The 57,671-nt window shown below is 59.3% G+C and carries 51 protein-coding genes (1 of these 51 running past the window's edge); 32 read left to right on the forward strand and 19 right to left on the reverse strand.

The features are described from left to right. The 6 genes from AB3175_RS12075 to AB3175_RS12100 all read left to right on the forward strand — a co-directional run. Positions 1–464: DapH/DapD/GlmU-related protein (locus AB3175_RS12075; protein ID WP_367361195.1), on the forward strand; the 464-nt coding region annotated here is incomplete at its 5' end. Positions 465–643: 179 nt separating this feature from the next. Beyond that, positions 644–1,831, forward strand: coding sequence for a DegT/DnrJ/EryC1/StrS family aminotransferase (locus tag AB3175_RS12080; RefSeq protein WP_367361196.1), 1,188 nt, complete (start codon positions 644–646; stop codon positions 1,829–1,831). A 53-nt stretch (positions 1,832–1,884) separates the two neighbouring features. Further along, positions 1,885–3,795 (forward strand): polysaccharide biosynthesis protein, encoded by a 1,911-nt coding sequence (locus AB3175_RS12085; RefSeq protein WP_367361197.1) that lies wholly within the window; start codon positions 1,885–1,887, stop codon positions 3,793–3,795. 312 nt (positions 3,796–4,107) lie between these two features. Continuing rightward, on the forward strand, positions 4,108–5,136 hold the full coding sequence (locus AB3175_RS12090) for a Wzz/FepE/Etk N-terminal domain-containing protein (protein WP_367361198.1): 1,029 nt from the start codon (positions 4,108–4,110) through the stop codon (positions 5,134–5,136). Further along, positions 5,133–8,507 carry an SLBB domain-containing protein gene (locus tag AB3175_RS12095; RefSeq protein WP_367361199.1) on the forward strand — a complete coding sequence of 1,125 codons (3,375 nt, stop codon included), beginning with the start codon at positions 5,133–5,135 and terminating at the stop codon, positions 8,505–8,507. The genes AB3175_RS12090 and AB3175_RS12095 overlap by 4 nt, the downstream gene beginning before the upstream one ends. Positions 8,508–8,566: 59 nt before the next feature. Next, complete coding sequence (locus tag AB3175_RS12100; RefSeq protein ID WP_367361200.1) at positions 8,567–10,183, forward strand: capsule assembly Wzi family protein; 1,617 nt, start codon at positions 8,567–8,569, stop codon at positions 10,181–10,183. A 40-nt stretch (positions 10,184–10,223) separates the two neighbouring features. Here AB3175_RS12100 and AB3175_RS12105 read toward each other — a convergent pair whose 3' ends face one another. Further along, positions 10,224–10,910: a PilZ domain-containing protein gene (locus AB3175_RS12105; protein WP_367361201.1), complete on the reverse strand. Its 687-nt coding sequence runs from the start codon at positions 10,908–10,910 to the stop codon at positions 10,224–10,226. 148 nt (positions 10,911–11,058) lie between these two features. Next, positions 11,059–12,369: a pyridoxal phosphate-dependent aminotransferase gene (locus AB3175_RS12110; RefSeq protein WP_367361202.1), complete on the reverse strand. Its 1,311-nt coding sequence runs from the start codon at positions 12,367–12,369 to the stop codon at positions 11,059–11,061. Positions 12,370–12,599: 230 nt separating this feature from the next. On the opposite strand from AB3175_RS12110, the gene AB3175_RS12115 reads away from it, so the two are divergent. Then, positions 12,600–13,469, forward strand: coding sequence for a ribonuclease D (locus AB3175_RS12115; protein ID WP_367361203.1), 870 nt, complete (start codon positions 12,600–12,602; stop codon positions 13,467–13,469). Positions 13,470–13,625: 156 nt separating this feature from the next. Beyond that, positions 13,626–14,630 carry an HD-GYP domain-containing protein gene (locus tag AB3175_RS12120; RefSeq protein WP_367361204.1) on the forward strand — a complete coding sequence of 335 codons (1,005 nt, stop codon included), beginning with the start codon at positions 13,626–13,628 and terminating at the stop codon, positions 14,628–14,630. An 88-nt stretch (positions 14,631–14,718) separates the two neighbouring features. Here the strand turns inward: AB3175_RS12120 and truA are convergent, their stop codons facing one another. From truA to AB3175_RS12140, 4 genes are all read right to left on the reverse strand, one after another. Continuing rightward, a complete protein-coding gene (gene truA / locus AB3175_RS12125) occupies positions 14,719–15,597 on the reverse strand; it encodes a tRNA pseudouridine(38-40) synthase TruA (protein ID WP_367361205.1) in 879 nt (292 codons plus the stop codon). A gap of 127 nt (positions 15,598–15,724) precedes the next feature. Next, positions 15,725–16,444 (reverse strand): DUF3047 domain-containing protein, encoded by a 720-nt coding sequence (locus AB3175_RS12130; protein ID WP_367361206.1) that lies wholly within the window; start codon positions 16,442–16,444, stop codon positions 15,725–15,727. Between the two features lie 98 nt (positions 16,445–16,542). Beyond that, positions 16,543–17,130 carry an orotate phosphoribosyltransferase gene (gene pyrE / locus AB3175_RS12135; protein ID WP_367361207.1) on the reverse strand — a complete coding sequence of 196 codons (588 nt, stop codon included), beginning with the start codon at positions 17,128–17,130 and terminating at the stop codon, positions 16,543–16,545. Positions 17,131–17,195: 65 nt separating this feature from the next. Then, on the reverse strand, positions 17,196–19,631 hold the full coding sequence (locus AB3175_RS12140; RefSeq protein ID WP_367361208.1) for a homocysteine S-methyltransferase family protein: 2,436 nt from the start codon (positions 19,629–19,631) through the stop codon (positions 17,196–17,198). Positions 19,632–20,246: 615 nt separating this feature from the next. Here AB3175_RS12140 and AB3175_RS12145 point away from each other — a divergent pair. After that, entirely contained in the window at positions 20,247–20,702 is a 456-nt protein-coding gene (locus tag AB3175_RS12145) for a ferritin family protein (RefSeq protein WP_367361209.1), read from the forward strand. A 45-nt stretch (positions 20,703–20,747) separates the two neighbouring features. Here the strand turns inward: AB3175_RS12145 and AB3175_RS12150 are convergent, their stop codons facing one another. The 6 genes from AB3175_RS12150 to AB3175_RS12175 form a co-directional block, all read right to left on the reverse strand. Then, positions 20,748–21,410, reverse strand: coding sequence for a hypothetical protein (locus AB3175_RS12150; RefSeq protein ID WP_367361210.1), 663 nt, complete (start codon positions 21,408–21,410; stop codon positions 20,748–20,750). Between the two features lie 16 nt (positions 21,411–21,426). Beyond that, the gene (rtcA, locus tag AB3175_RS12155) at positions 21,427–22,506 is read right to left on the reverse strand and encodes an RNA 3'-terminal phosphate cyclase (protein WP_367361211.1); all 1,080 of its coding nucleotides are present in this window, start codon (positions 22,504–22,506) and stop codon (positions 21,427–21,429) included. Between the two features lie 52 nt (positions 22,507–22,558). Continuing rightward, complete coding sequence (locus AB3175_RS12160; protein ID WP_367361212.1) at positions 22,559–23,056, reverse strand: 3-isopropylmalate dehydratase small subunit; 498 nt, start codon at positions 23,054–23,056, stop codon at positions 22,559–22,561. A gap of 87 nt (positions 23,057–23,143) precedes the next feature. Next, entirely contained in the window at positions 23,144–24,406 is a 1,263-nt protein-coding gene (gene leuC, locus AB3175_RS12165) for a 3-isopropylmalate dehydratase large subunit (RefSeq protein WP_367361213.1), read from the reverse strand. Between the two features lie 82 nt (positions 24,407–24,488). Then, positions 24,489–26,039: a 2-isopropylmalate synthase gene (locus AB3175_RS12170; protein WP_367361214.1), complete on the reverse strand. Its 1,551-nt coding sequence runs from the start codon at positions 26,037–26,039 to the stop codon at positions 24,489–24,491. Positions 26,040–26,298: 259 nt separating this feature from the next. Next, positions 26,299–27,366: a 3-isopropylmalate dehydrogenase gene (locus tag AB3175_RS12175; protein WP_367361215.1), complete on the reverse strand. Its 1,068-nt coding sequence runs from the start codon at positions 27,364–27,366 to the stop codon at positions 26,299–26,301. A 320-nt stretch (positions 27,367–27,686) separates the two neighbouring features. On the opposite strand from AB3175_RS12175, the gene AB3175_RS12180 reads away from it, so the two are divergent. Further along, positions 27,687–27,992, forward strand: coding sequence for a PilZ domain-containing protein (locus tag AB3175_RS12180; RefSeq protein ID WP_367361216.1), 306 nt, complete (start codon positions 27,687–27,689; stop codon positions 27,990–27,992). A gap of 295 nt (positions 27,993–28,287) precedes the next feature. Here AB3175_RS12180 and AB3175_RS12185 read toward each other — a convergent pair whose 3' ends face one another. The 3 genes from AB3175_RS12185 to hisF form a co-directional block, all read right to left on the reverse strand. Further along, positions 28,288–29,076 (reverse strand): alpha/beta hydrolase, encoded by a 789-nt coding sequence (locus AB3175_RS12185; RefSeq protein WP_367361217.1) that lies wholly within the window; start codon positions 29,074–29,076, stop codon positions 28,288–28,290. A 90-nt stretch (positions 29,077–29,166) separates the two neighbouring features. Continuing rightward, a complete protein-coding gene (locus AB3175_RS12190) occupies positions 29,167–29,709 on the reverse strand; it encodes a hypothetical protein (protein ID WP_367361218.1) in 543 nt (180 codons plus the stop codon). A gap of 18 nt (positions 29,710–29,727) precedes the next feature. Then, complete coding sequence (hisF, locus tag AB3175_RS12195; protein ID WP_367361219.1) at positions 29,728–30,492, reverse strand: imidazole glycerol phosphate synthase subunit HisF; 765 nt, start codon at positions 30,490–30,492, stop codon at positions 29,728–29,730. A gap of 176 nt (positions 30,493–30,668) precedes the next feature. Between hisF and AB3175_RS12200 the strand changes: the two genes are divergently transcribed. Genes AB3175_RS12200 through AB3175_RS12215 form a run of 4 tightly spaced genes read left to right on the forward strand, consistent with a single transcriptional unit; the run spans position 30,669 to position 32,595 of the window. Then, positions 30,669–30,908 carry a hypothetical protein gene (locus AB3175_RS12200; protein ID WP_367361220.1) on the forward strand — a complete coding sequence of 80 codons (240 nt, stop codon included), beginning with the start codon at positions 30,669–30,671 and terminating at the stop codon, positions 30,906–30,908. A 56-nt stretch (positions 30,909–30,964) separates the two neighbouring features. Next, positions 30,965–31,591 (forward strand): SOS response-associated peptidase, encoded by a 627-nt coding sequence (locus AB3175_RS12205; RefSeq protein WP_367361221.1) that lies wholly within the window; start codon positions 30,965–30,967, stop codon positions 31,589–31,591. A gap of 10 nt (positions 31,592–31,601) precedes the next feature. Further along, positions 31,602–32,366, forward strand: coding sequence for a DUF169 domain-containing protein (locus AB3175_RS12210; protein WP_367361222.1), 765 nt, complete (start codon positions 31,602–31,604; stop codon positions 32,364–32,366). A gap of 49 nt (positions 32,367–32,415) precedes the next feature. Further along, positions 32,416–32,595, forward strand: coding sequence for a transcriptional regulator (locus AB3175_RS12215; RefSeq protein ID WP_367361223.1), 180 nt, complete (start codon positions 32,416–32,418; stop codon positions 32,593–32,595). On the opposite strand, the gene AB3175_RS12220 is transcribed toward AB3175_RS12215, so the two are convergent. Then, positions 32,592–33,122 (reverse strand): NUDIX domain-containing protein, encoded by a 531-nt coding sequence (locus tag AB3175_RS12220; protein WP_367361224.1) that lies wholly within the window; start codon positions 33,120–33,122, stop codon positions 32,592–32,594. The genes AB3175_RS12215 and AB3175_RS12220 overlap by 4 nt on opposite strands. An 82-nt stretch (positions 33,123–33,204) precedes the next feature. Beyond that, on the reverse strand, positions 33,205–33,861 hold the full coding sequence (locus AB3175_RS12225) for a hypothetical protein (RefSeq protein ID WP_367361225.1): 657 nt from the start codon (positions 33,859–33,861) through the stop codon (positions 33,205–33,207). A gap of 566 nt (positions 33,862–34,427) precedes the next feature. Between AB3175_RS12225 and AB3175_RS12230 the strand changes: the two genes are divergently transcribed. Beyond that, on the forward strand, positions 34,428–35,639 hold the full coding sequence (locus tag AB3175_RS12230; protein WP_367361226.1) for a PP2C family protein-serine/threonine phosphatase: 1,212 nt from the start codon (positions 34,428–34,430) through the stop codon (positions 35,637–35,639). 35 nt (positions 35,640–35,674) lie between these two features. On the opposite strand, the gene AB3175_RS12235 is transcribed toward AB3175_RS12230, so the two are convergent. Next, on the reverse strand, positions 35,675–36,973 hold the full coding sequence (locus AB3175_RS12235; protein ID WP_367361227.1) for a radical SAM protein: 1,299 nt from the start codon (positions 36,971–36,973) through the stop codon (positions 35,675–35,677). Next, on the reverse strand, positions 36,970–37,200 hold the full coding sequence (locus AB3175_RS12240) for a 3-deoxy-7-phosphoheptulonate synthase (protein WP_367361228.1): 231 nt from the start codon (positions 37,198–37,200) through the stop codon (positions 36,970–36,972). Before AB3175_RS12240 ends, AB3175_RS12235 begins: the two co-directional genes overlap by 4 nt. Positions 37,201–37,749: 549 nt before the next feature. On the opposite strand from AB3175_RS12240, the gene AB3175_RS12245 reads away from it, so the two are divergent. From AB3175_RS12245 to AB3175_RS12325, 17 genes are all read left to right on the forward strand, one after another. Continuing rightward, positions 37,750–39,666, forward strand: a complete 1,917-nt coding sequence (locus AB3175_RS12245; protein ID WP_367361229.1) for a phage tail sheath C-terminal domain-containing protein — start codon at positions 37,750–37,752, stop codon at positions 39,664–39,666. Between the two features lie 36 nt (positions 39,667–39,702). Then, on the forward strand, positions 39,703–40,212 hold the full coding sequence (locus tag AB3175_RS12250) for a phage tail protein (protein ID WP_367361230.1): 510 nt from the start codon (positions 39,703–39,705) through the stop codon (positions 40,210–40,212). Then, on the forward strand, positions 40,212–41,060 hold the full coding sequence (locus AB3175_RS12255; RefSeq protein WP_367361231.1) for a hypothetical protein: 849 nt from the start codon (positions 40,212–40,214) through the stop codon (positions 41,058–41,060). The genes AB3175_RS12250 and AB3175_RS12255 overlap by 1 nt, the downstream gene beginning before the upstream one ends. Next, the gene (locus AB3175_RS12260) at positions 41,057–42,358 is read left to right on the forward strand and encodes a hypothetical protein (RefSeq protein WP_367361232.1); all 1,302 of its coding nucleotides are present in this window, start codon (positions 41,057–41,059) and stop codon (positions 42,356–42,358) included. The genes AB3175_RS12255 and AB3175_RS12260 overlap by 4 nt, the downstream gene beginning before the upstream one ends. A 2-nt stretch (positions 42,359–42,360) precedes the next feature. Next, the gene (locus tag AB3175_RS12265; RefSeq protein WP_367361233.1) at positions 42,361–43,392 is read left to right on the forward strand and encodes a DUF4255 domain-containing protein; all 1,032 of its coding nucleotides are present in this window, start codon (positions 42,361–42,363) and stop codon (positions 43,390–43,392) included. Further along, positions 43,392–44,729, forward strand: coding sequence for an ATP-binding protein (locus tag AB3175_RS12270; RefSeq protein WP_367361234.1), 1,338 nt, complete (start codon positions 43,392–43,394; stop codon positions 44,727–44,729). Before AB3175_RS12265 ends, AB3175_RS12270 begins: the two co-directional genes overlap by 1 nt. Next, positions 44,723–44,956 carry a hypothetical protein gene (locus tag AB3175_RS12275; protein WP_367361235.1) on the forward strand — a complete coding sequence of 78 codons (234 nt, stop codon included), beginning with the start codon at positions 44,723–44,725 and terminating at the stop codon, positions 44,954–44,956. The genes AB3175_RS12270 and AB3175_RS12275 overlap by 7 nt, the downstream gene beginning before the upstream one ends. Positions 44,957–44,959: 3 nt before the next feature. Beyond that, positions 44,960–45,610, forward strand: coding sequence for a hypothetical protein (locus AB3175_RS12280; RefSeq protein WP_367361236.1), 651 nt, complete (start codon positions 44,960–44,962; stop codon positions 45,608–45,610). A 1-nt stretch (position 45,611) separates the two neighbouring features. Continuing rightward, entirely contained in the window at positions 45,612–45,902 is a 291-nt protein-coding gene (locus AB3175_RS12285) for a LysM peptidoglycan-binding domain-containing protein (RefSeq protein ID WP_367361237.1), read from the forward strand. Positions 45,903–45,905: 3 nt separating this feature from the next. After that, entirely contained in the window at positions 45,906–47,051 is a 1,146-nt protein-coding gene (locus AB3175_RS12290) for a phage late control D family protein (protein ID WP_367361238.1), read from the forward strand. Further along, entirely contained in the window at positions 47,052–47,864 is an 813-nt protein-coding gene (locus tag AB3175_RS12295; RefSeq protein ID WP_367361239.1) for a phage baseplate assembly protein V, read from the forward strand. It begins immediately after the preceding gene. 11 nt (positions 47,865–47,875) lie between these two features. Then, positions 47,876–48,250, forward strand: coding sequence for a GPW/gp25 family protein (locus AB3175_RS12300; RefSeq protein WP_367361240.1), 375 nt, complete (start codon positions 47,876–47,878; stop codon positions 48,248–48,250). 4 nt (positions 48,251–48,254) lie between these two features. After that, positions 48,255–49,430: a hypothetical protein gene (locus AB3175_RS12305; RefSeq protein WP_367361241.1), complete on the forward strand. Its 1,176-nt coding sequence runs from the start codon at positions 48,255–48,257 to the stop codon at positions 49,428–49,430. Then, positions 49,427–52,264, forward strand: coding sequence for a hypothetical protein (locus tag AB3175_RS12310; RefSeq protein ID WP_367361242.1), 2,838 nt, complete (start codon positions 49,427–49,429; stop codon positions 52,262–52,264). The genes AB3175_RS12305 and AB3175_RS12310 overlap by 4 nt, the downstream gene beginning before the upstream one ends. Before the next feature lie 131 nt (positions 52,265–52,395). Then, a complete protein-coding gene (locus AB3175_RS12315; RefSeq protein WP_367361243.1) occupies positions 52,396–53,904 on the forward strand; it encodes a phage tail protein in 1,509 nt (502 codons plus the stop codon). A gap of 23 nt (positions 53,905–53,927) precedes the next feature. Next, entirely contained in the window at positions 53,928–56,981 is a 3,054-nt protein-coding gene (locus AB3175_RS12320; RefSeq protein WP_367361244.1) for a DUF6519 domain-containing protein, read from the forward strand. A 90-nt stretch (positions 56,982–57,071) separates the two neighbouring features. Beyond that, positions 57,072–57,671: the beginning of a hypothetical protein gene (locus AB3175_RS12325; RefSeq protein ID WP_367361245.1), read on the forward strand. The gene runs 2,040 nt beyond the window's last position; 600 of the gene's 2,640 nt are visible here — the first part of the coding sequence; it begins with the start codon at positions 57,072–57,074; its stop codon lies beyond the right edge, outside the window.

A 57,671-nucleotide genomic window follows, 5' to 3' on the forward strand; every position in this document is an offset into this window, starting at 1 on the left:
TCGGCGCCACCGGTCAGGTCTGGGCCTGGGACAAAGGGGGCAGGAAGTGGATCATGCCTCAATTGGGAGGGGTGGTCGTCGAAGATGACTGTTTTATCGGATCCAATGTGTCGCTCGTCAGGGGGGCCCTGCAGGATACCATACTGGAGAGAGGCTGCAGGATTGCCCACGGGTCGATGATCGGGCACAACTGTCATTTCGGGAGGGAAACGTTTGTTTCCAATGGCGTAGCGATTGCCGGCGCTGTGACGACTGGAAAATATTGCTTTCTGGGGTCCGGATCACGATACCGCCCCGGCATCCGCCTGGGGGACAATGTCACCGTGGGGGTGGGTGCGGTTGTCATCGAGAGTTTTCCCGATGAAGGCGCCGTTCTTGCCGGGGTACCCGCAAAGATCATAAAGAGAGCCCACTTGGGCGAAAAGCTTACAGGGTTTCCCGTCAAGCCCAATGCCATCCGATGAGGAAACCGCTGTTCTCCCATGCCCCCTATCTCTGTGCCGGGGAAGGAAACCAAGGCCATTCTCTTTCCGATTTGCGAATTCCCGGAGCCCCGATACCTTTTCGGCGGTAATGTGGATGGAAAGTTTATGGCCAATAGCTGGATTGAACAGGAAAAACAGAGCAGGACGGGGAGTTTGAAGTGGAGATTGCGGGGCGCGTAAAAGAATTTCCTCCTTGGCCTTTTTTTTCGCCGGATGAAGTGGAGGCTGTGACGCGTGTTCTCCAATCCGGGCGGGTCAATTATTGGACCGGAGAGGAGGGGCGGCGTTTTGAGCGGGAGTTTGCCGATTGGGTCGGAGTGTCCCATGCCGTGGCCATGGCGAACGGAACCGTTGCCCTGGAAGCGGCCTTGTACGCCCTGGGTATCGGTCCGGGTGACGAAGTCATCGTGACGCCGCGGACCTTCATTGCGTCGGCGAGCTGCGTGGTGATGCGGGGCGCGAAACCCGTCTTTGCCGACGTGGACAGGAACAGCCAGAACATTTCGGTGGAGTCGATCCGGAAGGTTTTGTCTCCAAGGACAAAGGCCATTGTCGCTGTCCATCTTGCCGGATGGCCCTGTGAGATGGACGGGATTCTGGATGTGGCCCTCCAGCATGGTCTCAAGGTGGTTGAAGATTGCGCCCAGGCCCATGGAGCAAAATACAGGGGAAAAGCGGTGGGTTCATTCGGCCATGCTTCGGCGTTCTCTTTTTGTCAGGATAAGATCATGACAACCGGCGGCGAAGGGGGGATGCTCCTCACCGATGACGGCGATCTCTGGGCCAGGGTTTGGTCCTACAAGGATCACGGCAAGAACTACGAAAGCGTTTATCAAAAGGAACACCCACCGGGATTCCGCTGGCTTCACGACAGCTTCGGAACCAACTGGCGCATGACGGAGATGCAGGCGGCCATCGGGCGTGTTCAGCTGGAGAAATTAATGCACTGGGTCCGGATTCGCCGCAGCAATGCAGCGATTCTGACCAGCCGGTTTGAAAAACTGGATGCCCTGCGACTGACGATCCCGCCTGCGGAAATTTTTCATTCCTATTATAAATTCTACGTGTTTGTCCGTCCGGAGCGTTTGAAGACAGGGTGGAATCGAGACCGGGTCATGAATCGGATTGCTGCAGAGGGCGTTCCCTGCTTCAGCGGGAGCTGCGGTGAGATTTACCGGGAGAAGGCCTTCAGTCGGAGCGGTTTCAAGCAGCACGATCGGCTGCCCGTCGCCAGGGAACTTGGGGATACGAGTCTCATGTTTCTCGTTCATCCCGGCCTTTCTCCGGAGGATATGACCATGGTTGCGGACGTCGTGGAAAAAGTTATGGAGGAAGCCAGTCAATGATTCCTCAAAGTCCCAGGAGACCAGATGGTCATGAGCAGGGGGAATCACCGCTTATGCGGAGGCTTGCCGGTGGCGTGATGGCCCCGACGTCACAGAAACGCTTCCTCTTCTTTCTTCTCTTCGATGTGATCCTGTTCACCCTGGCCCTGTACCTCGCCTTTCTTTTCCAGTTCGATTTCTCGGCCACCATCAACTATCCGGTCCTGGTCGGGGAGGTCCTTCCCTTTTTTGTTGCCGTTAAGCTGGTCTTCCTCTTCATGTTCCGGGTTTACGGGATCACGTGGCGCTACGTGGGAATGGGGGATCTGGTCAACCTTACGATGGCGCTGGTTCTGGCGGAGCTGCTGCTGGCGGTCTTGAGTCTGCCCCCTGTCCTTCCCTCCGAGCTGGCGATCAACAGCCTTCCGAAACGGATCATTTTTCTGGACGGTCTGATTTCCCTGCTTCTGCTGATGGGATTAAGAATTTCCAAGCGGTTCTACCTGGAAATTCTCAGCCGCCAGGGCCGTGTCTCTCAGGGAAAAACGACCCTGATTGTGGGTGCGGGAAATACGGGCGAGATGATCCTTCGGGATATGATGCGCCTGCGCTTTGCCGATTTCTACCCGATCGGTTTCCTGGATGACAGCCCTCACCTGGCGGGGCGGTACATCCATGGCGTGCGGGTCCTCGGGGGGACGGAGCTGATGGCGGACATGATCAATCGCCACTCGGTGGATGCCGTGATCATTGCCATTACATCGCTGAATCACAAAAAGCTCACTATGCTCTACGAAACCGCCTGCAGGGCCGGAGTCAAAACCATCAAGGTCGTTCCCAGGATCTACTCGTTTGATCAGCCGGAGATCAACCTGAAGGCCCTGGAGGATATCCGCATCGAAGACCTGATGGGAAGGCAGGCGGTGACCGTCGATTTCCGGGAGATCGGGCAGTTTCTGCAGAACCGGTCGGTGCTGGTGACGGGGGCCGGCGGTTCCATCGGTTCGGAGATCGTGAGGCAGGTGTGTGCTTTTCGGCCCCGCAAGATCATTCTTTTTGACATTGACGAAACGGAGCTCCACAACCTGGCCCTGACGCTGAACAGGCTCTTCCCAACCTTGCAGGAAGCGATTCACTTCATAACCGGGGATGTGAGGGATGCACTCCGTCTCCGGGAGGTCTTTGCGGAGCTCCGGCCTGAGATCGTTTTCCATGCGGCGGCGTATAAACATGTGCCGATGATGGAGTACAATCCCAAAGAGGCCGTCAAGGTGAACATCTTCGGGACCTGGAACCTGGTCAGAACAGCCGTCCAATACGGGGTGTTGAAATTTGTCATGATCTCGACGGATAAGGCTGTCAGGCCCACAAGTGTCATGGGGGCCACAAAGCGCATGGCTGAGTATCTGTGCCGGGCCTGTGACGGCCTGGGGGATGGGCCGACGCACTTCGTTTCCGTGCGTTTCGGCAATGTCCTGGGAAGCCGGGGCAGTGTTCTTCCCCTTTTTCTGGATCAGCTGAAGCACGGACAATCCCTTACAGTGACCCATCGGGACATGAAGCGCTACTTCATGACCATTCCCGAGGCGGTCACCCTGGTGCTTCAGGCTTCGGTAATCGGCCGCGGCGGTGAGGTGCTCGTGCTGGATATGGGCGAGCCGGCGAAAATCATGGATCTTGCGGAGCGGCTCATCCGGATTCACGGCCTGGAGCCCTATCGGGACATTGACATCAAGGTAACGGGCCTGCGCCCCGGGGAGAAACTCTTTGAAGAAATTCTCACGGCGGAGGAGGGAACCGAAGCCAGCCGCCATGAAAAGATCTTTGTGGCCCGCAACGAAGAAAAATATTCCCGGGAGGAAATCGAAAAAATTCTGGGGGAATTCCGCGATGCGGTGGAGAAACCGGGATTATATGATGATGGCGGCGTCCGGAAACTGCTTCGGAGTTATGTCAAGCATTATGACGAGCACGGAAGAGCCTGAAGCCGTTTCGAAGGCCGTGGGAAAAGCTATCTGCACCGGAAATCCGGCCAAATAGTGCTTGCATAAAATGCATCGGGTATGTATTTGTCGCTTTCAAGTTTCTCTCTTATCTTCAGGCTGCAGCCGCGCTCCTGTTTTTCAGCCTCATACGATTTCAAGGTGAAAGGCTGGCGGCTGCGCTTCCCATAATCATGCCGTCCATGACAAGATATACACCAATGGGCCGATCGTCGGTCCATGACATGAGGTGCTGCTGAACAGTGATTGCAAAGGTACCTATCGAAGAAAGATGCTGAGGGCAACAGGAGAGTCATGATGACTGAACCGGCACCGAACTTGAGGTGTTCGACGTCTGCGGGTGAGGAAGAGGTGATCCATCTGTTGGATTTATGGCGGGTGATCTGGAAACGGCGGAAGTTTATCGCGCTGCTGGCGGTTTCCGTGGTCGTTGCTACAATAGGTGCGTCGCTCTTTATGGACAACATCTATCAGGCCAGGGCCGTTATCATACCGATCACCGCTAAAGACAGTGGAGGGGGCGGAGCGCTGTCCGCCCTGGCCTCGCAGTTCGGCGGTGTGGCGGGCGTCTCCCTGCCCGGATCGTCTTCCTCTTCGGAGATCATCAGTCTCCTGAATTCCAATATCCTGCGGGAGAAGGTTGTTGATCGGCATCGTTTGATGCCCGTTCTCTTTTATGAACGGTGGGACAGCCGGAAAGGGCAATGGAAACGCGATGAAGGCATCAGCCTGAACCCTTTGAAATGGCTGATGAGCCTTGTAAAGGCCGCTGGCACATCCGATCCGAAAGGCGCCGGCGGGACGGAAGAGGAGGGGGTTCCGAAGATGTGGGATGCCCTGCGCCTTTTGAAGGAGATCGTCCAGGTTAACAGCAGCGCCAAGGATAACACGATCGTTTTGACGGTGGAAAACAGAGATCCGGAACTGGCGGCGAAACTCGCGACATACTTTCTTGACACGCTGACGGAGCACATGAGCTCCGAGGCGAAGCGTGTGGCTCTGATCAACAGGAACTATCTGGAGCAGCAGCTGCAGGCGACGGCGGATCCTCTCATCCGGCAGAAAATCTACAACCTCATCGCCCAGCAGCTAGAAACAGCCATGATGGCGGAAGTCAAAGAGAATTTTGCCTTCAAGGTGATCGACCCGCCTAAAATACCAGACAGGAAAGTCAAACCGAAACGGGCGCTCATGGCGGTGCTTTCCCTTGCCGCCGCCCTTTTTATGGGCGTTTTTATCGCTTTTTTTTTGGAATATCTAAAAAGAGCTCAAAAGAGAGGTCGAGGGGAGAACGTGGACGCAGGAAGGGGGGAAGGGTCATGAAGGGAAGGTTCATCTTTGTTATCTGGTCGATTTTTCTCATGCTTTCTGCAGGGATTGGACATTCCTTGACCGTGGATGAAATCTGCCAGCAGAAAAATCTCACCCCCGAGCAGTGCCAGCAACTGAAGGCTAGATTGTCGGCGTCGGGTGGACAGGTTGCTGCCGACCCGACGGATACGGGGGTGACAGGTCAGGAATTGGATTATTCCGTGAGGCCCATGGAAAACCAGCAGAGAAAAGATCTTTTTGAAAGGGGAGCCACCTCCTCGCCATGGAACAAACCAGATTCACCTGCTTCCCGGATTCCTCAAAACACTTTGAGCAGTGAAGAAACAAATGCAAACTCCATGTTTGAACGCCTTCGACAGGAGGGGAAGTACCAGGATATTTCAACGAATCTTCGTCCCTTCGGTTACGAGTTCTTCCAGGAAACCTCCGTGCAGGTGTTTTCGGGCCGGAAGGATATCCCTGTCCCCATGAATTACGTCGTCGGTCCGGGAGATGAAGTCCGGATCATGCTGTGGGGGCGCGTCAACAGCCAGTACAACCTGGTCGTGGATCGGGACGGGAGAATCACCATCCCTCAGATTGGCCCTGTTTCCGTTGCCGGGATGACCTTTGAGCAGATGTCCAGGCAGATCATCGGCATGACGGAGCAGATGGTCGGTGCCAATATCGACATTGCCATGGGGGCCCTCAAGACCACGCCAATCTTCGTTCTTGGCGATGTGCGGCGGCCCGGTTCCTACACCGTCGGGTCCTTTGCCACGATTACCGATGCCCTCCTTCTTTCCGGGGGACCCAGCGATATCGGATCCATGCGGAATGTGCAGCTCAAGCGGAACGGACGCCTGGTGGCAACCTTCGATCTCTACAGTCTTCTCCTGAAAGGGGACAGGTCCAGGGATCTTATCCTTCAGGCGGGTGACGTCGTCTTTGTCCCGGTAACCGGCCCTCAGGTGGGCATTGCCGGCAATGTGAAGCGGCCTGCCATCTATGAGTTGAAGGACCGTTATGACCTGGATGGGCTCTTCGAACTGGCGGGGGGCATTCTGCCCACGGCGGATACCCAGCAGATTCAGATGTCGCGCATTCAAAAGAACGAACGGCACATCGTGGTTGATGTCGATGATAAAAGTCTGAAAGGTTCTCGAAAAGTGAAGCTCCAGGACGGGGATCTTGTCAAGGTCTTCAGCATTGTGGATCGGGACCGGAATGCCGTTTACCTGGAAGGGAATGTGAAACGTCCGGGGAAATACCAGTACAAGGCCGGTATGCGCGCTGGCGATCTCATCAAGAGTTCTTCAGATCTGCTGGATGAATCCTTCATGGACTACGCGCTCATCAAACGGATTGTACCGCCCGACCGGAAGGAGGCACTGATTCCTTTCAACCTCGGGAAAATGCTCATGCGTCATGATCCCGTCCATAATGTGGAACTGCGACCGGAGGATCGCATTTACGTTTTTTCCCGCTGGCTTTTTATGGATAAGCCCTATGTCACCGTGGAGGGTGAAATCAGGGGGGTCATGGTCTTTCCGGGTGATTCGGCCGGTATGGCCCCTGAAGGAGAGAAAAATCAGCTCCCATATAGTGGAAGTTATCAATCCAATCTTTTCAGAAGCGGTTGGAGCAGTGCCGGTATGGCGGTCCAGGCACCGGTCCTTCAGGAGGCCGGAGCAACCGATCAGCTGAAGACGACAGCAACGGCTTGTGAGGTCCGCAAGGACAATGTCGATCTGGCGCTCTTACAATTTACAACTGTCGAGAATGAGCTGAAGGCGGGTCAGAATGAGCAGATTCAGAGTTCAAGGGTGCAGGTCCCTCCGGGCGGAGAAGAGCAGATGCAAGCGGGAAGGGACCTATCCCTGCAGAAGAACAGGCCGCAGTTGAGTGACCATGATGCCTATGCCCTGCTCGAAAAAATTCGGCTGATCAAGGAAACGTTGAGCCAGAATCAGCGGACGGCAACCCAGGAAATCCTGGGGCTTCAGGAGGAGTTGAAGAGAAGGAATCTTTATGGCCTCGCCGATCGGGTCAGGGAAGCCGCCGAGACGTTAAGGACGGAGTGCAGAGTCCCGATGAGCGAAAAGATGAGGGTTCGTGACGCGATCCTGAAGGCTGGCGGTCCGACCCTGGAAGCTTATCCGGATCGTGGTGAAATTATCCGGATTGAAGAGGGGCGCGTTTACAGGACGCTGTATTTTAATGTGGCAAGGGCAATGGCCAATGATCCCCTTGAAAATCTGGCCCTTCAAAACCGGGACAGAGTCGTTCTTCACTCCGTCTGGGAACACGTGGAAGAAAAAAGCGTTTCCATTGAAGGCGAGGTCAAGAAACCGGGGACCTATCTTTACACCGATGAAATGACGGTGCGGGACCTTGTCTTTCGCGCCGGCCAATTGATGGAGTCGGCTTACCTGGATGAAGCCGAATTGTCCACCATCGTTATCGATGGGGGTAAAAGAGCCCGATTGGAAAAGAGACCCATCAGCCTGAGAAGGGCCCTGGCCGGGGATCCACAATACAACATCCCGTTGAAAAATCGCGATCGGCTCTTTGTAAAGCGTATCTCCGACTGGAATGTGGAGCGCTACGTGACCCTTTCCGGTGAATTCCGCTTTCCCGGGCGATACATCGTCAGCAAGGGTGAAAGGCTGTCCTCTCTCATTGAGAGGGCAGGAGGTTTTACCGATAAGGCCTATCTCCGCGGGGCGTTTTTCACGCGGGATCGAGTCCGGGAGCTTCAACAGAAGGGGCTTCAGGATTTGACGTCGCGCCTGGAACGGGATCTGCTGACGGGAGGATCGAAAGAAGTCGCCACGGCCCTTTCAACCGCGGAAGTTCAGGCAAAACAGGCTGAATTTGAGCAGAAGCGCAAGTTTGTCCATTCTCTGAAAGAGCTGAAGGCGACGGGGCGGATGACAATCCGCGCTGATCTGATGCAGCTGCAGGGAAGTGAGTATGACATTGAACTTGAGGACGGGGACAGCCTCTTCATCCCCGAGGTCAACAAAGTGGTGACGGTTGTCGGCTCGGTAATGACGAACGGAAGCTTCGTCTATGAAAGCAGAAATGGTTACGAGGATTACATCGCCATGACAGGGGGATACTCACAATATGCCGACAAGAAAAATGTCTATGTCCTGAAGGTGGATGGAAGCGCCCGGAAGGTGGACAGCGGCTTCCTGTACTGGAACGACATGAAATCACGCTGGCAGCATGGCAACGTCGGGGGGATTGAGCCTGGAGACCAGATCGTGGTGCCGGAGCAGACCGAGCGGATTGCCTGGCTGCGGGAATTTCGCGACATAACGGCCATTCTCATGCAGCTGGCCGTCACGGCCGGGGTTGTCGTCAAGGTCTTCTAGGGAGCGTAAACAAGCTATTCTGGCCGGACGAGCGGTCAGGAATTGAGAGAGCAGATAACATGTCCAATCACAAAACATTTCCAATGGGCACGGCGATTGTCCTGTTCGCACTGTTGCTCACAGTGATATCGTCTTCCCCTGTTTGCGCCGCCTCTTCGGTCAATGTTTCGCTGGAGCGCGATCTCTATTCCGATATGGAATTCTGGGCGGCGGAGGGCCTCATCGAAAGCCAGTTGAATTCCTTCCGCCCCTTTGCCGGCAGCGAGGTCGGCAGCCAGATCGCTGCGGCGCTGGACAGGTGCGAGGCAAAAAAATCGGCCTCTCCAACATGCAGACGTATTGCGGGGCATTATGCAAAGCTTTTCCAGGGGGATGTCGAGGAGGCGCGTTTTCCGGACCACAGGAACAACACCTTTCTGAAGCCCGTGGAAACCTTTTCCCTTTCCTACCGGTACCTGGACGGTCCGTTCTCCGTATACAACCAGGAGGGGCTGCATTACAGCGACGGCCACAACGCGATGATCCAGTTTCAATCTCAGGCCAGACTCTGGCGCGCCTTTTCCTTTTTTGTGCAGCCCATGGTCCTGTACAATCAGAGATCCGGCTTCCACAGTCTTCAGCCGAATCCGAATCCCTCCTCTGCGCCGCCCAATGGCTGGTCCGATGACGAAAGCAGCAATTTCGACGTTCGTCTACATAAGGGATATGGAAAGCTGACTCTTTCCAATGTTGAACTGCTTGTTGGAAGAGATTCCCTCTGGTGGGGGCCTGCCTATCACGGTGCATTGCTCATGTCCAACAATGCCCATCCTTTTGACATGGTGAAATTATCCAACCCGGAGCCGGTCCTGCTGCCGTGGATTTTTTCCTACCTGGGGCCTGTCCAGTTCAACCTGATTTTTTCAGAACTCAAGGATGACCGGGAAGGAGAGCAGTTGAAAAATCCCTTTCTGTACGGCGGGCGTCTTGGCTTCAAACCTCATCCCTGTCTGGAACTCGGTGCGTCCCATCTGGTCATGTTCAGCGGTAAGGGGCGGCGTGACCTGAGCTTCAGCGATGTGTTCAACATCCTTTACGGGAACGAAAATCAAGACAACAAGAAGACGGACAGCAACCAGGAGTTTTCCGTTGACGCGGCCCTCACCATACCGAACGTCAAAAAGTATCTGCTCCTGGCTGACGGCCTGAAGTTGTACGTTGAATGGGGCGGCGAGGATACCGGGTTACCGCCGGACAGAAGGGCTTATGTCACCGGTCTGGCGCTTTACAAGCTCTTTGATCTTGAAAGGACCGCACTTCACGTAGAATATGCCAGGATGTCTCCCAGCAGTGTCCCGGGAAGTTGGTATAATCACCCGTACTATCCCATGTATTACAAAGACAGCGTATTTGGGCATCACGCCGGCAGCGACGCCGATGACCTCTTCATCGAGTGGTCTCAGGATTTTGAGAAATTCTATTACAAACTGGGTTTCGATCGGGAAAGGAGCGGCATTCAGACCAGGGACCATACGCAGACCAAAAATCAGTTTTTTGGAGAGGTGGGTTACCGGCTCAACGATCATTCAGACATCCGGCTGTCTTACGCCTATGAAAAGGTCGATCACGTCGACTATGAAGAGGATGACAGCCGGAATAACCATTTCCTTGGGATCGAGGCCTTCTTTTCTTTTTAAAGAACGAATATTCCTGCTGCCCATGCCGGTCTGGAATGCGTTAATCGACGATCTTGCCCTCTGAAATCAATTGCCGTTCAAACATCAGGATCTTTTTCCCGAGAAAGAATTCCAGGTCGCGATTGTTTCCCAGGAATCTGACCGTGACGTATTCCATCTCCTGGGCATGGACGGCCGCTGCAACGGGAGAGCTGATCCGGACGACCTTCCCATCCGTTTTGAATACCCTGCCGCCGGACTGGAGTGTCAGGGTGACATTTCCATATTCCGTGGGTGGATTCCCCCGCCGATGGCTGTACTGTATGCCGCCCAGGGAGAGATTGATCAGGTTCACTCGCTCTCCGTTGACAAGGAGGAGGAGATCACTGCTGGATGGCGGCCGCACCCGGTAGTGGGTCCGAAGGTTGATTTCCGCCGGTTCGCCCGTCTGTTTCAGAACGAAGGCAGGTACGACGTTTGATGAAGAGAGGGGATAGGCCTCCTGGTATTCCACGATGGTGGCAGGGATCCCCATTCGGATGGCCGGCCTGCTTTCCGGGGCTCCGACCTTGAGAAGATAGCTGGCGTTGACGCGAACGCCGATATGCCTTCGATAGAGGGGAGGGGATGTCTGGGAGATGATGATCCGCTGGTCCTGAACGTCATAGACCATCGCTTTTCTCGCGACAACCTGCTCCTTGTATATATCACTTTCCAGAACGACATCGAGCTGGGATCCTGCCCTCACGCTTCCAATCCTTTTCCCGCCTTTATCCCAATCCGCCGCTATCCAGCATGCCTTGACGGCTCGCGCTGCTCAGCTGCATGCCCCAGCCTGTCCAGGCCCCTTTCAGCCGCCGCCCCTCAATCCTTTCAAATAAACGTGCAGCCCCCGTCTAGCCCAGTTTTATCGACTCGATGTATTCCACAACCTTCTGGGCAACCGTTCGGACGGTATATTCGAACTGGGCTTCGTCCTGGCTCAACAGGGTCATCCGGAAGCCGGGAAGGGAGGTAAAGAAGGACGTCAAAGGTACGACGCAGATCCCTGTCGCTCCCAGGAGATAGTAGACAAAGCGCTTGTCGAATTCGATGGGTTCGGACACCATCGTTTCAATGAACCGGCGAATGTCCGTATTTTCGATCTTGAGCTTCTGCCGACCGTTCAGAACCGCCTCATTGAAAACGACCGTGAGATAAAAGGCTCCATTGGGCTTATTGACCATGATGTAGGGAACATCCTTCAACAGCTCGTATGCCAGATTGGAAAATCGTTCGTAATGGCGGAGCCGCTGGTTCAGATATCCCTGGTATTCCGGATGCGTCATGATTTTGGGGATCGAAATCTGGGGGAGCGTGGTGGAGCAGACTTCAGACATCTTCTGATCCAGAATGGCCCCCATATAACTGGCGAAACGTTCATCCTTGTCCGCATTGTAGATTTCCATCCAGCCGCACCGGGATCCCGGCCAGGGAAATTCCTTTGAAATTCCCTTCAGGCTGACACCCGGAACATCCCCGATGATGTCCGACAGAGGGACGGTTTCCTTGCCGTTATAAACGATGTTGTGGTACGTCTCATCGACAATGAGAAAGAGGTCGTATTTTCTGGCGATCTCCACAATCTCCCGGAGGGCCTCTTCCGGATAGACGAACCCGGTGGGATTATCGGGGTTGATCACGAGGATTCCCACAATGGACCGGTAGCTTTTGACCTTCTGTTCCAGTTCCTTGATGTCCGGATGCCAGTGCTGGTAGGGATTCATCCGGTAGGTGTTGGGCGGAAAGGATGCATGGAGCACCTCAGCCAGAAAATGGGTGGAGTAGGTGGGCTCCGGCATGATGATCCGGGCGTCAACCCGGATGGCGCTGTAGGAGCGGGCGATCGCATCACCCAGTCCGTTGAAGAAAATGATGTCTTCCGGAGTGATCTGTATTTTCCCGCGCTGATTGGTCCGCTCGGCCAGAAACCTGCGGGTTTCAAGCATGCCTTTTGTCGGCGAGTAACCGTAGGAAAGGTCGTCCTGCATGATTTCCGTGAGGGTTTGCTTCATCCATTCAGGAATCTGTTCCCCCTTCTGGATAGGATCACCGATATTTTCCCAGATGACTTCTATTCCGTATTCCTTCAGCCGGTTGGCTACGTTGACGATATTGCGGATTTCATAAACCAAGCCGGTCCCGCCTTTGGCAATATCCAGTCTCATAAACACACCTTCTCTTTCCAAGAATTCTATTAAAAATGAAAGGTTTATGGTTATTATACTTCGGAAAAAATATCCACATTTTTTTTGTGCTTTTTCCTCTGCAGTAGTTTATGATTTTATTGCACTTTTTGGTTAATTGTGTTTTATAGTCAATAAACTTCAGCCGATTTCGAGATGGACAAAGGATTCTGGATGGCACGGGCGTTGAAAAGACAAGGGGTTGTTGGGTTATGAAGGGGGATTCCTGGCTTTGGGTAGACAGCGTCGCCAAGGTGGCAGAAGCGATGGCCGATATGGACCAATCGTCGCTGATCGCCCTGGATACGGAATATGATTCCCTCCACTATTTCCGGGAGAAACTCTGCCTGGTTCAGATCCGGGCGGCAAAACGGACCTATGTCCTTGATCCTCTCAACGGAATTGACCTTTCGTTCCTTCGGCCGTATTTGGCCAACCCCCGTCTGCTCAAGATTACGCATGCCGGTGATAACGACATCCGGATTTTAAAGCGGGATTACGGCTTCGAATTCAATAACCTGTTTGATACCCAGCGTGCGGCCCATATCCTGGGCTGCCGGTATCTGGCCCTGTCGCATATCGTGGGGCATTACCTGGGCGTTGAAATCAAAAAATCAAAGGAAATGCAGCGGTCGAAATGGGAAATACGGCCCCTTTCGGAAAGTCAATTGAAGTATGCGGTTCAGGATACCATTTTTCTGGCTGATCTGTACCGGCAGCTGGATGAGAAACTTTGCCGGCAGGGCATGAGGGATCAGGCCCAGAAGGCGTTTGACGGGATGACGGCCGTCAGTTGGCGGGAAAAGACCCTTGATATGCTTGGACATCGGAAAATCAAAGGGTTTGACACCCTGACGAAGGGGCAGCAGGAACGCTTGAAAAGGCTTTACCGTTGGCGTTTTAAAAAGGCAAAACAGACCAATCGGGCGATGTTCCTGATTCTGTCCGACCAGGAGATCCTATCCCTGAGCAGAGCCGACTGGCAATCCGGGGAGGAACTGCAGTCCGCCAATCTTCTGCCTTCGGACAAGGCCAGTCTTTATGGCAGCGAACTGGGAAAAACTCTTTACGCCGACGGCTGACGCCGGTTTGTCTTTTCGGAAGGCAGCACGAGGGAACGAAGTCGCGTCGCCACGGCATACAGGTGCCAGGGCCGCTGGAAGCAGTGCCGATGAGTCCATGGGGATGATGCGGAGCGGAATGAAACGACACACTGAAACCTGACTCCAGGGAAAAAGATGCGCAAGCGGGTAAAAGCACGGGATCTGAAGGTCGGGATGCACGTCATTCTCGATATGCCCTGGCATCAGCATCCTTTTTTCAGAAACTCCTTTGTCCTTTCTTCCGAAGGGGATATCCTGCGCATTCTTAACGCGGGCATTGACGAAGTTGTCGTGGATATGGCTTTGTGTGAGGTGCAACCGCCCGCTCCAGTCGCAGCGGAGGAGCCTGAGTTCCCTGAACATCCGGAAAAGGTCGTATCCGGCCAGCCGGCCTGGAATGACGGACCCCTGATCCCTGCCGAACTGAAGGAGGCGATCGGCAATTCCCGGATTTCCCCCCGGGAAAAGGCCGGCATTGTGCGAAAATCCTGTCTCATCCTGATGGAGCGTCTCCTGGAGAGCCCGACGGCGGAAAACATCCACACGGCAAAAGGGGCCATCTATGATGTGGTCGACCTGATGACTTCGGAAGAGGATCTGCTGCAGCATCTTCTTGAGATTACCTCCCACGACTATTACACGTACACCCATTCCGTCAATGTCGGCATGCTGTCGGTTTCCCTGTGCAAGGCCGTTTTCGGCCGGTCGAGCGACCACAATATGCGTGAGCTCGGTGCGGCCTTTTTTCTTCACGACCTCGGCAAGGTCCGCATCGACTCCAGCTACATCAACAAACCGGGCAAACTGACGGACGAGGAGATGCGGCAGATGATGAACCACCCGGTTTATGGGTTTGATATTCTCAATGAAGCGCATGAACTGAGCGAGGAATGCAAGCTCGTGGTCCTGGAGCATCATGAGCGGGCTGACGGGAGCGGGTATCCGGCGGCACTGCGGGAGGACAAGATCCATGTTTACGCGCGGATCTGCTCCATTGCCGACGTGTACGACGCTCTGACCTCGGGGCGTTCCTACAAGAAGCCCATCGCACCTTTTCCTGCGCTGAAAGTGATGAAGGAGGAGATGCTCGGCCATTTTCAACCCGAACTGTTTGAAAAATTCGTCCGGATGTTCTGCTGAACGAACAGGGGACTAAAACCGGGAAACAGCTCCCCATCGCCTCCTGCCGTTCGTCTTGCCCCTTGTTCCGGGCGCCTTGAAATCCGGCCTAACCGGGGGATGAGACATCGTCGGATCCCCTTGATGGACGGCGACCGATGGCAAACCAGGGCGTCAATGGGAGAGCAAGAGGTTTCGGGGTGTCCCCCTCGTAGAAGATCTGTTCCAGAAAAAGGCCGGAGGGCGGCGCCGTCAAACGGGCCGGTTCATCCGATGGGCTTTGCAGCATCTGCCGGACATCCTGGAGGGAAAGATTCCCCCGCCCCACCTCCACCAGAACGCCAACCATCCGACGGACCATTTTCCAGAGAAAATGGGAACCGGTCACCCGGAAGAAGACGAGGTCTCCCAGCGCCTGCAGCTCCAGGGCATGGATTTTGACCTGCGTGGACGTCTGCCGGTCGAGACGCTTGTCGGCAAAGGATGCGAAATCCTGGAATCCGGTAAAAAGTTGGCTTGTGGCCTGCATCTTCTTCAGGTCCAGATGATCCCGGATCCACCAGACGTAGCGCTTTCCGAAGGCGGTGCGATGACCGGAAAGAACGTAAAGGTAGCTCCGGAGTTGGGCGGAGTGCCGGGCATGGAAAAGGGGGCCGGCCTCCTCAACCTGCAGGATGTTGATGCTGGAAGGAAGGGCGTCGTTGAGATTTTCCAGGAGCTTCCTTGGAGGCATTTTCCGGGCGGTTTCCAGATGAGCGACCTGGGCGAGAGCATGAACACCGGCGTCCGTTCGGCCTGCACCCTGTATGTCGACGCGGGTTCCGAGGATCTTTTCGGCAGCGCGAATTAAGGTTTCCTGGATGCTCCGCGCATTTTTCTGCATCTGCCAGCCGCTGTATCCCGTTCCGTCATATTCCAGAACCAGCTTGTATTTTGCCGGGGTTGTTCCCCTGCCGTTCCGTTCTGCCGATGATTTTCCCTTCCGCAACGTCTTTTCTCTTTCCGCCGGACGGGAAGATCCCCCGGCCGCCTTTTTCCGGCTTCCCCAAATCCCTTTTCAAAGCCGATGTCGATTCTCTGAAAAGGCCCCGGCTATCACTCGCCTGTAAAAACACTCAGCGTTTTGAAAAATAGATTTCCCCGATCTCTCCCTCTGCGCGGCTTCTCGTGTCCTGAGAATCAATGTACAGGCCGATCCCCCGGGTCAGTCCCATGGGTTTTTCTGCCGCGATGTCCCTGAAAAGGTGTTGGTAATCTTCATAGATATTGCGTTTTTCTGTATACCACGTACCCAGCGCGTCGGTTCCATTGCGGCTTACGATATAGCGAACCTTGTCTGCGCCGAACTTGGGACTTTTGCCCATCCAGCCCTTCGGGGCTTCATTGTCCCAGATATAGCCGATAACGGGTGTTGTGAGTTTTGCCGGAAATCCCAGGGGCTGAAAAGCGATGTAAAGTTGAAGGGCCTGGTCATCTCGGCTGCCTTGCCGGACGTCACCGCCTTTCGGGAGCCGCTTTGCCCTCCAGCGCCAGGTCAGGTAGGGGTATTGGCGGATATCAACCTGAACTTCCTTCTTAATGCCGAATGAGGAATGTCCTTCGCTGACGAGATGAAGAAAGACCGCATCCCCGTTCTTCCTGAGACCGAGGGCCGGGCGCCCGGCTGTTTTGTCGAGAATCCACCCGGGAGGCACGCCTGGTTTCACCGGAAGGCCGGTGAAGCGGGCGGCAGCGATATACCCTGTTTTTTCCGACCTGACCGGATCCGATCCGGTGAGGACAAACACCATGGCAACAAGCAGGCAGAGAATGCCCGTGGTTTTTTTGAATTTCAATAAGAACTTCCTGTCTGCAAAGAAGGTGGAACCATCTCTTACGATGGACCGAGTGTCTTCTTGAAAAGTCGCCTGCGGCCGACCGGGGCTGAACCGGCTCAGGAGACGGATGATTTTCCTGAATACTGTTCCATGATTTCTGTGCGGGTCAGGACCGCATCGACCCGGGGAACAAGGGCTTCGATGTTGGCGCGGCCTCCTTCCTCGCGGTCAATCAGGGCAATGACCCGCTCGACGACCAGTCCGGCCTCGCGGGCGCGCTCGATGGCGGTGATGGTGGAGCCCCCCGTCGTGATCACGTCGTCGAGAATGACAACCCGTTCTCCCTCTTGAACATCCCCTTCCAGGGCGCTCTTCGTCCCGTGCCCCTTGGCATCCTTGCGGACGATGAAGGCCTTGATGGGCTTTCCCCTCTGGTGGGAAATGACGGCCAGGGCGGCGGCCAGGGGATCGGCTCCCAGGGTCAGCCCTCCGGCAGCGGTGACCTTCGCATCAGTCAGCATATCCGCCAGCAGACTGCCGATGAGGTTCATGCCCTCCGGGTTGAGCGTCGTGGGTTTGCAGTTGAAGTAATACGCGCTCTTTCTCCCGGAGGCCAGGGTAAAGGGGGGATCGTCGCTGTACTTGAAAGATTTTTCCAGAATGATTTCAATGAGGCGCTGTTTTCTGGCTTCCGGTGTGCTCATGTCTTCCTCTCCCGGCAGATTTGTGCCGTGTTGTCCTTGGTTGAAGAAACCGGTCCGACCCGGCCCTATGTCAAAATCTCCTGCTTTGCATTCTTCAGGAGCCGCTCGACAACCCGGACCGCCTCGACGCCGTCCCTGGCGTACGCCGCTCCGATGTTCTCCGCATATGAGCGGGTGACCACGGCCCCTCCGATGAGAAAGGGGCAGGTCAGCCCTTCCTTTCTTGCCTGCTCGATGGCCGTTTTCATGGAGCCCATGGTGGTGGTCATCAGGGCGGACAGTCCCACGACATCCGGGGTTTTTGTCCGGATCGTCTCCAGGAGCCTTTCCGTGGAAACGTCCTTGCCGAGATCGAGAACCTGGTATCCGTGATTTTTAAGCATCAGGACGACGATGTTTTTCCCGATATCATGGATGTCGCCCTGAACCGTGGCCATGACGATCGTCCCCTTGGACCCTGCAGACGTTCCGCTTCCCTGCAGCCTCGGCTCCAGGACCTCCAGGGCCTTCTTCATCGCCTCGGCGCTGGCGATCAGTTGGGGCAGGAAATAAATCTTCCGGTCAAAAAGGTCTCCCACCTCGACAATGGCCGGAATGAGCAGGTCATCGACGATGCTTCGGGCTTCCAAGCCTGCGGTGAGGGCCGTTTCCGCCAGATCCGCGATGTCGTCGCGGTTGCCGTCCAGAACGGCTGTCCGGAGCTTTTCCTCCGGTGTCCGGGGCGTTGGAGCCGTCGAGGGTTCCGGTTCCCGGACTTCCGCCGCCCTGGCGGAATGGGCGATATAGCGTGCGGCCTGGGCGTCCACGCCTGTCAGGACATCGGCGGCCCGCTTGATGGACATGAGTTCTTCCATGGACGGATTGGCGATGGCCATCGTCAGTCCGGACAGCTGAGCCATGGCCAGGAAAGAGGCGTTGAGCCATTTGCGCTCCGGCAGGCCGAACGACACATTGGAGATGCCAAGGATGGTCTTGGCTTTGAAGCGGCTGGTCACCCAGGCGATGGTCTTGAGCGTCTCCACCGGCGCATTGGCATTGGTGGCGGCCGTCATGACCAGGCCGTCGACGACCATGTCCTCCTTTGAAAAACCCAGGCACCGCGCCTTTCTGTAGACGTCCCGGACGATGGCGATCCGCCGGTCGGCGCTTTCGGGTACTTCTCCGTCGGCCAGGGGCAGGAGGATGAACATGGCTCCGTAATGGGCGGCCAGGGGCAGGAGGCGCTGCATTTTTTCCTTTTCCCCGGAGATGGAATTGATCAGGGCCCGTCCCGGGTAAAGGCGCAGTGCCGTCTCCACGATTTCCACCCTTGCCGAATCGATGACCAGCGGCAGCTCCGTCGCCATGGACAGCAGGGCGAGGACGTTCCGGATTGTTTTTTCTTCATCGATGCCGGGAACGCCGACGTTGACATCCAGCAGATCGGCCCCCAGCTGCTCCTGCTCGCGGGTCATCTGCCGGACCAGGGACATACGGCCTGCGAGGAGCTCCTGTTGCAGGGCTTTCTTCCCTGTAGGGTTAAGGCGTTCGCCGACGATGACCAGGGGCGTGCCGCTCTCCAGGAGCCGGTATCTCCGGGCTGAGCTCACGGCGCTCAAAGCTTTGCGAACCGGGGGACGGGGCTGGGTGGATTTCAGCGATTCGGCCAGTCGCTGGATATGATCGGGTGTCGTCCCGCAGCAGCCGCCGAGCAGATTGACGCCCGCGGCGGCGAAGGCCGGGCCGTGACCGGCGAAGGTTGCGGCGTCCATATCGAAGAAGGCGTCTTCCCCTTCGAGCCGGGGGAGACCCGCGTTGGGCTTGGCCGCCAGGGGTACCGTTGCGTAAGGTTTCATGGCCTCGATCAAGGGGAGCATGTCTTCCGGTCCGGTGGAGCAGTTGCAGCCCACGGCATCGGCCCCAAGGCTCTGCAGGGTGATCAGGGCGGAGACCGGATCGGTGCCGTTGAGGGTGCGGCCCCCGTTTTCATAGGTCAGGGTAACCATCGTAAAGGCCGGACAGGTCTCCTTGACGGCCAGGAGTGCGGCGCGCGCTTCCTGAATGTCCATCATGGTTTCAATGATGAAAAGGTCGACTCCGCCCTCCGCCAGGCCCAGGATCTGTTCCGAAAAGGCGGCGACCGCCTCTTCAAAGGGGAGATCGCCGAATGGCTCCACAAAATGGCCGGTTGAACTGATATCGCCGGCGAGAAGGACCCCGGGGCCGACGGCGCGCCTGGCGATCCCGGCCAGCTCCCGGTTGATTTCCCGGACGCGATGGGCGTTTCCATATTGGGCAAGCTTATAGCGGTTTGCTCCGAAGGTGCCCGTGTAGACCACGTCCGCACCGGCCTCTCCATACGCCTTATGGATTTCCGACAGGGTCTCCGGATGTTCCAGGCACCACAATTCAGGGCAGGCACCGGGGGGCATACCCCGTTTCTGCAGCTCCGTTCCCGTGGCGCCGTCGAGGATGAGGATCTTCTTTTTTAAAAGGCGGCGGATTGCTTCTTTGGATTTCATGAGGTTACGTTCCAGAGTAGATGTCGTATGCTGAATTCTGTCATCTTTCAGGGGTTTGTATTTAGCCTGCCGGGGAAGGCCCTGTCAATAACCTTTTGTCCTTGTGAACGATGAGAAAAAGGATTCCAGAGAAAGATATTTCCTGATCGAACGCATCCGGTGTGCCGCATATGTTCCGGCAGGAGGGTAAGTGGCAACACCCCCGTCGGAACAACCCTTCCGTGCCCGTCTGCCTTTCCTTCCCAGCCGCCAAGCGGCGCGGTACCGCGGCAAAGCGAGCAATGGGCGTTGATCCCTGCGGCATCAACCGGAACCAATGCAGGCGTGACAGTGGTTATAGCATATTCGAATCCCGGCAATCACCCTATTTTTTATCGGGCAGATTTTCGGATCAGCATTGGATTGACACAACCGCCCGATGCGTCTATATTTGTGCCTGCAAAATCGGGGGGGCAGACGGAGGAGTGTCAGCCGTCCAGAGGATTGACGAGTTGTTGGAGATGCCGGCCCATCCCTGACCTTGATGGCAGGGACTGTTCGAATCGCTGCCGGGAGCGCCGGCTGGAATTGAATGGGGTGATTGAGTGGAAATTAAAAAAGCACAAGGAGAAGAGCATGGAATCAGAGGTCTACAAGAAGATTTTAAACATGGCGATAGAGAGGGAAATAGAGGCGGCGACGTTTTATCAGGACGTGTGCGACAAAACGGCGGACGGCAATCTGAAGACCATTTTCGGTCATCTGGCTGCTGAGGAACGTGGGCACCGCGCCTTGCTGGAGGGTTTTCTCACCGATGAGTCGCGGACCATGAAGTTCAAATCCGGCCCGGACTACAAAGTGTCCGAAACCGTCGAGAGGCCGAAATTATCCATGGAGATGAAGCCTGTTGACGCCATTGCGCTGGCCATGAAAAAGGAAGAGGACGCCATGAACATGTACCTCGGATTCTCCCGGGCCAGCGATGACGCAGGGCAGAAAAATATTTTTGACAACCTGGCGTCGATGGAACAATCCCACAAGGCGAAGCTGGAAGACCTCTATACCAATATGGCTTTCCCCGAGGTGTGGTAAGGAACGGTGCCCCTGCCCTGAAAGGTGTGCGGCCGCCGTCCGCCCTCACGGGGCGACGTCCCGGATGCCCGTGAGGGCCGTTACGGATTTTTCGGGGACGAGGAGGCAGCTTTCGGTGAGGATGACGCCGAACCGGTTCAACTGCAGCAGGCGATAAATCGTCCTCTGATTCTCCAGGGCAAAGTCTCCGTAACCTGCGGAATAGCGCCGGGGAAGGAACATCTTGTTTTCCCGGCGCAGAGAAGGGCGCAGAGACCCCAGGATCCAGTCCAGTGCGGCATCGGTCATCTCGCTGGCCGTGGCGTCCAGAACGACGGCCCGGGTCACATTACGCCCGGCGGCGTCATCGGCAATAGCCTCCATGATCGCCGAACCGGCGGTAGCCCCCAGGAGGGCCGCCTCCCGACAACGGTCAAAAAATCTGGCCAGGTGACGGCTCTCAAATGCCACTCCACCCTTTAGAACGACCCGGGACGGTGAGATTTCAGCTATTGGAAGACGCAGAACGGTCCCTTTCAGACAGATGAGGGACCGCGCCTCTTCCATGTAACTCTCGATTTCCGCGGACTGCTGAGGAGAGATCCGGGTGGCATCACGCCGGTAGCCCAGCCGCCGGTAGATCGATTCCCTGGGCAGGTCGATCCGGATGGTTTCAAAGTCGATACGCAGCCCATCATTCCGAAGGGGGGCATGTTCTTTCGCGGACACGAAATTGGGGCTCCTTTCATGAAGCTGAGGATCGCCGGTACCCGATTCCCCGGATCCGCAGGGTGCGGTTTGAACGTTCCGTCCGGGCCCCCAGAAATGTCTCCACCATCCAGAGTCGGGAATCAATGTGATCGGTGACCTCCGGAATTCTGAAGGAGCTCCAGCCTTCGGCCAGGGCTGCAAAGGGGATGATCTGATCCGCTACGTGAACATCGACCGTGGCTCCGGACTTCAGGGTTTCCATCAGCGTCCGGGCGACTTTCCTGCCGATGAACTCCGAACTGCGGCGCGGGGCTCCAGCGCAATCGGCGCCGAGCAGGCATCCCGTGTCGGTTTCCGCCCAGAGCGCCAGGGCTGCTCCCCCCTGGACGGCCGGTTGTTCATAGGCAGGGGATGCCTCCGTATCGTAAAGGGGGTCTATTCGCACTGAATATTCTCGGGCCTCCAGGTTCTTCCGGCATTCATCCGCCATCCTGTCCGAGACTCGGCGCTCCTGGAGCAGAGAAGACAAGGCGACGCCTTGAAAAGCCGTGGGCTTTCCCGGTTCGGTGAGGGTCAGCGGGGCAAGAGGGCGCCTCAGCGGCTTCACGTCGACGGCAATCTCCCCCTGCCCTCTGGGGACGTAACCGGGGCGGAGAATGCGCAGATCAATGTCCGCTCCCATCCGTTTCAGCAAGGGGATCAGGACATGCTGCAGGGAATAGACGGACGGTGCGAAGTCCTGAAAGAGTCCCCCCGTTATCCGGAAACGGGACGGTCGGTCGGCGTACAGGGCAAGGGGAAGGACGCCCAGGAAGAGCATGGTGGTGGAACCGGCGGTGCCGATGTTCCAGTCGTATGAGCCTCCTCGAATCGTCCGCCCCGGAAAGAATCGGATTTCCCCGGCCCCGAGCGACGCCCCTTCCAGGCGGCCCCGGCAGAGCTCGGCCATGGCTTCGATGGCCCGGAGATGCTGCGCTCTCAAACCCGGTTTCGGCAGCCGCTTCGCCCGGATGTTGATCAGGGAGAGGTCCTCCATGACGAGGGCGGAAAGGGAAACGGCGTCCCGCACGATGGTTCCTGATCCCGATTTCCGACTGCCGTCGATCTCGATCATCGTATGCTGCTCTTTTTCAGAACCTGGCGCTTGCGGCCCGGCAGAAAGGCGCTTAACCTCTGCTTTTGCGGGCGAGGTGCTGCATGAGTCCCCCGTCGGCAATCAGCTCCTGCATGAACGGAGGAATCGGTTCGATGGAAAGCGGCGACGCTTCCGCTCCTTCCATGAGAATGACTCCGGAATCTCCGTCGACGGTCACGGACCGGCCTTCAGCGATCCGGTCATAAAGCTCCGGGGACTCGAAAATAGGCAGCCCCATGTTGAAGGCATTCCGATAGAAAATCCGGGCGAAGCTCTTGGCGATCACGCAGGAGATGCCGGCTGCCTTGATAGCGATGGGGGCGTGTTCACGTGAGGAACCGCAACCGAAATTCTCGCCGGCGACGATGATGTCTCCTGGCCTCACCTTCCGGGGAAAGTCGGGATCGGCATCCTCCATGCAGTGGGCGGCAAGGGCCTGCGGATCAAAGGTGTTCAGATAACGGGCCGGAATGATGGCGTCCGTATCGATATTATCCCCGAATTTCCATACTTTTCCTTGAAATTTCATTGGCGTTATCCTTCCAGGGTCTTGAATCGTTTCCGGAAGCCTCTAACCGGAAGAGCTTGGGCGGGGCTTCCCGAGGATGAGATGATTTCAGGTCAATTCGTCGGGGCCGGCAATCCTTCCCAGAACCGCCGATGCGGCGGCTACGGCGGGATTGCTCAGATAGACCTCGCTGCGGGGGTGTCCCATGCGTCCTACGAAATTGCGGTTGGTTGTGGCGACGGCCCGTTCTCCCGCTGCAAGGATCCCCATGTGGCCTCCCAGGCAGGGGCCGCAGGTCGGGGTGCTCACCGCGGCATGGGCATCAAGGAAAATGTCGAAGAGCCCTTCCTTCATGGCCGCTCTGTAGACCTCCTGGGTGGCGGGAATGACGATCAGCCGGACCCGCGGATCGGCCCGGCGCCCTTTCAGCACGGCGGCCGCCGTCCTCAGGTCTTCAATGCGGCCGTTGGTGCACGATCCGATGACGACCTGATCGATGGGCACATGGCCCACTTCGCTGATTCCCCGCGTGTTGGACGGCAGATGGGGAAAGGCTACCTGGGGCTCTATCCTGCCGACATCGATCTCCATCACCTGGGCGTAAGACGCGTCGGCGTCGGAGGCATAAACGGTGTAGGGGCGCTTGGCCCTGGGCTGAACGTACGCTTCCGTGATGTCGTCGGGGGCAAAGATGCCGTTTTTCCCGCCCGCTTCAATAGCCATGTTGGCAATGGTAAAGCGGTCCGCCATGGTCAGGGAGGCGACGGTTTCGCCTGTGAACTCCATGGCCCTGTAGAGGGCGCCGTCCACTCCGATCTGTCCGATGATGTAGAGGATCAGGTCCTTTCCCGAGACCCAGGGATTGAGCGATCCGGAAAGAACAAACTTGATCGTTTCCGGGACCTTGAACCAGGCTTCCCCCGTGAGCATGGCCGCGGCCAGATCCGTGCTGCCCACGCCGGTCGCGAAGGCCCCGAGGGCGCCATAGGTGCAGGTATGGCTGTCCGCCCCGATGACGAGGTCACCGGGCAGGACGATGCCCTTTTCCGGAAGAAGGGCGTGTTCCACGCCCACTTCCCCGACTTCGTAGTAGTGGGTAATTTCCTGCTCCCGGGCAAAGTCGCGCATGATCTTGCACTGGGCGGCGGAATTGATGTCCTTGTTGGGGGTAAAGTGATCCGGAATGAGGACCACCTTGTCCTCATCGAACACCTTCTTTCCGCCAGCCTTGCGGAATTCCTCAATTGCAAGCGGGGCCGTGACGTCATTTCCGAGGGCGATATCCACCTTTGCATTGATCAGCATTCCGGGGTGCAGCTCATCAAGGCCGGTATGCCGGCAAAGGATCTTCTCCGTGATGGTCATTCCCATGATTTTCTCTCTCCAGTTGAAGGATTTTGAGTTTATCCTGATATCGCAAAACGCTGCTTAATTCAAGCCGAACAAATGTCTCCTACTCGTATTCCGGCTTGATCTTGTCGGGGTCCCGCTTGAGGAACTCCAGACGGTTCAGGGCATTGATGTAGGCCCTGGCGGAAGCTACGATGACATCAAGATCGGCCCCGTGACCCACGACGTTGCGGCCGTTGAACTTGAGCTGGACCGTCACCTCGCCCTGGGCGTCCGTACCGCCGGAAATGGCGTTGACGGCGTAGCGGAGCAGATCGTAGTTGGTCCGAGTGATTTTCCGGATCGCATCAAAGGTCGCATCCACGGCGCCGACGCCGAAGCCTGCATCCTGGACGATCTCCTTGTCGACCTCCATCTGCATCGTGGCGGTGGGGATGGCGATGTTGCCGCTGACGACACTGAGATAAATGAGCTTGTACTTATCCTCGGCCCTGTAGAGTTCTTCGTAGACGATGGCCTCCAGGTCTTCATCGAAAACGTTTTTCTTGGCGTCGGCCAGCTCCTTGAAACGGACGAACACCTTGTTCAGCTCCGTATCGGTGAGGTTGAAGCCCAGCTTCTTCAGGTGCTCCTGGACGGCATGGCGTCCGGAGTGCTTGCCGAGCACGATGTGGGAGTCGGAAATGCCGACGGATTGGGGTGTCATGATCTCGTAGGTGATCTTTTCCTTGATCAGCCCGTCCTGGTGAATGCCGGATTCGTGCGCAAACGCGTTTGCCCCCACGATGGCCTTGTTCGGCTGCACGGGGATGCCTGTAATCTGGGTCAGAAGGCGGGAGGACTGGTAGATTTTTTCCGTGTTGATCCCCGTCGTGAAACCGAAGAGGTCTTTCCGGGTCCGGAGGGCCATGACCACTTCCTCCATGGCCGTGTTTCCCGCCCGTTCCCCGATGCCGTTGATGGTGCATTCGACCTGGCGGGCTCCGTTCAGGATGGCGGCCAGGGAGTTGGCCACGGCCAGGCCGAGGTCGTTGTGGCAGTGCACGGAGATGACCGCCCGGGAAATATTGGGGACCTTTTCAAAAAGATGGGCAATCAAAGCCCCGAATTCACTGGGGACGGCGTATCCGACCGTATCGGGGATGTTGACGGTCGCCGCCCCGGCGGCGATGACCGCCTCGACCATTTCACAGAGATAGCTTCGTTCCGTCCGGGTGGCATCCATGGGGGAAAACTCCACGTTGGGCGTGTAGCCCCGCGCCCTCTCCACGGCTGCAATCGCCTCTTTCAGAACCTGTTCCCGCGACTTCCGGAGCTGATATTTCAGGTGGATGTCCGAAGACGAGATGAAGGTGTGAATGCGGGGATTGGCGCCATCCTGAATGGCCGCCCATGCCCGGTCGATGTCCTCGTTGTTCGCCCTGGCAAGACCGGCGATCTGTGCGCCCCGGATTTCCCGTGCGATCTGCTGGACGGAAAGAAAATCGCCTTCGGACGCGATGGGAAAGCCGGCCTCGATGATATCCACCCCCATCTTTTCCAGCTGCCGGGCGATCCGGAGCTTTTCCGTGGGGTTCATGCTGGATCCGGGGGACTGTTCCCCATCGCGCAGCGTGGTGTCAAAAATATAGATTCTCTTCCCTGTCGATTCCATAAAGACTCCTTCCCTGAAATTAAAAAAGGCCATGAGCTTGCCGCCCATGGCCTTTAGGTTTGTTCTTTTTTTTTTCGTTTACGAATGACCTAAAAACAAGGGGCGATTGAAAGAAAGGCGCAGAAGGGCGAGGCCCAAAAGCAGCAGGCTGTCTAAAAGGATATCGGCTTTTCTTCTATCTTCCAACGTCTTTAAGCCCTTTCAAAAATGATAACTTCTTGTAAAATAAAAAGCCGCCGTTGTCAAGGAATGAATGCTCTTACTGTTCCAGAACGTACCGGCAAACGAGGTCGCCCACTTCCCGTGTGCCCCGGCCCATCTTCCCCGCATCGAGGGAGGGGAGATCTTTCGTGATGGCCTTCTGCGCCGCTGCTTCAATGCAGGCCGCGGCCTGCGCCTCGCCGAGAAAATCGAGCATCATGGCGCCGGCCATGATGGCGGCCAGGGGGTTGATGACGTTTTGCCCCGTGTATTTGGGTGCGGAACCGCCGATGGGTTCAAACATGGAAACGCCCTCGGGATTGATGTTGCCTCCGCTGGCGATGCCCATGCCTCCCTGGATCATGGCGCCCAGGTCGGTGATGATGTCACCGAACAGGTTGTCCGTGACAATCACATCGAACCATTCCGGATTCTTGATCATCCACATGCAGGTAGCGTCCACATGGGCGTAATCCGTCGCGATATCCGGATACTCCTTGGCCACTTCGTAAAAGGTCCTTTCCCAGAGGTCAAAGGCAAAGGTCAGGACGTTGGTCTTGCCGCACAGGGTCAGCTTCTTTCCCTTGTTGCGCTTGCGGGTGACGTCGAAGGCGTACCGGATGCAGCGTTCAGCGCCCTTGCGGGTATTGATGGATTCCTGGATGGCGATCTCGTCGGCGGTTCCCTTCTTCAGGAAGCCGCCCGCTCCCGCGTAGAGCCCTTCGGTGTTTTCCCGGACGACGACAAAATCGATCTCCGCGGGGCCCTTGTTTTTCAGGGGCGTATCCACACCCTCATAGAGTTTTACAGGTCTCAGGTTGATGTACTGGTCCAGTTCGAAGCGGGCCTTCAGCAGGATGCCCTTTTCCAGAATACCCGGTGCAACTTCCGGATGGCCGATTGCGCCCAGAAAGATGGCCCGGTGCTGCTTCAGCTCCCGGATCACGCTGTCCGGAAGGGTTTCCCCGGTTCTTTTGTAGCGTTCTCCGCCCAGGTCATAGGTGGTATATTTAAGGCCGAAACCGAACCGATCGGCGGCGGCATTGAGCACCTTGATGCCTTCTGCAACGACTTCCGGTCCCGTTCCGTCGCCCGGAATCACGCCGACATGATATTCTGTACCCATGGAATCCTCCTCGAATTTTTACTGATTTCGTTAAACGGCTTACCGTCCGATGTCAAGAGAATTTTGATGACCGGGCAGGTGGAGCGGGCAAGGACAACGTGAGGAATCATCAAAAATATCAATTTCTTGAATGCGCTTTACTGCGGGATGAACCATCCTGCTCCGGGCCGTTCAGCTCAAACGGGTCCGCTCCCCGTTCCATCCGCTCTTCGAAGCTGTTTTCTGCGGGAAATCCGGCTTGACATCCCCTCCCTTCACCCCTATACTCTGCTCCTCGATAGGGATTGTCCTATCGGTATGTTTGTCTAACCGGGTGAGATTTGAAGGAAAAACGCGTTTATCAACGTTACACGATCAGTAACGAAGAAAGCAGACATCTGCAGGATGAAATCAAGCTCGACGGAGTGTCTGTGCGTCTGGTGGATTTTTCCGTGGGCGGCTTGTGCGTTATTTCGGGGCAATCTCACGCAGTGGGGGACATTGTATCCGTTTTCGCCAACTTTGCAATAGGAGGCCGGATCGACCTGACCGGCAGAGTGGTTCGGGTGGTGCCGGAGGGAACCTTCTGGTCGGTGGCGGTTGATCTGTCAGGCAATTATAAAACCCCTCCCATGCGTAAACCCTAGAATCCAGTTCAGAACCGGGGCTGTTTTGAAAAAGAACAGTACCCTGCTCAAGATGACCGCCCGCATCCTTCCGTCCGTAAGATCGAAACCGCCCCGGTTTGCATTCTCCTGCCACGCAATCGTTCAGATCCGGCCCTCCGGATGTTGCGGCCTTCCCACAGGAACGGACGGCGACCCCGTAAATTGTATATCCCACCGATTCCCGGGCGGATTCATGGAAATGGTCCAGGCTCGAGGCCCCCTTCACGGCTGCTCGTTTCGAAGGATTCCTCCCGAACTCGAAAAACTCCCGGCATCAGATTCCGCGGGCATCCTCGAGCAGCCAGGAGAAGATGCGCGGCAGTCGCGCCTGCCAGGCCTGCTCGTTGTGAAAAGCGCCCGGCTCCACCACGTAGCGCAGTTCGTGTTCCTGCATCCCGATCCCTTTGAGATGGTTGTGGAAGCGTCCGGCGGCATCCACGTAATCCAGGAACATACTGTCATGCCAGTACCGTTCCTGATCCCCTGTGTCCATGTAGAGCTTGATCCAGCGGCCTGTCGGGGCGTCCCAGAGCCGGAAGATTTTCCCGCCGGCCCACATGATCGTCGGGGAGACGGCGCCGATCCTGCCGAAAACGCCGGGAAACGCCTTTCCCAGGAAAAGGCTCATGAGCCCGCCCATGCTTGATCCCATCACCCCTGTCCAGTGGGGCTCCGGCAGGGTCCGGTAGGTCCTGTCGATGAAGGGCTTGAGGTGATGGGCCAGGAAATCGGCAAAGAGCCAGCCCCGTCCCGATGCGCCGACCGCCGGTTCATCCCAGGGAGAATACTCGGAGAACCGGTCCGGCGAGGAATCTACGGCTACGATGATCCAGGGCCGCAGGCCGCCTTCGGCGATGAGGCGATCCATGGCGCTGTTGGCGCACCAGGTGTGGTAAAGGGCCGATGCGGGATGGTTGAAGACGTTTTGCCCATCCAGCATATAGAGAACGGGAAACCGCCCATCGGGATCGCCGTCGCAGGCGTCCGGGGTGTAAATGCGGAGGGTGCGGCCCTTTTCCTCGGGGGGGGAATGAAAATCCGAGAGGATGTCGATGGAGCTCATGATTCCTCACCCGGGGCGAATTCGCGGCCTTCGTCCCACCCGGCCGAATCGTTGGATCCGCTCCGGCTTATGGGGGCCGGAAGGGGCCGTTCAATGGCATACGATGTTGTCATTCCAGTTCAGGGATTCAAGGTATGTCTTCACGCTGGCGATGGTGGCGAGAAACATCCTGGAGCCCGTCATGACCGTGAAGACGTCGTTTCGATTGCCGCAGGCGCCGGCAAATTCCGGTCCGATGACCACCGCCGGTTCCGGGGCGTCGGGCCGCTCCTGCAGGGCGTTCAGGTAGGTCTCCAGGCGGTCCTTGAGGATCTGAAAATAATCGATGGGCTGGCCGACCACCAGTCCAAAGGTTTCGGACAGGTTCGAAGAAAAATTCTGAACAGCCTGCCAGTAGCATGCGCCGATCACGTCCTTTTGCGGGGCGTTTCCCAGGCAGTAGGGGATGGCCCATCCCACGCTGATGATTTTCAGAATGTGCAGCTCGTATTCGACGGTATCGCGCTTGATGTCGGCCGCCTCGTGAAGATCGGCCATCAGCGCCTTGACGTCTTCCCTGTCCACGGCGAAATTGAAGAGGTCTTCCGCTGCCCGCTCGATGCCGGATTTTGCTTCGATTGACTTTTCCATCATAGGTATCACCGCAAATTTTTAAAGGTTCACATTCAATCCCCTGCTGCGCAGGTACTCCTTGACTTCCCGTATGCGGAATGTCCGGAAATGAAACACCGAGGCGGCGAGAAGGATTTGCGCCCCGCCTTTTACCACTCCTTCGTAAAAATGCTCCAGCGTCCCTGCGCCGCCTGATGCGACGACCGGCAGGGAGACCGCGTCGGCGATGGCCCTCGTGAATTCCAGGTCATAACCTGTGAGCGTTCCGTCACCGTCCATGCTGGTCGGCAGAATGGTCCCGGCTCCCAGATCCTGGCACTCCCTGGCCCAGGCAATGGCATCCTTTCCGACGGGTTTTGTTCCGCCGGAAACCACCAGCTCGAACCCCGACGGCATCTCCCTGTTTCTACGGGCGTCAACGGCCACGGTGATCCGCTCCTTGCCGAACTCCAGCGCCGCCTTTTTTACCAGGGACGGGTCCTGAACGGCGGCGCTGTTCATCGACACCTTCGAAGCGCCTGCTGCAAGGGTCAGCCTGATATCGTCAAGGCTTGCGATGCCGCCTCCGACCGTAAGGGGTATGGAAATAACCGAGGCCACATTCGTTACCCACTCCAGGCGCGTTTTCCTGTTTTCGAGGGTTGCGGCAATATCGAGCATGGCCAGTTCGTCGGCCCCCTCGCTCTGGTAGAATTCCGCATTCTCCACCGGGTCGCCGGCATCCTTCAACCCTACGAAGTTTACCCCCTTGACGACGCGGCCTTCCTTCATGTCGAGGCACGGCATAATCTTGATCGTTTCCATTTTATTCCTTTCTCACGCAGTGTCTTTTATAGTGATCGAAAAATTTTCATAGCACGGTGATCCCTCTTTTATCAAATACTACGATTCACGTTTTGAAAAATTGAGATCTGCCGAAATTTATAGTAGCATTCCGAAGATGAAAGCCGGGGTGATGCGATTCGATCGGGAAGACAAGTTTGGAGTGGCAACGAAGCATCGCTGTTCCGGCCCGTGATCCGGAGGCGCCTGAAGCAAGGAAGAAACTCGAGATGGGACCCTCCCCGCATCTCTTTGCCGCCGGCCGGATCGCGAAGCTGGCGACCAGAAACCGGATCAACCACGCGGCGACGGAAACCAATTCCCCCTATGCCGACGGCTTTCCGGGAACAGCCGGGCCGAAGCGGATCGTGGTCATCGGCGGCTGGCCCGATTGTTGAAGAAACAGCCGAATCGCAATCCTTTCAACTCATTCTCTGGACATTGAGGATAACCCATGTGCGGTCGCTTCGTCCTCCTTGCTGATTTTTCCGAAATCGCCGGAGATTTCGATATTCAGGAAGTATCGGGCGACGTAAGGACGGGCAGGGACATCTCTCCCGGCCAGCTGGTGACCGCTGTCGTTCGCCATGGAAAAAACCGGCTCGTCAATTTTCGCTGGGGATTGATCCCCCCCTGGGCGAAGGACCCGTCGATCGGCAGACGGATGTTCAATGCCCGGGCGGAAACCGTATCTGAGAAGCCCAGCTTCAGAGGCGCGTTTCAGAAGAGGCGCTGCGTGATCGTCGCCGATGGATTCTATGAATGGCAAAAGCTCAACAGGGCAAAAAAGCCCTTTTATTTCAGCCTTCAATCAGGAAGACCCTTCGGATTTGCCGGTCTTTACGAAAGCTGGCTGTCTCCAGAGAGGGAGCGGATTCAGACCTGCACGATCATCACAACCGTCTCCAATGAATTGATAGCGCCGATTCATGACCGGATGCCGGTGATCCTGGGCAGGGACGGCGCTTCGATCTGGCTTGACCCTGAAAATCAGAACGGGGAGCAGCTGCTGTCCCTGCTGAAGCCCTTTCCCGCGGAGGAAATGACCGTGGAGGAGGGCGTGATGAAACTGGCCCGATAGGAGGTTATTCATGGACAGGAACTTTCAAGACCGCTTTTTGGAGAAATGGACCAGATATTTTGCCGGTGCGGAATTGCCCATCGGGTTTTATTATTCCGATACCGCAGATCGGAGAAACAGGGCAAGAATTCCCAGGGGGCATCGCTGCATCATCGGAGATTTAGCGAAAGTCCGCATGGGAAGGCCCTTGTGCTTCGATGCAGGCACCATCGGCTGCTTCGGGGGAAAGCGATACCTCGGCTTTGAAAGCGCATTGGCCCCGGATTTTGAATATTTTCTATCCTGCGGCATTCCCGGCAAACTGGAGGGGGAGCGATACAAGAAGTCTCCGGAGCTTGTTACAGAGCATCTTCGGCACCAGAAGCCGTGGAAGGCGCCTGGAGAGTATATCCACTTCAAAAGAATCGACATGATGGGGGAAGAGGATCAACCCCTCGTGGTGATCTTTTTTGCCTGTCCGGATGTCCTTTCCGGCCTGTTCACCCTGGCCAATTTCGACCAGGCGGACCCCTGCGGCGTTTTTGCTCCTTTCGGCGCCGGCTGCGCCTCTATTGTGGACTATCCCTATCAGGAGCTTCAATCTCCCGAACCCCGGGCCGTTCTGGGAATGTTTGATGTTTCGGCGCGCCCTTATGTTCCTTCCAATGTGCTGAGTTTTTCCGTCCCCTGGCCAAAGTTCGTCCGCATGGTGGACAACATGGAGGAGAGCTTCCTGATCACCGGATCATGGAACAGCGTGCGCAGACGAATCAAAAAGACCGGGGATCGCCCCTGATCGGACGTTGCTGGAGCTGTCCTGAAAAACCCTGTAGGAGGGGATATTCATGGAGACAAAGGAAGAAGCTGTTCTGAATGCGATGACAAATGAGGGGAAGCCCATGCGGTCCGGCGACATTGCAGAGAAAGCCTGGATGGACCAGGAGGCTGTGTCCAGGATTCTTGCAACGCTCAGGAAGGAAAGGAAAATCTCATCGCCGAAACGGTGTTTCTACGTGCCCGTTTAAGAAGTGGGCTGGGCAAGGCCCTCGCTGCCGCCGGGCTCATCCTCCCCGGAAGGGTCATAGTTCAGGATGCTGCACAGTTCGTCGATGAATCCTCTTTGACCTGTGAGGAGTTTTTTCTTTGCAAGCGGGATGGGAAACCACCCGGCCCGATCCACTTCAGGAAATGCGGCCTGTCTTCCGGATTTTGGAGGCCATTCCATCGTGAAGGTGTTGCTTTGGACGGCCGCTGCGTCAAGGTCGCCTTCGAAGGCCCATGCGCTGACGATCTTTCCGCCGGCCTGCCGTTTCGGCGTTAAGCGTAAAAATGGGCCCTCCGCTTCACAGCCGGTTTCCTCTCTGAACTCCCGCGTTGCGGCCGGCAGGGGATCCTCATCCTCGAAGTATTCGCCTTTGGGAATGGACCAGTTCCCTTCATCTTTTTTTGCCCAATACGGTCCCCCCGGGTGCACGAGAAACACTTCCAGCCTGGAGTTCCGGTACCGGTACAGAAGGAGGCCCGCGCTTTTTTTTCTGTTGTGGATCGCCATGCCTTGCCGCAGGTTTCTCCTTCCGTTTCATCACAGATTTTGTATCACCTGATCCGCGGAATGCATTGCGCCGGTTTTTCCCTTACGACCGCGGCGGAGCGGATCTTTTCCGGAAATAAGCAAGCGTTGAAACGATCAGCATCATCGGGATGCCCAATTCGAGGATTTCCTCCATGCTTCTGAAGGACAGGGAAAGAGCCGCCGTTAATTCCAGGCCCAGGCGGCTCAATTTGGCTGACAGGCCGTCAACGCCCTTTGAGACGGCCATGAAGAGCAGGGCGACCCCGATGCTCATGGATGACGTCTCTTCTCTGACCTTCGCGGGAAATGTTTTCAAGTGCTTCCGGAGGCAGAGGATCAGGCAGGCAAGAAGAGCCAGGCAGACAAGGGCGCCGATCATCTTTTCGGGCAGGGGAACCGATGGGCTCAGGTAAAACTTGGATTTGAAGATGCCCATGGTTGTGAACCTCGTATGGAAGTCCAGTTCCCTGAGGCCGAAGGCGGCGACCAGAACGAACAGATAGGCGTGTTTCCTGAAAAAGTCCCAGCCTCCCTTCAAGATCATGATCAAAAGGACGAGAACATAACCGGCGGCAGACGCTATTTCGATGGGCCCGTTTTCCCTGACGAGGCTCCTCAGTGCTTGTTGATCCAGTAACTGGACGGAGGCGAGAAGGGCGACCAGACCGAAGATGGCAGCCATCATCAGACCGCGATACTTTTTTTCATCCTGGCGCATGTTCCTGTCCTCTCCCCGCCGGAAAGGCTTCCGGCCGGCAGCCGGAGCCCGCCTTGGCGCTCCCTTCTTCAAATCCCGCCGTCCTGTATGCGGAGGAATCAACCCGGCGCGCATCCGATCTGATTGTTGAATGGTTCCCCCATATCAGAATCGCTGAAAAAAATACATCGGCAATTAACTGAATGGCAGGGCTTGCAGGCGGGAAATTACCGGTTCTCCAAGGTCAGCCGGGAAGCAATTTCCCATGTTTTTGTTGCATGCAGGCTCAAAATTCCATATAAATATAACCTCCCCATTACGTGCACCGGTTCATGACCCTCTTACCCCTGTTGTCTGCACGTTTTCCATCGATCAGCCGGAATGGGATTTTCCTCCAGCGGAAACAGGCCCCGCATTTTGCGGGAACACTTTCTTTTTACGGCGGCCCCGGCTTTCGCACCATCGCTGACCTTTCGGATATGGCGCCACCTGCCCGGTCCGGTTTCCCGCTTTCATGAAAGCGTCGCGGCGCAAGGCAGCGGCCGGCGGGCCAACCTTCATCGATCACCGGAGGCATGTCACGCATCATGAACCTTGCCGATATACTTCAAAAATACAGAGATCACATTGCCCTGAAGTGGGCGCATCGCCTTCATGAAGAGGTCAGTTCCGGGTACGCCAGGCGCCCGTTGGAAGAGCTTCTTCAAACGACATCACAGGCCAGCGAAGCAAACTACGCCGCGATGGTCCGGGGGGACTTCTCAAAAGTAGACGCCTTCATCGTCAAGGTCTGCAAACTGCGCCTGGAAGGCGGCTTTTCTCTTTCGGAAGTCCAGAAGGCTTTTGAAATCTACCGGACGATCCTGATTCCGATCCTTGCGAAAGAGTTGACGGGCGATGCCCTGCTGGAGGCGCTGCAAAGCCTCAATGCCTGTTTGAGCCGGACCATCTTCGCGTTCAGCGACTATTTTTTGAATATGGCCAATGCCAAACTTCTTGAAAAGCAGAAGAAACTTGATGAAGACCTCCAGGCGGCCGCCGGGATTCAGCAGTGCCTTCTGCCGCAGAGGCAGGAAAAGAGCCGGAAGGACGAAGACCTGGAGATCGAGTGGAAGTTTACGCCTTCCGAAACGATCGGGGGCGACATCTTCAACGTGATCCACCTCGACGAGGATCACCTCGGGTTTTACATGATCGACGTCAGCGGACATGGGGTGCCCCCGGCCCTGGTGACGTTTTCCCTTTCCCAGACCCTTCAGCCCCACATGGGATGCACCATCAGGAAGAAGCCCGGCTGCACGCCGGATTATGAAATTGTCTCCCCGGGAGAAGTGCTCACGGCCCTGGACCTGGAATACCCCTGGGAGCGCTTTGAAAAGTTTCTGACCGTCATCTATCTCATCGTCGATATCCATCATGGCCATCTGGTCTACAGCAACGCCGCCCATCCCCCTCCCATTCTTCTTCATGCCGATGGGACCTTCGAACTGCTGGAAAAGGGGGGGACCATTATCGGTCTGGGAGGGGTCCTGCCCTTCGAGGAGGAGGATAAGGCCTTTTCAGCGGGGGATAAAATCATTATTTATACGGACGGAGTGTTTGAATTTACGAACGACAAAGGGGAATTGTTCGGGGAGGAAAGGTTTCACGCCCTTGTGAAGAGCCTGCATGGACTGGACATCGGTGCCATGCTGGATGAGATCGTCCGGGCCATCGAGGGCTTCGCTCAGGGAGAAAAGCTCAGGGATGATGTGAGCATCCTGGGGCTTGAGTTTAAGAAACGGATTCCCGCGGCCTGACCAGAGGAGATCCGGAGCCGGCGATTTTCCCTTTTTCAGGGCATCAACCGGGAGCGGATCGTACGGGTGATGCCTTCCAGGGTGTCATTGGGGCAGCGGCTCATGTCGAGCTCCCCGTCCCTGGCATAGGGGCTGAGGATCTCATACAGATCCTCCGGAAGCCCTCCGTATTGGCCGAGAAAGGAGCGGAGCCGCGCATGGAGACTGAAGATCCGCTTGCTTTGTTCCGGCAGGTCCAGGTAGCCATCGATGATCTTCAGAAGCCGGCTGCGGTCATGGGGAAGCTTTCCATACAAATCCAGGAGATTGGAGGCGCTGTCGCTCAGGAGTTCGGTTTCCGCATCAATACGGCTGATCAGGATCCTCAGCTCTCGGACGACCTGCTCTTCCGGGCACTCCGTGAAGCTGCCCTCTTTCACCGCCTGCTCCAGGGGCGTCTGGGGAAAAATTTCCAGCGTCCGGAGGCGGACAAAATCCGGGGCGGCGGCATTGATGACCCGGGCCGTTTCCAGGGCATGCTCCTCTGAACGTGCGGTGCCGCCGAGGCCGGGCATGATGTAAACCGAGCAGGAGAGGCCGGCTTCTTTCGTTTTCAGGCAGCCCTCGATGTGATCCGCGTTGCATTCCCCTTTGTTCACGAAGGCCAGGACCTGGTCGCTTCCGCTTTCAATGCCGAAATGCACCCGGTTCAGCCCGGCTGCGGCCATGGACCGCAGATCGGCGAGGCTCCGCTGCCTGGCCGCCGTCCGGGTCCGCCCGTAAACGGTGAAGCGTTGAAGGGACGGAAACCGGGATTTGATTTCGCCCAGGACCGTGGCCAGGAATTCCGGCTTCAGGATCAGCCCGTCCGCATCACCGAGAAAACAGGTTTCCCCTCCGGCCATCCGCCAGCTCAGCAGATGGGCAAGGCTGTCCTCAAGGGAAGGCTGGTCGTTGAACCAGGAGATAAACCAGGCCAGGCGAGGATCGACATCTTCCGGAATCTCCGCGGCTGCCTTCTGCGTCCGGGCTTCATGATGCGCTTTCCTTCCGGTCCGGCGGATCTCCTCGGCCAGTCCGGGAAGCTTTCCGTAATCGGCCCGGGTATACCCGTTCATGCCGATTCCGCCGGCCAGCATCCAATCATCGAGCTGCCTGGCCCTATCGATGTCTCTGCGGATTTCATCGAGTGAACGACGGGAAAAACGGGCCCCCATTTTGTAGACCGGGCAGAATGCGCACTTGTTCCAATAGCAGTTACGTGTCAGCCGAAAGGTCAGGCTGCTGTTTTCCGTGGGAGGCCGGATCGAACAGATCTCGAAGGGCTCCAGGCCGCCTGGATTCTTCTCGTTCATACGCTCAAACCTTTCTTGCTTGCGTCGATGCCCATCCTTAAATAATCCCGGAGTGGGGAAGGAATTTCGCTCGAGATCTCACTTCCATGGCGCCTTCTCTTACCGAAGCTGCTCTGGCAGGTGCTGCCGTCCATCGGCTCGCAACGTCGGACGACCTTGGACCCTTCCCGTCCGATCCGGCTGAGCAGTGGCGGCAGGCAAATCGAAATCCTCTCTGCGAAGGACAATTCGCCCTATTTTCCCCTTTTCCCGGACACTGTCAAGGACTATCGCTCAGGGATGTGGCAACTGCCCGTACCCTGCCTTCGGGGTGCGCCGGAGCGGAGACAGCATAGCGCATTGCGATGTTATGGGCTGCCCCGGCCGAGAATCGTCCGTACCGGAATCATCAACCCTTATTCTTCCACAGCATAACCCTGAGCGACCTTTCCGCTCCCACCGTTCTTCATGCCAGGTTTTAACTGGTAATTATGCGTAATTCTTTCCGTATTTACATTGTAAATGTTTTAGGGCTATTTTTTAGTACAGTAGGTTACCAAATTATCCTTCCTTAAACTTCCTTTGAAACGGCGCATATTGATTGTCCAGAGATGAACTCGGCAACATGTTCTCCAGCAAAGGGAGGGGTCAGCAGGCGTATTGAAGAGGTCCAACAATGCGAGACGCGGATTTCTTGCCGTATTTCTCCCGAAGCGGCCTCTCGCAATGAAAGCCACAGTGCCAGCAACAGTTCCATATTTTGCCGTACATACATTCTGAAGAAAGGAGTCTAAGCGATGCCTACGTATCTTCACCCGGGCGTATATGTGGAAGAAATCCCGAGTGGCTCCAAGCCGATTGAAGGGGTCAGTACATCCACAGCGGCGTTTGTCGGCTTCACCACGAAGGGGCCGGTCGCAGAGCCGACGCTTCTGTTCAAGTGGAGCGACTATGAGGAGCAGTTCGGCGGAATCCGCGATCTGGGGAAATTGGCCGCAGGCGACCCCATGGGGTTCGCGGTCTACAGCTTTTTTCAAAATGGAGGGACCGCCGCCTACATCGTTCGGGCCATCCTGGCAGAGAGCGCAGACACGGCCGAGGGATTCCTGGTCAATCCTGCCGATTCCACCCGGATCCTCCGCTTTTCGGCGGTAAATCCGGGGGAGTGGGGCAGTGAACTGCAGATCCGGTTCGAGGCCAAGACGGATGCACCCGGCTACTACACCTTGAAGGTCGGCGTCATGGATGGAAGCGAGTTCAAGGAGCGGGAGCGTTTCAGCGACCTGACCGTGGTAGACGACAGCGCTCCCGATTACATTGAGAGCAAGGTGAATGACGCCTCGACTCTGATCAACGTGGAGATGCAGGATGTCAGCCAGTACCTGCTGGGAGTGAGCATCAGCCGGGATCTTGCTGCCGTTGCCGACTTCAGCGTCCTGAACAGCCGGACCATGACCGTCGCTGTGGACGGGACCGCCCGGACGGTGAACTTCGGCGCCGGCGAATTCAGCGCCGCGAGCACTCTGGCCGATGTGGCGGGAAGCATTCAGACCCTGGTGAGGGGATCCGTCGTAGCCAACCCGGCGGTGCGCGATTTCAGCTGCGCCGCGGAAGGCAGCCGGCTTGTCCTCACTTCCGGTACCCGCCTCATCACCTCAGCGGTGGTGGTGACCGGTCCCGGAGACGCCACCGATGCCTCGACGGTTCTGCTGCTGGGATTGGCCAACGAAGGCACCCAGCGGACCGGGCAGCAGTCCCTGGACGCGCTTCTTTCCGGAATCGCCGGCCAGGTCTCCCTGGGCGGAGGAACCAATGGCAGTCTTCCCGATCAGGACGCCTACGACGACATCTTTGCCGCCTTCGAAAAGGTGCGTGACGTGAGCATCCTCTGCCTGCCGGGCCAGACCTGGAACACCACCGCCGAGCAGGGGGTCATCGACGCCGCCGTGGCCCATGCCGAGAAGATGAAGAGCCGCATGGTCATCATCGATCCCCCCCGGGGGGTGGAGCTCAAGACCGAAAAGGCGGTCAACGACCTGGGATTCAAGCCCAAGACCTACTCGGTGGTCTACTATCCCTGGGTCAAGGTGGCCAACCCCTTCTACAGCGCCGAGAGGAATCCCGGTGTGCCGTCCACCCTGCTGGTGGCGCCCAGTGGTCTTGCCGCCGGCATGTGGGCCAAGATCGACGGCCGCCGCGGCGTCTGGAAGGCTCCGGCGGGGGTCGAAACGTCGCTTCTGGGCGTGGCCGGCATGGAGTACCCGGTGGAAGACGGGGAGCAGGACTCCCTGAATCCCCTGGGCATCAACTGCCTGCGGAAGATGCCGGGCTACGGGCCTGTCATCTGGGGGAGCCGCACTCTCGCCACCAAGGCCGACCCCGAGTGGCGCTACGTTCCCATCCGGCGCACCGCCATCATGATCGAGCAGAGCATCTACAACGGCATCCAGTGGGCGGTCTTCGAGCCCAACAACCATAACCTCTGGGCCTCTCTGCGGGCCAACATCGGGTCCTTCATGGACGGTCTCTTCCGGGCCGGGGCCTTCCAGGGCGAAAAGGCTAACGATGCCTACTTCGTCCGCTGCGGCCTCGGGGACACCATGAATCAGGGGGACATCGACCGGGGCCAGGTGATCGTCATTGTCGGTTTCGCCCCCCTGAAGCCCGCCGAATTCGTCATTGTCCGCATCCAGCAGAAGGTTGCTGAACAATAAATTTCTTTTCAACAGCCGAATCAAAGGAGGCTTGTGATGGCAGCACCGCTCTTTCCAGTCAACACACATCGGTACGATCCCTACCGCACCTTCAAGTTCCAGGTCGTCATCGACGGCAAGGTTGTGGCGGGGCTGAAAAAAATGGGGGCCCTCAAGAAGAAGACGACGCCGGTGAAGTGGCGCGCCTCCAACGATCCGTCCCACGAGCGGATCATGCCTGGGGGAACCAGCTACGATCCCGTGAACCTGGAGCAGGGGCTTACCCACGACCCGGTCTTCGAGAACTGGGCGAACCTCGTCAACAACATCCAGGGGGACGCCGCCCTGTCCCTGAAGAACTACCGCAAGGACATCATCATTAACGTCCTGAACCTCCAGGGGAAGGTGGCCATATCCTACAAACTCTACCGGGCCTGGGTATCCGACTACCAGGCGCTGCCGGATCTCGATGCCGGGAACATGAACACCGTCGGCATCCAGTCCATCACCCTGCAACACGAGGGGTGGGAGCGGGATACCAGTGTTGCCGAGCCGGCTGAGTCCTGATGCGGCTCCCCGGCGGAATCCTCCGTGATGGCGTCCGGCGCCGGGATTTTGCCTTCCGCCCCCTGACCGGGGTGGTGGAACTGGTCCTGGCCGAGGCGGCCGAGGAAAACTCCCCCATGCCGGCCAGGGTGACGAAGGCCCTGGCCGCCGCCCTGGAGCACGTAGGGGGGGAGCTCCCCTTGCCGGCCACCGTGGCGGCGCTTTCCGTGGGCGACCGCCAGTTCCTCATGGCGAGGCTGGCCGTGGAGTTCGGCCTGGGGGAAACCTGGTTCACGGCCCCTTGCCGCAGGTGCGGCGAACGGTTCGATTTTGCCGTGGACTACCGGAATCTGCCGGTGAAGGAGGCGGGGCCCGGGTATCCTTTCGCCGAGGTGGAGACGAGCCTCGGAAGATGCCGATTCCGCGTGCCCAGCGGGGCCGACCAGGAAATCCTTGCGGGCCTTGCCGATGACCGTGCGGCCATCCCGTGTCTTGTGAAATGCTGCCTGGTGGCACTTGCCGGCCGGCGGGTGGAAGATCCCCTCCCTTCTGGTGACAGGATGGAGGCCTTTTCCCCCGGCGACGTGGCCAGGATCGAGGCGGCCCTGGAGGAGGCAGCGCCGGAGGTGGCCGTGTCCGTGCAGGCCGCCTGTCCCGCCTGCGGCACAGCCCACGGGATCGATGTGGATCCCTACCGGATTCTATATAACCGGCTCGGGGAGGGACTCCTTCGGGAAATCCATATCCTCGCCTCCACCTACCACTGGAGCGAGGCGGAAATCCTGGGGCTTTCCCTGCACCGGCGCAGGCGCTACCTTGATCTGATCGACGAGGCGCGGGGAATGACGCGTTCCGGAAGAGGAACATGATGGGATTTTTTGCGGATATTCTACGCGACAGCCGCAGGGGGGGCACAGCCGCCCGCGTATCCGCCGCGGCGCCTGCCGCAGGCAGCGGGAGCGGCACAACGGGAGTGCGGCTCCGGGAAGAGAGCGGCGGCCAGCCGATGTATGCGGGGCAGACGCCGGTTCAGGACGGGTCTTCCGCCCGCAGGGTCCTGGACCCTGTACCCACGGAACAGACCTTGATTGCGGGACGGCACGGGATGACAACGGAAGGCGCAGACCTTCACGATCCTGGAACAGGGGAGCAGGGAGATTGTGGAAGCGCCCGGGCGGTCATAAGCGATTCCTTCATGGGGGAATCTTCGCCTGGAGAGGCGCTGTCTCGAATCGGCGAACGATTTGAGGAGCCACGGGTCGAGGGGCACACGGCGGAGCAGACGGGTGGTCCGGCCGAGGAGGATGAGGAGGCTTCCGGTTTGCCTGCCGTGAGCATGGAGAGCGATACAGCGGAGATAAGACTTCGGGAGGAGGGCGGCGGTCCGCCGGTGAATGCGGGGTCAGGAACCCTGCAGGATGGTGGAGCCGTCACCCGCCGGGTGGTGGGCCCTTCACTTTCGGAATACACCCCGGGTTCGGGAATTCCGGAGGTGACGATGAAAGGCGTAAGCCTTCCCAATCCTGCGGCACGAAAGCAGGCAGGTCGCGAAAGCGCCCGAACGGAATCGGACAGGTTCCGCGTTGAGTCGATGAAGTCGTTTCACGACGGTGATTCTATCGATGCTCCTCTGGTTCCAGTGGACGCGAGGGATTCATCCGTACGGGAATCTTCGTCCGGAGATGCGGCGTCACGAACCGGGAAAGTGTCTGCGGAAACGCAGGGGAGACGGCAAGCGGGATTGAACCGTGCGGGCACCATCACCCCTTCTGATCAATCGGCAGAAACAATGAAGGAGAATCATGGTATGGAGCAGGCCGCCGGGCTGCAGGGGAAGACTTTTCCATCGGCGGCAGGGGAAGTTCCTGCGGACACGGTGCAGGAGGAACTTCATCACGGCGGTATGCCGGCCGCCGCCCCGTCTTCGACTCCTGATTCCAAAAGTGTGGAGCGGTTCCAGCGGCCGTCCGTCCGTCCACTGCCTCCGATCCCGAAGGACAGCGAAGAAAAAGGGTCCGGCCGTTCCCTTCCGCCCCCGGAACCCCAGGTCCGGATCGGCGCCATCGAGGTCGTGGTGGTTGTCCCGGCGCCTGCAGATCGCTTGCCCCGGAGCGGGGAGCGCTCCCGGCCGGATCTGGCCAGCCGCCACTATTTGAGGAATTTCTGAATATGGCCCTCCCGCGTTCATCACTTTCCCGCGTCTGTCGCGCCATTGCCGACTTCGTCAGCGTGGGGCTCGACGCCAGCGCCAATTCGATCCAGGTCATGATCGGCTCTCCAGCCAGCGCCGCGCCGGCCGTAACCGACACGACCCACCGGGTGAACCTCTTCTTCTACCGGATCGAACCGGCGGGTTTCTTTACTGGCGACACTCCCGGCGATCCCTGGTGGGTGCGGCTCCACTGCCTCATCACCGGTTTCGGCATCGAGGAGGAACAGGTGAGCGCCGGAGAGAACGACCTGCGCCTCCTCGGCGAGGTGATGCGGCTCCTCCACGAGACGCCGGTGCTGTCCGCGCTCACGGTGGACGACGAGACGTTCCGGCTCCAGATGGTCTTTTTCCCCCTGGGCGCCGATGACCTGAATCACATCTGGTCGACCCAGGGTGACGTGAGCTACCGACCCTCCATTGCCTACGAAATGGCCCTGGCTCCGGTGCTCCCCCGGGAGCCTCGTCCCGAAAGCCCTCTGGTGGGGCGGATCGGTTCCGAAGTCCGCGCCGTTTCCGCAGCCCGCACCGCACCCTTTTCCGGGGCGGCCGCCGCGCCGCCGGTTCTCCGGTCGACGGTGGACACCTCGCGGCCGGACTGGGCACCCGCCATCTGTTTGGTGGCAGAGGGGGTGTGTGCCAGCAGTCTTCTCTTCGCCCTGGGGAGTCAGGAACTGACCGATTTCGTTCCCGCCGTCTGGGTGGCCGGGGAGCCGGGAGCCGCCGTCACCCTTGCCTGGCAGCGATGGACGAGCACAGGAGGCTGGCAGGATGTGGCGGACAGGATGGACACTTCGGCGACGGACCTGACCCTCGATCCCGAAATGGGCTCTGACGCACAGACCGTTGAAGTCGCCCTTCCCGTGGATCTTGTCTCCGGCGGAGGCCAGGCGGTCCTCTATGCCGAGCGGAGCTGGGTGCGGGGGGCGGACGGAGTGACGCTGAAGGTGCGGAGCAATCCCCTCCTGGTCACCGTCTACGGAGGGCCGTGATGGAATCCACCGTGCGGACCAGGGGAGAGGCGTGCTTCGCATCCGAATGGGAGAGGATAAGCCTGCTGGCCCACATCCTGGCTGAGTCCCGTCAGGGGCGATCGGCGTCCCAGGGTGAGCTGGATCGACTTCGGACGTTGCAGCAGCAGGTGGAGGCCTTTCGCCGGGAGGAGGGGAGATGGGACGCGGTGACGCCCTCGGGACTCTCTTCTCTGGAGTTCGACGTCCTCGCCTGTGCGGTGGCACCCGAGGCGGAACCGCGGCTTGGGTGGCTCTTTCAGGCGCTGCAGCCCGGAGCGCCGACTCCTTACCCGACGCCGGCCCTCCTCCAGGAGATCCTGGCCGTGGCACCCGAGGAAACGGCGCTTCTCTACGGCGCCCTTTCCGAGGCATCCCCCCTGCGCATCAATGGCCTCATTGAAGTGGAGGGGGGAGACCCCTTCCAGCCGCTCCGTCCGGCAGCGGGTGTGACAGCCCGGCTTCTGGGTCGTCCTGCCGTCACCGGGGATCTGCCGGGGGCGGTCCTGGTGAAAACTCCGGCCCGGTGGGAAGATCTTGTGCTGCCGCAGGACCGGGTTGCCATGCTCCGGGAGTTTCTCCTCTGGATCACCCACAAGGCCATCGTGGTCGGAGAATGGGGAGGCAGCGATTGCGGCGGTCCCGTTGGGCTCTTCTCCGGCCCGTCGGGGACGGGAAAGACCTTTGCGGCCGCGGTCCTCGCCGCCAGACTGGGTTGGCCCCTCTACCGGGTCGATCTTGGGCGGCTGGTGAGCAAGTACATCGGTGAAACGGAAAAGAACCTGAACCGCCTTTTTGATGCAGCCCACGGCCAGCCGATGATCCTGCAGTTCGACGAAGCAGACAGCCTCTTCAGCAAGCGGGGAGAGGTGAGGGAGGCCCGGGATCGCTACGCCAACATGGAGGTGAGCCACCTGCTGGCCCGCATCGAGTCCCACTCGGGGCCGGTGATTCTCACCACCAATCTCCGCAAGCACCTGGACCCGGCCTTTGCCCGCCGCTTCCAGGTGGTGGTGGATTTTCCCCGCCCCGACGCCGAGGCCCGGACACGGCTCTGGCAGCGGCTCCTGCCGCCCAGGATGCCGAGGGAGCCAGGGGTGAACCCCGCCTTTCTCGGTGCCGCCGTTAACCTGACCGGCGGGAGCATCCGCAATGCCGCCCTCCACGCGGCCTACCTGGCCGCCGGTGCGGGGAGGCCCCTGAGCCTCGGCCACGTGGCCCTGGCGATCTGGCGGGAGCTGGGCAAGGACGGCCGGGAACTTTCCCCCACGGACCTGGGACCCATGGCACCCTTCCTCCCCGGGGAGGCGCCATGCTGACCATCGAACGCCTGCGCCTGCAGTTGCCCCACGCCTTCCGGGACCGGGCCGGGGAGATCGCCCGCCTGGTGGCGGAGGAACTGGCAGCGGTCCCGATGACGGCCGACCTGCAGCTGGACCGGCTGACGGTGCCGCCGGTGGAGGTTTCTTCCCTGGCCACCGACCGGGATGTGGCCAGGGCTGTAGCGACATCGGTTTATACCGGAATACGGAACGAAACGAGGTAAGAGATGCTCAACACCGTCAAGGGAATGCTGATCGAATACGCCCTCTCGATTCCGCCGCTGGTGCTGGTCTTCGACTTCAACCCCCAGTCCCTCACCCGCACCCGCACGCTCACCCTGCGGACCGGAAGCGCCCCCGGCACCCGGGGGGGATACGACTTTGCGCTTCCCACGGAGACGGCGCGGGTGGCCCAGGGGGTCACCGTGCAGCCGGAAAGCTTTTCTCTGGATATCCTCCTGGACGCCACCGACCGGATGAGCGACCCGAATCACCCCGATTATTCCATTGCCTGCCAATTCGGCATCGAGCCGGAGCTGGATACGCTGCGCACCATGGTGGAGCCCAAGGCCCAGGGGCCCGGCGGTTTCCAGACCCTGGCGAGCCTCGATCTCGGCGGCCAGCGGGCCTTCCAGCGGAGCGAATCCGCATCGGTGCTGCTGCTGGTATGGGGAACCCATGTCCTGCCCGTGTTTCTCACCAGCATCCGCGTGACCGAAGAGGCCCATCTCCCCTCCCTGGTTCCCTATCGGGCACGGGCCAATCTCACCATGCAGGTCATCGAAGGGAACAACCCCTTCTACCAGGTCGAGAAGGTGAGGCAGGTGATTGGGGCGGCACTTAACTCGGGACGCACCGTGATCGGAGGGATTTTCTGACATGTTCCAGAAGGGGAGCCGCTACGAGAAAAGCCAGACCTTCAAGCCGTCCTCCAACGGGGTTACGGTTTTCGCGGGAATCCGCCCCCGGACCATCGGGTCCGCCACCGGCGTCGTGGAGCATGTGGTGAAAGCCGGCGACCGGTTGGACCTCCTGGCGCGCCACTATTACAACGACGATCGCCTCTGGTGGCGGATTGTCGACGCCAATCCGGACTTCTTTTATGGCGGCGACATGATGCTGGAGGAGATGGAAGGACGGGTGATCCTGATCCCGAAGGCGAAGGAGTAGGGCATGATCCTGGATCTCTTTACGTCAAAACGCCGCGAGCCGGCCGAGTGCATCATCCGTGTGGGGAGCGCGGGTCTTGAGATTCCCGACCTTTATCCCTTTCTTACGGAGGTGACGGTGGATGCCGGCCGGGCCGAGCCGGCGGTGGCGGTGATCACCTTCGAAAGCCGCCGCGACGAAGAGGGGAAGTGGCTCGTCCAGGACGACGGTCGTCTTGCCCCCTGGGAGCCCATCGTTATCGAAGCGGCTTTCGGCAGCGACACCGAGGAAATCATGCGGGGGTATATCCGGGAGGTTCGGGCCGACTATCCGGAAGACGCCGGAAGTGCGCGGGTGACGGTGGAATGCAGGGATGACTCCCTGGCCCTGGACCGGGAGCATGTCCGGACGGTCTGGGGTGGTGACGCCCCTACGACCGACCAGGTGATCGTTTCCGCGATTCTCGGAACGTACGGCCTCTCTCCGGACCCGGCCAGCGAAGGCGGCCAGACGGGCCTCGTCATCAACCAGGACGGGACGGACATCGACTTTCTCCGGAGGCGGGCCGAGGCCAACGGCTACGACCTCATCTTCCGGGAAGGGATGGCCTATTTCGGCCCCATGCGCCTCGACGCGGAACCCCAGGCGACCATCATGGTGTACGCCGGCAAGGATACCAGTGCCTATAGCTTTTCGGTCCGCGACGACGGACATCAGGCTGACCGCGTTTCCTTCGACCGGGCCGAGACTGCCGGGAGCGGAACCGTCTCCGAGACGGTGGAACCGAATCTGCCGCTTCTTGGGAACGAAGCGGCCACAGGGGCCGGCAGCGGTCTCCCGGACTTCGCCTGGCGCATGAGCCGCCAGGGGGAGATGAGTGAAGACGAATGGCGGGCCCGGGCCCAGCGCCGGGCGAACGACCTCTCCCTCCGGGTGAAGGGGGAGGGGGAACTGGACGGTTCTCTCTACGGCCATGTGCTGCGGGTGGGGGAGCCCGTCGGGGTGGACGGTGTGGGGGAACGGTACGGCGGCATCTGGTTCGTGGATACCGTCAGGCACCGCTTCAGCACCGAAGGCTACCGTCAGAGCTTCAACCTGCTGCGCAATGCCTATGGCGACAACCTGGGCAGCGGCGCCGGTGGTCTGCTGGACGGCGTTCTGGGGGGATAGATGGAAGACCTGCTTCTTGAGCTGGCTCGGCAGTACCGGAACCGCTACTACGGCAAGTACCGGGGGTTTGTGACGGACAACGACGACCCGGAGAAAAGGGGGCGGATTCGCCTTCTGGTGCCGTCGGTTCTCGGCGAGACCCCGACCGGCTGGGCCCTTCCAAGCCTGCCCTTCGGCGGCCTTGCCGACCAGGGGCTCTTCGTGGTTCCCGAGGTGGATGCCCAGGTCTGGGTGGAGTTCGAGGCGGGGAACGTGGACCTGCCCATCTGGACCGGTACCTTCTGGCAGGCGGGCGGCGACCCGCCGGCGGAGGCGGACAAGTCACCCCCGACGACCCGGTTGCTGAAGACCCCGTCGGGACATGTCCTCCAGTTTGACGACGAATCGGGGAAGGAGAAGTTCCGCCTTGCCCACCCGGCCGGGACCGAGATGACCGTGGATGAAAAAGGGACGGTCATTGTGGCCGACGCCAAGGGGAACACCCTGACCCTTGACGCCGACGCCGGCCAGGTGATCGTGGAGGACGCCAACGGCAATTCCATCACCCTGTCATCCAGCGGCGTCGCCATCGAAGACGCCAACGGCAACAAGGTGGAGATGGCCGCTTCGGGAATTACCGTCAAGGGTCAGCAGGTGGTCGTGGAGGGGCAGATGGTGATGCTGGCGGGACAGGGAGGAGAGCCGATCATCAAGGGACAGAGCTTCCTCACCCTTTTCGCCACTCACGTCCATCCGAGTGCCATGGGTCCCACGGGCCCGCCGATTCCCCAGGGAGAGATGAGTACGCTGTCCATGAAGGTAAAAACAAGTTAGGAGCATCTCTGATGAACCGAATGGCCGATCCCCCCTATATGTCCTTTCCGCTTCGCATCGGAGACCACGGAGCCGTCGTGGCAGACCGCCGGTCCCATGTGCGGCAGCAGATCGAGCAGGTTCTCTTCACAAACCCGAACGAGCGGATCTTCCGCCCGGAATTCGGGGCCGGGCTTAAGCAACTCGTCTTCGAGCCCAACGCCTCGGTCCTCTGGGAGATCACCCGCAAACGGATCTCCTCGTCCCTTGGCGAAGCCCTCCGGGGAGAGGTCGACCCCAAGAGCCTGGAGGTGGTGGTGAGGGGGGAAGGGGAGAAACTCCTGATTACCGTGTCCTACACCCTGGCCGCCATCGGCCACGGGGAGCGGCACGAATTCCTGGTGTGAGGCCATGGCCGAGAATCCGAAGAGCATACTGACCTTTGAAGGCTACTGCCCCGACTGCGCCGAGCGGCGGGTAGAGTTTCCCCAGCCCCTTCCCGGCCCGGGGGACGACTTTGACTGGCTCGCGCGGGACTACGACAGCTTCCGCCGCCTCATGCTCGAAGAACTGGCGGGACGCTTCCCGGAGAGAACGCGCTGGACCGCGGGAGATCTGGAAGTGGTCCTCGTGGAGGTTCTGGCTGCGGTCCTTGACCAGCTTTCGGACATGGCCGACCGGGTGGCGACGGAGGCGTATCTGGAGACGGCGAGGCGCCCCGAATCGGTGCGGAGGCTCCTCTCACTCATCGGCTACGATGCGGCCACGGCCGCCGGCCTGGAGGACGATCCCCCCGCGACTCCGGGTGGCAAGACCCGCTGTGAAAAGCTCGATGAGCTCTGGCGCCGAAATTCTCATCTTATGGACCCGGCCCGCCTCGAAGGGCCTCGATCTATCCACACCCAGCGGCGGATGGTGACCGTGGCCGATTATGCCGACCGGCTTGCCGATCACCCCCTCGTTCTGCGGGCCAGCGCCTGGAGCGCCTGGACCGGATCGTGGCCCACGGTCCGCATTGCCACGGTCCTCTGGAGCGACCATCTCCTCGACGAAGAGGGACTCTCCTATCCAGACGACCTGCGGGGACGGGTTGAAGCGTTTCACCAGGAGCGCCGGATCTGGCAGCCGGCCTGGGGAAGCGATCCCCCCACCATCCGGACCATCCTCCATCCCTATCTGGAGGCATGGCGCATGGCGGGCCAGGAGGTGGTGCTGGAGGATGCGGTGCCGGTGGCGATCAAGATGTTCATCTCCATCCGGGTGCGGGAGAACTACTTCCAGTCCGAAGTCCGCAACGCCGTCCGCCAGGCCCTCGGCACCGGTCCGGGAGGATTCTTTGAACCGGGGCGCCTCGGCTTCGGGCAAGATCTCTTCGCCAGCGACGTCTTCCAGACCCTCATGTCCCTGGACGGGGTCGAAAACGTCTGCCTCAACCGCTTCAAGCGGCTCGGCGATCAGTACCCGGACCAGACCGACACGGGACGCATTCCCCTCGAAGGGCTCGAAATCGCCGTCTGCGTCAACGATCCGGGCCGACCTGAGATGGGCTACATCAACCTTACACTGACCGGAGGGCGCCGAGGATGAGTAACGGAACCGACCTCACCCGATGGAACCGCGCCGGCCTGAACCGCTTCAGGTACGTGGACGGCAATGCCGTCACCTTCCTGGAGCTGCTTCGGGCTGAGCTTGCAAGCCGCTTTCCCGACTGGCAGGAGGTTAAAGACCTTCCTTCCACGGAAACGGAAGTCGAGCGCCAGGAGCGGATGCTGGAGCAGTATCATTCTCCGCGCCGGGACTGGGCCTGGGAAATCGTCCGGGTTCTGGCCCGCGCCTCTCATGTCCTGACCGAGCACCTGGACGCTTACGCCAACGAGGGGTTTCTGGGCACCGCTACCCAGTGGGACACGGTGCGGCGGCTGGTGGAGATGATCGACTACCACCCGGCCCCGCCGGCCTCGGCCTCCACCCGGCTCGTTATCGACGCAAAGGAGGCGGGAACCCTTCCGGCGGGCTTCGCCGCGAAGCATACCCCTGCCGACGGGAGTGCCCCGGTGGTCTTCGAGACCCTGGAGGAACTGAAGGTGGACCCGCTGCTCAACAGTCTCCGTCCCGCCGAATACAACCGGAACCCGGAGCGTCTCGAGGGCGAACTCCTCCTGCTGGAAGGGGAGGTGGAGGACCTCAAAACGGGTGAACCCCTGGTCCTAGAGGACACGGAGAGTAAAATTCTCCGGGCCTACCTTATCGTGGGGACCCGGCTTGTCGAAGGAAATACCGAGGTGCGTGTTTCTCCCCGGCTCTCCCACCGGCTCCGGAAGGGGTACACCCTCATCCACGCCAGGCCGGCCGAGAGGCTTGTCCCCATCGGCCCTGCCGCCAAGGGGGCCGAGTTGGAGCGGGTTCTGCGCCTCACCGAAGAACCGGAGGGGCTCCTCCCCGGAATGGTCATCTATCTCGGCGATGGGGCCGAAGACCTCTACCGCCGGGTTTTTTCCGTGCGCGGGAAGCGGCTCGTCCTTGACACCGATGTGGGCCCCCTGCGCCTCGACACGGCCCGGATCGGCTATCCGGTCACCCTGTCGGTGATCGCCCAGGAGGAGCGTCCCGTGGACAACCCGGACGCCGTCATCTACGCCCTCCGGGTGGCCGGGGACTGGTCGCGGCTCGCCGACCGGCGGGTCGCCCAGGAGACCGTCGCCGTCATCAACAAGAAGAAGCACAAGCATCTCCCCTTCTATTCGGTAACGGCGGCCCGCTACCACCTGGTCGACAGCGAGGATCCCCGCGGGGGATATACCATCCTGACCCTTTCGTGGAACAAGAGCGACCATTCCTTCCCCCTGAACAACCCCCAGACACTCCTGGCGCCTCCGGCGGGGGCCGGGCCATGGAGAACCGACACCTACCTGGAGAAGAAGGATGGGCACCTCCCGGCCTCCGTCATTACGGGGAAGCCGAAAAAGACCACGGCCGGCGACCTGGCAGTGGTCGTCATGGGGCGCCAGACCGCCTGGGCGCGGCTCGCCTCGGTGAGTGTCGACCTGGAGCGGGAGGAGGCGACACTCACGGCGGAAGGGACATGGAAAGACCGGGGAGGCGGGGATTTCTTCCTCGCGGAGACGAGGGTTTACGCCCACTTCAAAGACGAGCTCCGCATCGTTTCCTGGCGGGAGAACACTCAGCCCCTCTCTGGAGCCCGCATCCCCCTTTCAGAGGTGCCAATGGCCCTGGAGAAGGGGCGTGTCCTTATGGTGGAGCGAACCGACAGCCCTGCATCCGCTTTCTTTACGAAGGTGACGAAGATGGAGGGGAAAACCCTGGTTCTGGCACAGGACCTGTCTGCCGGTTTTTCCCGGGGAAACACCATCGTCTCGGGAAACGTGGTCCTGTCAGGCCACGGGGAGAGCAAAGGGGAAAAGGTCCTGGGCAGCGGCGACGCCACTCGATCGAGCCAATCCTTCGTCCTCGCCGAGGCAGGGGTATCCTTCGTGGCCGATTCAACGCAGCCTGCCGGGGTGAGGGCCGCCATCAGCCTTTCCGTGGCCGGTCGGGTCTGGGAGCAGGTTGGGAACTTTGCCTCTTCAGGACCCAGCGACCACCATTACACGGTCCGCATGACGGAAGCGGGGCATCTCCTGTTCGCTTTCGGAGATGGAGTGCGGGGCCGCCGCCTGCCCACCGGCACGAACAATGTGCGCCTCACCTTCCGCTCCGGGACGGGACTGGGGGGGAATCTCCCCGCCGGAAGCCCCTTCAAACCAGGCAAACCCCACCGCCTGGTGGAAAAGGTGCGCCAGCCCCTTCCCGCCACCGGCGGAAATGACCGGGAAGGCGTGGAGTCCCTGCGGGAAAATGCCCCGGCAACGCTCCTTACCCTGGAGCGGGCCGTCTCCCTCGACGATTTCGCCTGGCTGGCCATGGCCCAGAGCAGCGTCTGGCAGGCCCGGGCCTTCTGTCGTCCCACGGGACTCGGTCGAAGCGACAAGGTGGAGGTGGTCGTGGTCCCCGCGGGGGGCGGGGAACTGGGACCCCTCGCCGAAGCCCTTACCGGCTTCCTCACGGCCCACGCCGTGCCGGAGGTGGAGGTGACGGTGCTGCCCTTCGAATCCCGCACCTTTGATCTGGAGCTGCTCCTGACCGTGAATGCCGACGCCTACAATCCCGATACGGTGGCTGCCGCCGTGAAAAGCGCCGTCCAGGACGCCTTTTCCCTCCGGAAACGGAAACTTGGGCAGGATCTCTTCCTGAGCGAGGTTTACCAGGTGGCGGAAGGGGTGACGGGCGTGGAACACTCGGTCGCAATCATCAATGATGACAGGGCGGCCAGGCGGGTGGCTTCCGGCGACCGGGAGGTCCTTACACTGGACAAACTCGTGGTCACGGTTGCAAGCGAGTCTGCAGCCACCCCCTCTCTGTGAGCGGCTACCGGGACGGGGAACGCGCGGAAAGCGAAATTTCGCAACCCGAGGACCGTCTTGGATGAGGAGTCTCCGCCGCATTCGGCCCGGCGGGAGGTCTTGAGCGAGGTGAAAGAACAGGAGACGACGATATGGCCACGGACAAACTGACAACTGCCATCGGCAAGCAGCTCTACCGCGTCCTCCCCGAGGTCTACCGGACCCGAGACGGCGAAGAGACCGGAGGACAGGAGGATCTGGCGCGGTTTCTCGACGCCTGCGGAGAGCTCCTTGACCGGATCCGAGCCACCCTGGACCAGCGGCTGGCCGACTCTTTTCCCGACAACCCGCCGGCGGGGACCGCATGCCAGCCCTGGCTGATCCCCTACTTTGCCCAGCTGTTGGATGTACGCCTCGTCTCACCGGACGAAAAGGGACGGCGCGACGAGGTGGCCAATGCCGTGGCGTGGCGCCAGCGGAAGGGGACTCTCACGGTCATCGAACAGATCGCCGAAGCGGTGGGGCAGATGGAGGCGGAGGTCGGGGAGGGGTGGCGGCGGACCGCCGCCACTCCCCGCATCGGCATGCCGCGGCTTCCGGCCGGGGCGTTGGGGGAAGAACCCGCCTTTGATGATTTTCAGCGGCATCCCCTCTGGGCAGCCCGGCATCCCGACCTCCCAACGGCCACGCCGGATTTGCGCTACCCAGCCCGGGCCATGGAAGTGGCCATGGCCGCCGGTGAATTTCCCTCAAACCCCGCCGCGAAGCTGACCACCTTTGCCGGAGTGCCTGTCTGGTGGCGCCAGGTAAATCCCCACGGTGCGCCCTGTTTCCCTGAGAGTTTCGACGACGTTTCCCGCCGCACCGTCGATCTCCGCACCCCCGACTGGCGGCAGGGGTACAGCCACCCCAAGCGGGTGATCCTCCATGCGCCGCCCCCCTTGGGCTTCTTCTCACCCGGGCTCTTCCCCGTCCATAAGGGAGATAGGACCCTTGACGAAAAAAAGGAGCATCTGTTGGAGGACCTCATCATAGACGGCACCCTAACGGTGAAAGCCGGGAGGGTGAGGCTCAGGCGGTGCGCGATCCGGGCCCTTGAAGTCGACGTCCCCGCCGCGACTATGGACGAGCCGGTGGTGGATGCGCGGGAGTGCCTCTTTGAAAAGATGGATGTGCAGGGCCTGGCCCGCCTCGAATACTGCACCGTGCTGGGCAACTGCAAAACCGGCAGGCTCCAGGCCAGCGATTGCCTCTTCGCCGGGGAACTGGAGCTGGATCCCGGACTGGTGAAATATCCCCACTGCATCCGCTTCTCCCGGATTCCGCCGGGAGTCTTGACAACGCTCCTGACCCACCGCAACACCACCGAGAAGCCGGTTTTCCATGCCTTCGAGTTCGACGAGGGAGGGGAGGTCGTCCGCCGAACCGCCCGGTTCGGAGAGCCGGGATGCGCCGTTCTCCATCCCGCCACCCCGGAGGCGGTCCGTTTCGGGGCCGAGGACGGCGGTGAAATGGGAGCCCACCACGGATGGCGTTACAGCCTCCTTCTGGCGGCGGTACTGGACAAACTGAAGGAGTTCCTCCCGGTGGGGATGGAGGCGGTCATCGTGCCGGATCTCCGATTGCACCGGCTCCCCTTTCCGCCATGCGACACGAATTGATTTCCATACTTCAGGAGTAACCCATGAAAACGCAAATCTCACGCGACAGTTTCCAGCCGGACAAACGCTACTCCGGCATCCATCAGCAGCAGGGACGGATGATCACCGACTCCGACTGGAACGAACTGGTGGCCATCTGCCGGGAACAACTCACCCAGGCCCTCGTCGATGTGGTCGGCAACGGCTCGCCCCGAACCGGCGCCGTGTCCATCACGGGCGACCGGAAGATCCAGCCCGGCGACCTGTATGTGGATGGCTTCCGGGCGGAGTTTCCGGGGGAAATGCCCATCGAGGCCAGCGACCAGCCTGACCTTCCGGGCTACCCCGCACTGCCCGCCACGGGGATTTACACCGTCTATGCCGATGTCTGGGACCGGACCGTCACCTCCCTGGAGGACAATCGGCTGCGGGACCCGGGGCTCCATGGGGCCGACACCTGCACCCGAACCCAGACCATGCTGCAGGTTAAGATCTGCCGCGAGAAGATCGATCCGGAGACGGGGATTCCCCGGCGGGGGAATGCCACCCTCTCGTTGACCCTCCACACGAACCTGGAGTCGGGCGACCCCTGCGACCCCTGTGCCGGCCTCATCTCCGCGGGAAAAGGGCGGATCGGCAACTATCTCTTCCGGCTGGAGGTCCATGCCGTGGAGGGGGCCGCCGCAAATCCCACCCGGCTCATCCTCAAGTGGTCCAGTGAAAACGGGGCCGAGCAATACGAAACCCTGGCCGTGGAGAAGATGCCTCCGGGCTTCGTTTCATCAAAATATGCCTATGAGTTTCACGACCTCACCACGGAAAAGCATCTGGGGCTCTTCCTGGGCCCAGACTTCGCGCCGACCCGCGGCGTCATCAAGACCGCTTACGAGCTTCCCACAACTTCCCCCAGGGACTTCGTCCGCCGCTGGGACGGCTTCTGCGAGTTGACGTACACAGGCGCCGTCTGGTCGCTCGAAACCGGTGTCGATCGGGGAATTGCGCTGACCACGGAGGGTTCTTCCAGTGCCCCGGGCCACGTCACCCTGGGTTCGAGTATCCAGATCAACCTGGAGGCCCTGCAACTTTCCCTCGACCTTTCCGGGAAAACCTTTCTTGCCGGTGACTTCTGGCTCGCCCCGGTCCGAGAGGCGGTTCTCGATCCGGGCGATGCCGTGCTGACCGGCTCCGAACCTCAGGGCATCGTCCACCACTACCTCCGCCTGGCCCGCGTCATGGATGGCAAGGTGGCCCCCTTCGACAACGACGCCGACAAGCGGCGGCACCGCTTTCCCCCCCTCACCGACCTCTCGGCCCACGACGTGGGATACCAGACCACCTGCGCCAGCGGCCTCTTCGACGCCACCCACGACAACGTGGAGAAGGCCCTGAACCGCCTCTGCCAGCTGGCCGCCGAGCATATCGCCTATACCGCCACCTGTGCAAAGGGCCTCTACGCCGGTTTTTCCGGCACCGTGAAGCAGGCCCTCGACATGATCTGCGAGATCCAGGCCTCCCAGATTGGCTTCGCCAAACCCTGCAACACGAGCATCTACCAGGGGACCGCCATCGCCACGGTGGAAGAGGCCCTGAAACTCCTCTGCAATGTCACGGCGGGGCAGATCGGATTCGCCAAACCGTGCAACACAAGCATCTACCAGGGGAAGACACTCGATACCGTGGAGGATGCCCTGAATCTCCTCTGCGATATCCAGGCGGGACAGATTTCGTACAGGCCGGGCGGTTCCTGCACCTTTCTCAACCAGCCTGGAATCGACACGGTCCAGGAGGCCCTGGACGCCCTCTGTGCCCGTCCCGCCGGCGGAGGCTGCCGGATGACCGTGGGCCCGGAAGGCGGGCTCTTTGCCTCCCTGGAGGATGCCCTCGAGATTCTCCTTGAAAAAGAGGAGCGGCGGGATATCTGCCTCTGTCTCCTGCCGGGGGACCATGAATTTACCGGCAGGCTGATCGAGCCGAAGCACGAGGGCGTCAACCTGTGCCTGACCGGGTGTGGCCGCGGCACGCAGCTCTATCTGGTGAAGGAACCGGCTCACTTCAGGGGATTTGCGTCGGTATGCCTCTCGGATATGGCGGTGGTAACGCGCGAATCGCCGGTCGGGGCCTTTCTCTTCGACCGCTGCCGTGACATCTCCCTGAAAGGGATGGCGGTCTACGGGGTCGTCGCGGACGACTTTCTGGTGGGAGTCCGCAATGCCCGGACCGTTACGATGCATGGCTTGGAGCTGGAGGCATCGGGATCGAACAGTCTGGAGGTCCCCGCCAAGCTGTTTGATCTCAATAACACCCTCTTTGACCTCTATCAGGTTGCCGACCGGACCTTCTTCGATCGGAAGGCGGCCGTGGTGGCTCAGGTTGTCGCCGATCTTCCCCAGCAGGATCGCCGAACCCTGGCCGAAGGCATCAGCGGGCGGGTGAGGGTGATGGAGACCCTTTCAGACCGGGAACGTCAGAGCTATGTGGAGCTGGTTGCTCTTCTGCGCCAGACCAGCGTGGCTCCGGCTGAGATGGAGGGCGTGCTCGGGAAGATCCGACTGGAGGCTGTCCGGGAGAATCCCGCTGTTGCTCTGGGCATTGCAGATGCACGATCCGACTGGAACATCGGTGACTGCGATATCCTCGGCATCGTTACCCTCTATGGTTTTCAAACCGCAGGACCGCTTCCGGCGGATTTGACGAAAAACCTGGAACATCTGGTGAAGGAAGGACGGGTGAGCTTTGGAGGTCTCGGAACAACATTCCGGGCCACCGGCTGCCGCTTGACCCGAATGGACGTCAGCACAGTCATACAGAAACGGCTTGCGGACATCATCGAAAAGCAGGGTGGGACCCTCCCCGCCCTTTTCTCCTCCGCCATCCTGGGCGACCTGACCCTCCTGCGCGAGGACAACCAGATGACGTTCCTGAACACGAGCCTCTCTTCGTCGGTTTTCGAGGTGAGTTCCGCCCGCGCCGCCGTGGTGGTGGGAAACTCGACCATCTACGTCGGCAATCGCGGGGAAGGGGAGGCGGCCATTCTGGACATTACGCCCCAGGGGCGCTCTGAACGGGCCGCCAACCTGGGGCTGATTATTACGGGGTAACTCTCTTCCTTGTTTTTTAACCCCGGAGGCGAATGCCGGGGACCATGTCAACGTCTTCCTGAGTGGCGCAGAGAAGAAAGGAGACCGGCGATGCAGGGTCGCATTCACAAGGCGATCAGACGGGCTGTTCCGGTGCAGACATTCATTTCCCCAGCCTCGCCGGATCCTCCGGATACCGCCAATCCTGCCCGCGTGCGGAAGGCTTTGCGCGGGGAGGGCCTGCAATCGCAGCTCCATGTGGGCCCCGCTGACGACATCTTCGAGCGTGAGGCGGACGAAGTGGCGGAGGCCGTTTTGCGAATGCCCGACGAAAACCGGATGGACCCCGGTACTGCTGATCAGAAGCAGGAACATCGGCAATCGAACGGGTTCCCAGCCCCCCGCCCGTCTGTTCTCCGCCGAAAGTCGCCCCCGCCGCCGGGGCCTGCGGAAGAACAGCCCTATTACAGCGATCTGCGGGAAGATGTCCGCAGGGACCTGAGCGGGCGTTCATCTTCGCCAGGCGCTGAACTGCGCAAGAAATTGCTCGAAATCGTGGAGGCCATCGAAGCTGCCGATGCGCAGGGGAAAAGCCGGAAGGATCTTGCCGAAATCGCAAAAGCGGTGAGGGAATTCGTTTCCGCCATGGCAGGCTTCAAACCCGAATTTCGTCTGGCCGAATGGTCGCAGGCGGGTTTCGACTACACCACC

It is taken from the genome of Syntrophus sp. (in: bacteria) (assembly GCF_040768185.1).
In the GTDB taxonomy this organism is placed as follows: Bacteria; Desulfobacterota; Syntrophia; order Syntrophales; family Syntrophaceae; genus Syntrophus; species Syntrophus buswellii.

Coding starts and splice junctions, on each gene's coding strand:
- AB3175_RS12205 (WP_367361221.1), top strand. CDS start 30,965: ATGTGCGGTCGCTTCGTCCTCCTTGCTGATTTTTCCGAAATCGCCGGA.
- AB3175_RS12115 (WP_367361203.1), top strand. CDS start 12,600: ATGAAGGGGGATTCCTGGCTTTGGGTAGACAGCGTCGCCAAGGTGGCA.
- leuC (WP_367361213.1), bottom strand. CDS start 24,406: ATGGGAATGACCATCACGGAGAAGATCCTTTGCCGGCATACCGGCCTT.
- AB3175_RS12235 (WP_367361227.1), bottom strand. CDS start 36,973: ATGAACGAGAAGAATCCAGGCGGCCTGGAGCCCTTCGAGATCTGTTCG.
- AB3175_RS12245 (WP_367361229.1), top strand. CDS start 37,750: ATGCCTACGTATCTTCACCCGGGCGTATATGTGGAAGAAATCCCGAGT.
- AB3175_RS12315 (WP_367361243.1), top strand. CDS start 52,396: ATGGCCACGGACAAACTGACAACTGCCATCGGCAAGCAGCTCTACCGC.
- AB3175_RS12270 (WP_367361234.1), top strand. CDS start 43,392: ATGGAATCCACCGTGCGGACCAGGGGAGAGGCGTGCTTCGCATCCGAA.
- AB3175_RS12300 (WP_367361240.1), top strand. CDS start 47,876: ATGAACCGAATGGCCGATCCCCCCTATATGTCCTTTCCGCTTCGCATC.
- AB3175_RS12295 (WP_367361239.1), top strand. CDS start 47,052: ATGGAAGACCTGCTTCTTGAGCTGGCTCGGCAGTACCGGAACCGCTAC.
- AB3175_RS12220 (WP_367361224.1), bottom strand. CDS start 33,122: ATGGCGATCCACAACAGAAAAAAAAGCGCGGGCCTCCTTCTGTACCGG.
- AB3175_RS12280 (WP_367361236.1), top strand. CDS start 44,960: ATGCTCAACACCGTCAAGGGAATGCTGATCGAATACGCCCTCTCGATT.
- AB3175_RS12310 (WP_367361242.1), top strand. CDS start 49,427: ATGAGTAACGGAACCGACCTCACCCGATGGAACCGCGCCGGCCTGAAC.
- AB3175_RS12120 (WP_367361204.1), top strand. CDS start 13,626: ATGCGCAAGCGGGTAAAAGCACGGGATCTGAAGGTCGGGATGCACGTC.
- hisF (WP_367361219.1), bottom strand. CDS start 30,492: ATGGAAACGATCAAGATTATGCCGTGCCTCGACATGAAGGAAGGCCGC.
- AB3175_RS12215 (WP_367361223.1), top strand. CDS start 32,416: ATGGAGACAAAGGAAGAAGCTGTTCTGAATGCGATGACAAATGAGGGG.
- AB3175_RS12190 (WP_367361218.1), bottom strand. CDS start 29,709: ATGATGGAAAAGTCAATCGAAGCAAAATCCGGCATCGAGCGGGCAGCG.
- AB3175_RS12095 (WP_367361199.1), top strand. CDS start 5,133: ATGAAGGGAAGGTTCATCTTTGTTATCTGGTCGATTTTTCTCATGCTT.
- AB3175_RS12210 (WP_367361222.1), top strand. CDS start 31,602: ATGGACAGGAACTTTCAAGACCGCTTTTTGGAGAAATGGACCAGATAT.
- rtcA (WP_367361211.1), bottom strand. CDS start 22,506: ATGATCGAGATCGACGGCAGTCGGAAATCGGGATCAGGAACCATCGTG.
- AB3175_RS12275 (WP_367361235.1), top strand. CDS start 44,723: ATGCTGACCATCGAACGCCTGCGCCTGCAGTTGCCCCACGCCTTCCGG.
- AB3175_RS12110 (WP_367361202.1), bottom strand. CDS start 12,369: ATGAGACTGGATATTGCCAAAGGCGGGACCGGCTTGGTTTATGAAATC.
- AB3175_RS12290 (WP_367361238.1), top strand. CDS start 45,906: ATGATCCTGGATCTCTTTACGTCAAAACGCCGCGAGCCGGCCGAGTGC.
- AB3175_RS12100 (WP_367361200.1), top strand. CDS start 8,567: ATGTCCAATCACAAAACATTTCCAATGGGCACGGCGATTGTCCTGTTC.
- AB3175_RS12090 (WP_367361198.1), top strand. CDS start 4,108: ATGATGACTGAACCGGCACCGAACTTGAGGTGTTCGACGTCTGCGGGT.
- AB3175_RS12285 (WP_367361237.1), top strand. CDS start 45,612: ATGTTCCAGAAGGGGAGCCGCTACGAGAAAAGCCAGACCTTCAAGCCG.
- AB3175_RS12085 (WP_367361197.1), top strand. CDS start 1,885: ATGCGGAGGCTTGCCGGTGGCGTGATGGCCCCGACGTCACAGAAACGC.
- AB3175_RS12320 (WP_367361244.1), top strand. CDS start 53,928: ATGAAAACGCAAATCTCACGCGACAGTTTCCAGCCGGACAAACGCTAC.
- AB3175_RS12250 (WP_367361230.1), top strand. CDS start 39,703: ATGGCAGCACCGCTCTTTCCAGTCAACACACATCGGTACGATCCCTAC.
- AB3175_RS12175 (WP_367361215.1), bottom strand. CDS start 27,366: ATGGGTACAGAATATCATGTCGGCGTGATTCCGGGCGACGGAACGGGA.
- AB3175_RS12140 (WP_367361208.1), bottom strand. CDS start 19,631: ATGAAATCCAAAGAAGCAATCCGCCGCCTTTTAAAAAAGAAGATCCTC.
- AB3175_RS12230 (WP_367361226.1), top strand. CDS start 34,428: ATGAACCTTGCCGATATACTTCAAAAATACAGAGATCACATTGCCCTG.
- AB3175_RS12255 (WP_367361231.1), top strand. CDS start 40,212: ATGCGGCTCCCCGGCGGAATCCTCCGTGATGGCGTCCGGCGCCGGGAT.
- AB3175_RS12225 (WP_367361225.1), bottom strand. CDS start 33,861: ATGCGCCAGGATGAAAAAAAGTATCGCGGTCTGATGATGGCTGCCATC.
- pyrE (WP_367361207.1), bottom strand. CDS start 17,130: ATGAGCACACCGGAAGCCAGAAAACAGCGCCTCATTGAAATCATTCTG.
- AB3175_RS12265 (WP_367361233.1), top strand. CDS start 42,361: ATGGCCCTCCCGCGTTCATCACTTTCCCGCGTCTGTCGCGCCATTGCC.
- AB3175_RS12185 (WP_367361217.1), bottom strand. CDS start 29,076: ATGAGCTCCATCGACATCCTCTCGGATTTTCATTCCCCCCCCGAGGAA.
- AB3175_RS12170 (WP_367361214.1), bottom strand. CDS start 26,039: ATGGAATCGACAGGGAAGAGAATCTATATTTTTGACACCACGCTGCGC.
- AB3175_RS12260 (WP_367361232.1), top strand. CDS start 41,057: ATGATGGGATTTTTTGCGGATATTCTACGCGACAGCCGCAGGGGGGGC.
- AB3175_RS12160 (WP_367361212.1), bottom strand. CDS start 23,056: ATGAAATTTCAAGGAAAAGTATGGAAATTCGGGGATAATATCGATACG.
- AB3175_RS12305 (WP_367361241.1), top strand. CDS start 48,255: ATGGCCGAGAATCCGAAGAGCATACTGACCTTTGAAGGCTACTGCCCC.
- AB3175_RS12145 (WP_367361209.1), top strand. CDS start 20,247: ATGGAATCAGAGGTCTACAAGAAGATTTTAAACATGGCGATAGAGAGG.